Raw genomic sequence first — 57671 nt, 5'->3', positions numbered from 1 at the left:
CCGAGCACGGAGACGATCCAGGAGTGGCGCAGAAGCGTTGAGCGCATGCTGCGGGCGCAACCGGTGATGGCCGCCCGCCAGCCCGCCGCGTCGCCTGTGCTCGGCACCTGGACCTCGCCGTAGACCTCGTCCACGACGAGTTCGATCAGCTCGTTCTTGTTGGTCACATGGGTGTACATCGAGGTGGCCCCGGCGTTCAGGAGGGCACCGAGCTTACGCATGCTCAGGGCGTCGATGCCCTCGGTGTCCAGCAACTGAAGCGCCGCGGACACGATCTGCTCCCGGCTCAGCGCCGGCTGCTCCCGCCGTTGCCGCCGCACACGAGTCCACACCGATGGGAACACCTGCTTGTCGGCTGGCATGCGCTCTCTCCTCGTGTCTCATGACCATCCTCTCCGCACAGTGTACGGGTTTACGACCAGCGTTCGAGCACCGTACAGTGTGCGGTGAGCAGAGCGATGTGCGGAAAGAAAGTTTTCGGAGGGACCTCTTCATGTCTTCACCACGATTCGATGGTGACCGTTGGCAGGCCAGGCTCGATGAGCTGCGCGACGCCCACCACGTGCCGGGAGCTTCCCTGGCCGTGCTGACCGGTGGAAACATTCACGAACTGGCCAGCGGCGTGTTGCACCGGGGCACAGGGGTGGAAGTGACGACCGACTCGGTGTTCCTGGCCGGCTCGCTGGCCAAGGCCTACACCGCCACGCTGGTGATGCGGCTGGTCGACTCCGGCGCCCTGGACCTGGACGCGCCGGTCGTCAGCGTGCTGCCGGAGTTCGCCACCCCCGATCCACGGGCCACCAAGACGATCACCATCCGGCAGCTGCTGTCGCACACCGGCGGGGTAACCAACGACTTCAACTACGACAGCGGGCGTGGTGACGACTGCCTGGCCAAGTACGTCCAGGCGGCCAGGCAGGTGGCACTGGACTGCCCGCCAGGAACGGCGATCTCCTACGGCGGCCTCGGCTACGTCGTGCTGGGCCGCGTCATCGAGGTACTGACCGGCAAGACCTGGGATCAGGCGCTCAAAGACCTGCTCTTCACCCCGCTCGGGCTGGAGCACTCGCTAACGCTGCCTGAGGAGGCGCTGCGCTTCCGGGTGGCGATGGGCCACCAGGGCGCACCCGGACAGGACCCCGAGCCGGCACCGCACTGGGACGTGATGCCGCGCTCGGCTGGGCCGTACGGCAGGGTCATCGTCTCGGCCGGCGATGTCGCCCGGTTCGCCAAGATGCACCTGGACGGCGGCCTCGCCGCCGACGGCACCCGCGTCCTGTCCGCCGACACCGTCGCCGCGATGCAGCGCCGCGAGGTCGACAGCCCGGACAAGTGGTCGATGTCGGCCGACGGCTGGGGCCTGGGGTGGACACTGCACGACTGGAACGGCATTCCTGGCTACGGCCACGACGGCAGCGCCGTCACCCAGCACTCCTACCTGCGTGTCATCCCGCACGCGGGCGTGGCCGTCGTCCTGCTGGCCAACGGCGGTGACGTCAGCCGGCTGTACGTCGACCTGGTCGCCGACCTGCTGGACGAGCTGGCCGGGGTGCGCATACCGCCTCCCTTCGCTCCGGCGGCGACCCCGCCCAAGGTGGACATGACGGAGTTGGTGGGCGCCTACAGGCGCGAGGGCGTCCTCACCACCATCACCCAAGAAGACGACGGAGCCGCACACATCCGGTATGAGTTCGTGGACGGCATGAAGGGCTTCTCCACACCTCTGGAGGCGAACCTGACGCCGGTGTCGCAGACGGTGTTCGCCGCCTCCGGCGGGCCTTTCGGCGAAGCCTACATCCCGGTGGTGTTCTCCACCCTGACCAACGGCACTCCCTGCGTGTACGTCAGCATGCGCTGCACGCCCAAGATCGCCTGACGTCGACCGCCCCAGCATCGCCCACACCTACGGGACCTCCAGCGGGGTGGATCCGTCGCCGGTCGACCCCGGCCTGCTGGGCGAGCACAACATCGCGGTGGGGGGGTTACTGGCTCGGCGCCCACCTGCGCCTGCCCGGCAGCACCGCCGCCGAGGCGCTGGCACACCTGGTGGCCCGCCGTACCGTCGGCAAGGTCATCCTGCGCCCGTGACAGCCGGGACCCGCTGGTCATCCTGGACAACCCTCGCCTCGGCCGCAGCGCAAGGGGGAGTTGACAGCGCAGCGGCAAGAGCCGGCGGCTCAGGAGCGATGGAGTAGCCGGCGGAGCGCACTGCTCAGCGCCGGCAACTACCTGCGGACCGCCGGGTTCTCCCTCACCTGCGGATGACCATGGTCGTCACGCTCACGGTCCTCACCACGAGATCTGCGGCGCCGGTCGGCCGCTCATGATCGTGACGATGGCGGACGGGTGGGTGAGGTGGGGGTGATGGCCGGCGGTGGGGACGGTCGTGACGGCGGCCTGGCCCGGATCGCCGATCAGCGGGTCCAGCTGCCCGGCGACGAGGTGGAGCGGGACGGATACCGCGGTGGTTTCCCTGAGAAGGGCTTGGAGCGCGGCGCGTTCGGCGGGTTGGTTCGCGGCCCGAAGCCACGTGGCCGTGCGGCGGGCGACGCGGGGTCTGCGCAGCTGGGCGGCGGCGCTTTGGATCGCGGTGCGAGCCGCGCTGGAGGCGGTATCACTGCCCGAGCCGAGGAGCGAGGACGTGAGTCGCTCGGCGGATGCCTTCTTGAGGAGCGGCGTGGCGAGTAGCGGCGTGCGCAACATTGCTGAAGCCGGCTTCTGGAGGAAGTAGGGAGAGATGAGCAGCAGACCCGCGACGCGGTCGGGGTGGGCGGCGGCGTATCGGAGCGCCGGTGCCGCGGCCGCCGAATGGGCGACGATGACGGGCCGGGTGCGTACGGGGGCGAGCAGATCGGTGAGCCACTCCAGCGGGGTCGACTCCGTGGGGGCCGAACGGCCCAAGCCAGGCAGGTCGGCGACGAGGGCGGACGCGTCGAGCTCGTTGAGCACGGGCCGCCAGGACTCACCATCGAGGGGGATGCCGTGCAGGAGGACGAAGCCGGGCGAAGTACGGTCACCAGCGACATACGTGCGGGATCCACTGACGTCGTGAAAGCCGCCTGGAAGCACGGCCGCGGCTGACCCGAATTCGTCCGCTACCAGGCGGTCGGCCCAGCGGCGCAGCGCGGTCTGTACGGGAGGCCGGCGGAGTCCCGCGGCTTCGGCGACCTTGTCGGCCGAGGTCGTGTCGTAGCGGTCCTCGGTCAGAAAGGTCAGGGTCTCGGGGTTGGCTCCGGTGAGTGCGGTCGGCAGGCGGCGGATCAGGCTCACGGGTATGAGGGTTCTCGGCGCACGCACGCCGAGGTGGCCGGCGAGTAGCCGGAGCATGTCGGGCAGGTCCGGGGTGTTCTCGTCGAGGACCCAGTGCAGGCCTCCCGGCTCCGGGTCGTGCTCGGGGATCGAGGCCATGAACTTCGCGAAATGGTCCACGGCCACCACGGGCACGAAGGTGCGCGCGGTCCCCGGCACGACGGGCAGCTTGCCCTGCCACAGATCGCGGACCAGCTCGGCCAGACCGATGTACTGATCGGCCTCTCCCGTCAGCGAGTGGCCGATCACGCTGCTCGGATTGACCACGGTCAGCGGGGTCCCCAGCTGCGCGGCGACGACCCGTACTGCCGCGTCTCCCTCGATCTTAGAACCTTCATACGCTCCCTTGTCGCGATAGAGCTCCACCAACTCCGCTTCCGGCAGCGGATAACGCGGCCGCGGATCGAGCCCCACCCGGTAACCCGTCACATGGACGAGCCTGCGCAGGTCGGGCCGGGTGGCGGCCCAGCGCAGCACGTTGACTGCGCCCTCTACGTTGACCGCCCTGGCTTCCTCACGCCGGAGCCCGAACCGGTAGATGGCCGCGGTGTTGAACACATCTCGTACGCCTGAGAGCCGCTCGTCGTCCGTGTGGCTCAGCCCAACGCCCGGCCCGCTTGTGAGGTCACCGCCCAGGACCGTGAGCCGCTCGGTCGACATCCCGTGATCCATGAGCCAGCCAGGCAGCTTGTTCCCGGCGGAGTCGCGGACCACTGCGGCGACCTTGCGGCCCCGCTCGAGCAGATGCAGCACTGTCCATTTGCCGAGGAAGCCGGTCGCACCGAATACCAGGGTGTCCGGTGCTGTAGTCATCTTCTGCATCAAGTGTCCTATCTAGACCAATCTACATATTTTATGATCACAGAGCAGCGCTCTGGCTTGCCGAGAAGCCGCTCTGGCAAAAATAGACCGATCTACATAATTTGTCCATAGCCCTTTCGACAGTGACGATCCGGGGGTACGAGCCATGCCTGTCTCTGCGGCCACGCGGGTGCAGCGCCAACCACGGCCTGCGGTCACGGTGCGTCGATCGGGTTCACGCCGAATCGACCGGAGAGCTTCACAGCCCGCTCAAGCTGGGCAAAGGCACCCTGTGGCGATGTCCCCTGTATCCCACCGTCATCGGCGGCTACTGACCGGGTTCAGGGGGCGCGCGTACCGCCGACGTAGGTCACGGGTTGCGAGGAACATCAGCACAGCCCAAACCGTGCAGTACCCGCCGAAAACCGCACCACCCCGATCACCGATCAGAGCGGTGCTCAGCATCCCCACCCCCCAGACGGCCGTCAAGACCGTACATATCCAGTGCAAGGTCAGCACCACCCTGTACGGCCAGCGTCCCTCGAACCGGACCAGCCCGGCCAGCAGAATCGCCACGATCAGCAGCCCAGATCCGGCATTGGCCCACTGAGCCAACGCCACCTCCCCCGGCCCGTAATCCAGATAACTGTCCGGCGAGACACGCGGTCCACCGGTGACGCCGAGTCGCCCGTCGAGGGCGTACCCGATCTTCGACGCCACGTACAAACCCGTCCAGGTCATCGCTGCATACGTGATCCTCATGACACCGAGGGTGCCCGCGATGCCTAGCAGCCTGACTCCCCCAAGGGAGGGGTTCCCGGTCCGGTCCTCCCCCACGAGAGCGAGCCATTCACCTGGCGAACGCCGATCCCGGCATCGTGAGCCATGGAACGCCGCGTTCCCCCGGCCGGCTGGTCCGCCGAGCAGACCAGCCGGTCTGGCGCTCCGATCGGCCAGCATGCCGGCGAACGGCCCTACCACCACGAGGGGCAACGTCAGCGCCGAGATCGTGAAGGCCCCGGCAGCGGTCGCGGACGGGAAGGCGGTTCGCCGGAGGGGAAACGCCCGGCGAACTACTCCGCCCTCGTCGCCTCGGGGCCGGGGGGCGGGACGGCCCGGCGGAAGAGGGCAAGAAACCCCACCGCCGCCTCCACGTCGCCGTCGACACGGAGGTCACCGCCGACCACCGCTTCTTCGGGAGAACGCACCCCTCTGAGCAGCGAGGCGAACGTGGCCGCGTCGGTATCGAGGGTGATGTCGGGATGTTCTACCCCGCCACGGGCGATGGCGATCTCGCCGCCGGCGGCCGTGACGCGAAACTCGTCCCCGCCAAGCCGTACCGTTGCTCTGATCTCGACATCGCCGACCGGCCCGGGATCGAACAACGCTTTCAACGACAGGATGAGCGAGTCGACGCCGATCGGGGCGTCGAGCGGCAGTGAGGAAGAACCTCCTGCCCAACGCCCCAGCCCGGTCACCACCGGCTCGAGCCCCATGCCCCACTCGGTCAGTTCGTAGACGGGAACGCCCGCCGGCGGGGGGAGCCGGCGGTGGCGGACGACACCGCTTTCCTGGAGCTGGCGGAGCCGCTGGGACAGCACATCCGGGCTGGCGCCGGGCAGCCCCGCTTTCAGGTGAGTGAATCGCTTGGGGCCGAGCAGCAACTCGCGCACGATCAACAGGGCCCAGCGCTCGCCGACCAGGTCGAGCCCGTGCGCAACCGCGCACCCGTCATCGTATTTGCGCCTCCCTACCATGCCGTCGATCCTACCGCGCCGATTCAACAGTCCACGCGATTAGTTGTTTTTTCCAATCATCTAGTTCTATTGTTCAACCACAGACTTCCCGACAGCGGGAGGCACTCAACCGGGAAAGGTGGCCACCGTGCCCCTGATCTTCATCGAAGGCCCACAAGGAATCCGGCCCGACGCCAAGCGCGAGCTGATGCGGCAGGTCACCGAGGCGCTCTCCGACACGTATCACGTTCCTGACGTGCGGATCTTCGTGCGCGAGCACCCTGGCGTGAACGTCGCCCAGGACGGTCTCTCGGAGGCCGAGGACATCCGGCCGGTCTGTTTCCTGGAGGTGCCGGAACTCCGTGATCTCGACGCGAGGAGGGTACTGGTCAAGCGGATCCAGGACTCAGTGGCTGAGGCCTATCAGGGCATCGCCAACACGGACGAGCTCCTCGTCATGATCAACCACTACCCGCTGGAGAACGTGGGATTCCACGGCCGCCTCCAGTCCGACGACCCCCAGATCGTCGGACTGATGGAGCAGTTGAACCGTTGAGAACGGACGGCGGGACCGGTCGACCGGTCCCGCCGTACCGTCCGACGGCGAGCGCTCCTCCATGTACGAGGGCCGGCGGATCCGTCACGTACGCGAGCATGCGTTCGTGCATCCCGCCGCGACCCGAGATGGCTCGAAACACCACTTCATCGCCGAAGGCGGGGGCAGCGGTGGCCGTCGTCCAACGTGGCGTGCTCATGCGTGAGGTGAAGGTCCTGGCCGCGACGAGGACGCTCCGTACTGTGGCGGTGTCGATGCGGCCGGCGGATCGGCTGACATGGGTCCAGGCCAGCAGAGGCCGGCGAACCCGCTCAAGGGCGTGCCGCCACGCGTGTGGCTGGCACTCGTCCTGCTGGTGCTGGCGATCGTGTTCATCCTGCAGAACAGGCAGGACACGGCGATCCAGTTGTTCATGGTCGTGGTGACGGCGCCGTTGTGGATCACGCTGGTGGTGTGCGTCGCCATCGGGATCCTGATCGGCGCGCTGATGAGCCGCAGGGGCAGACGGGCACGATGACGCGCGCCACCCGCATCGTCGCCCGGCGACCCGATGTGGCGTACGCGCGCCGCGACGTCTCCGCGGTGCTGCCCGGCGTGGCGATCTCGATCTCCCTGGTCCCGCCGCTGGCCGTGGTGGGGGTGTGTCTCGGCCGTGGCGCGGGCTGGCTGGCACTCGGTGCGCTCGTGCTGTTCCTGTCCAATCTGCTGGCTCTCGTACTCGGCGGCATCGTGGTGTTCACGGCCACGGGGTACAGGGCTGAGGCCGCCGCCGTGTCCGGCCGGAGTCACCGCCGCACCCGGCTCGTTCTGGCGCTGCTGCTGGTCGTCGTGGTCATACCGTTGTCGGCCAACACCGTGCTGAGCTGGCTGCTGACCGCCTGGAGCGCGCGGGCCAAGGCCGTGGCCGCCGAATGGATCTCCGGTGTGCCGAACTCGTCGATCGCCGGCGTCGACGTCGTCTCCCGGGAACTGCACATCCGCGTGCAGACGCCTGGTGATCTGCCGCCGGTCCCCGGCCTGCTCAATGCTCTTCGCGGACGCATTCCGGACGGGGTGCCGATCGTGATCGAGACCACGCAGGGAAGCACGATCCATGCTGGGCGGATTGGTGCGACCTCAGCGAGCGGCGGTGCATCCTACGCGTCCGCACCGCCGCAGCCTCCTCGACCGCCTGTGCACGCTGCTTGCCGGGCGCAGCATGTCAGGCACCTGGGTAGGTTCGCCGGGAGAGAGCCCGCCGACATGGGTGTACGTCTGGCGTGGCGGCGGCCGGCATGGGCCAGTGTGGCGTTCTATCTGCTGCCGCCGTGGCCCGGCCGATCGGAGTTTGATTGATGCGCGACAGATCACCGCGTTTTCCCATCCACCTGGACAGACATCATCTGCCCGAGCCGGAGTGGGACTACGCCGATGCGAAGATCGGCATGTACTGTACGCGACCGAGTCGACCCCAGACTTCCCGAAGCCGCACAAGGCTCCGCACGGGGCGCCGAACATCCTGCTGATCCTGCTCGACGACGTGGGCTTCGGCTGGCCGAGCGTGAACGGAGGCCTGGCCAGGATGCCGACGGCCGAACGGCTGGCAGCAGGCGGACTGTGCACCGAATGCATGGATGTCGGCATGGACTGCGCCTCAACCGTCTGCGACGACTACGCCGGCAAGGGCCCGTTCCCCTTCACCGGCAAGATTCACGAGGTCACCTTCGACTTGCCGGACGTCACCCCGCCGACGGGGCACGAACGGCTCGAACTCGCCACCCGGATGGACTGACCGCCATCATGCGATCGGGGCCGGATGGGTGCTCGGTTCCGGGACAGCGCGTAGTGGAGCCGCCCGGTCCAGAGTTTGACGGGCTCAGTGCTGATCGTAGAACTCCTCATTCCTTCGCCGGCCATCACCGCGACGGCTGCGAACCGTCTTTGGGGGGCGCCGCCTCGCGGATGAGCTCGATCGCCCGGCGGGCCGGCGGCTCCACCGAACCCGGGGCACACCAGAGTCATACGGCGGCGATGTCCAGTTGCTTGTTTCTCATGTCGGTGCCGTTCAAGATCTTGCCTATTGCCGGGCCGATGACAGGAGCGTGCGTGAGGCGCAGCATCGCGGCCCGGATGATCTGTTCCTTGCGGTCGTGGGGCGTGAAAAGCCTGCGCATGGTCAGCGCGCTGTCCTGCTCTGCTTGGATGAACGGCCGCATCCTGGCCTCCCACGCCCGCAGCGCGCTGGGCAGGTCGTCAGGGTGCCGTCGCAGCATGGTGCCCAGCAGTTCGCCCCCGGCCATGGCGCTGGAGGCGCCCATGCCCGCGTACAAGGTCACGCACCAGGCGGCGTCGCCGACCAGGGCGACGCGGCCGCGGTGCCAGCGGGGCATCCTGACCTGCTGCACGGAGTCGAACAGGAAGTCCGGGGCCTGCTCGAACCGGGTGAACAAGGTCTCCAGGAGGCGTCCGGTGGCCTCGGGGCCGAAGGCGGCGCGGAGCGACTCGATCGGCGGGCGGGCGAACTCGGCGTCGATGTCGCCGGTGCGGTAGGAGAACAGCAGGCTCGGCGGGTGGTTGTCGTAGGGGAAGGTCCATGCCGAGCGTCCAGGCTCGGCCAGGATCAGGCCCTCGTGCTGCGTGAAGCCCTCGATCGGCCTGTCGAGCAGGGTGACGGCGATCATGTAGTTGAGCGGGTGCAGGTACTCCTGCGGTCCGAAGGCCAGGCTCCGCACGGTGGAGCGCAGGCCGTCGGCGCCCACCACCAGGTCGAAGCGCTCGGTGACGACGGCGCCTGAGGCGGTGTCGTGCAACGTGACCTCGGCGGCCGTGTCGTCCTGGGTGATGCGGGTGGGCACGGTGGAGTAACGGATCTCCACGTCGTCCGGCAACGCGGAGAACAGCCCCTGCTCGATGTCGCCGCGCAGCAGTTGCAGGGGTTTGCCCGGCAGGGTTGACGGGTTCATGCCCGGGGTTCGGCGTCCCGCCCGATTCACCTCGTACGCGGTGAGCAAAGGGCTGCCGCGGTCACCGATGGCCTCCAGCACACCCAAACGGCGAGCGGAGGCCACGCCGGTGCCGAACAGCATGACGAAGTACCCTCCCGAGCGGCGCACAGGCGCCCGCTCGATCAGCACCGGCTCCCAGCCGATCTGCCGTAGCCGGAGCGCGGTCGCGATTCCCGCGATCCCGAGCCCGACCACCAATGCGCGGCGGCCACTATCTCGCATGACGGCTCCCTTCCACAAACTGCTTCTTCAGGTCGGTCCCGGCGCGCAGCCGCGGACCGCTCGGCGTTCATCAGGGCGTGGGCGCCCATCACCCCCGCCCGCGCGGGAAGGGGTGATGGGCCGACAGATCAGAGGGCCGGCGTCGCGTGGGCCTGCGCCGAGAGGTCGAGCCAGTCGGCCCAGGTCTTGAGCCGGTCGGCGTAGACCTGCTGGAGCATCGAGAGGTTCTGGGTGCCGAAGAACACCCGCAGGGGCGGGTCGGGGAGGTCGGCGAGCTTGAGTATGGCCTGGCCGGCGGCGGTCGGGTCGCCGAAGTCGATCGTCTGGGCGTACGCGGCTTGGGCCTGGCGGGCGGCGTCATAGTGCGGGCTGGGCGAGGCTTTGACCGCGATGGTGGGCGCGCCGGTGGCGTAACTGCCGGGCTCCACGATGGTCACCTTGATGTCGAAGCCGGCGACTTCCTGGGCGAGGCTCTCACTCAGGCCTTCCAGAGCCCACTTGGACGCGCAGTATCCGCCGCCGAGGGGGAAGGCGGCGACGCCGGCGGTGGAGGAGATCTGAATGATGTGCCCGGAACCCTGCTCGCGCAGGTGAGGCAGCGCTGCCTGGACGACCCGCAGTGGGCCGAACAGGTTGGTCTCCATCAGGGTGCGCAGGTGTTGCTCGGTCACCTCCTCGACCGCGCCGAACAGGGCGTAGCCGGCGTTGTTGACGATCACATCCAGGCGGCCGAAATGTTCCTTGGCCCGCGTCACGCTCTCGCGGACGGCGGCCGTGTCGGTCACGTCCATATCCAGCGCGAGCACCAGGTCGCCGTAGGCGGTGACCAGGTCATCGAGGCTTCGAAGGTTGCGGGCGGTGGCTGCCACCCGGTCGCCGCGGGTCAGGGCGGCCTCGACGAAGCTGCGGCCAAAACCGCGCGAAGATCCGGTGACGAACCAAACCTTGCTCATGATCTCCTTCTTTCTGCTAGAGGATGCGAAGCGGCGTAGGCGGCCTGCTGAGGCCGGAGACTAAGATCTGGCCGTCGGCGGTGACCGGCTCGGTGGCGACCAGGCCGTCCAGGGCCAGGCCGTGTTTCCGGACCGGCTGGGGCGCGGCACGAAGACCGGGCTGCCCGACGTCACCGCCGTGCAGGCGGCCAAGGCCTGATCGGGCGCGCTGGATGTGATGATGTCGCCGCCAAAGCCACGCTCCGGAGATTTCCGAGGCGGTGCTCATGGTGTTCCTTTCGTTACGCCGGCTGGCCGGGCCGGTAGCCGCCGCCGGGCGCGTTTCTTTGGATGTGTTCGTGCTGGACGTGGCGACGTGCACCACACGACCGCGTGCCATGCGTTGTCAGGTCCTCCGCGTTCCGAGAGCCGGGCACGTCTTTCCTGAGACGAGACAGCCGGGCCGTTCCGTGACATCGGAAAGACGCGGCAGGGCGGGGCCGGCCAACTGGAGGGCGGCCGGGTCGGGGGCGGCCGGACGGGGTGATGTCACAGAACTGACGAGCTATTTCGTCTCCCGGCGGAAGGCAGGCGTCGGGGCTGGGAGGGTGAGGGGTTTGTTGTGCGGGTGTTCGTGGCCGGTGGGCCAGGGTGTTGGGGCGGCGGCTGGTGCCGAAGCCTCGAACAGCCAGTGGCCGGCCCGGCCGCTGGCCGGGAAGACGGCGGTGACCTGGCGGCAGGGCTTCAAGGAGGAGCTGGTATGACCCGGACGGAGGAGTTCGAACAGTGGCGGCCGCTGCTGTTCTCCATCGCCTACCGGATCCTGGGCAGCGTGAGTGAGGCCGAGGACGCAGTTCAGGAGACCTGGCTACGCTACGAGGCCTGCGCGACCCGGCCCGCGTCGGTCAAGTCGTTCCTCTCGGCCATGGTGTCTCGCATCGCGATCGACGTGCTGCGCTCGGCACGCATGCGGCGGGAGGAATATGCCGGGCAGTGGTTTCCTGAGCCGCTGCTGGCCGACCCCTACGAGGACCCGGAGCGGTCGGCGGAGCTCGCCGACACGGTTTCGATGGCGGCCCTGCTGCTGCTGGAGCGGCTCAGCCCGCTCGAACGCGCGGTCTTCGTGCTGCGGGAGGTGTTCGGGTTCCGCTTCGGTGAGGTCGCCGCGGCGATTGGGCGCTCTGAGGCGGCCTGCCGCCAGCTTGCCGTACGAGCGCGCCGCCACATGGACGCCGGACGTGCCCGGTTCGAGGCCGATCGCCGCGAGCGGGACGAACTCGCCGCCCGCTTCTTCGACGCCTTCCGCGAAGGTGACGTCGACGGGCTGCGCGAGCTGCTGTCCGCCGACGTGCAGATGGCCGGGGACAGCGGCGGCAAGGCCCCGCTGTGGGGAGACGGAGTCTTCGGCGCCGAGAGCGTGGCCCGGATGCTGGCCGGGTTCGTCGCGCCGTTCATCCGGATCGGCGGTGTCGTGGAACCACATGAGATGAACGGCCAGCCAGGCGCGATCTTCCGCGACCAGGACGGCAAGATCGTCAACACGCTGACGCTCGACATCCTGGACGGGCAGATCCAGACCATTCGCGCCGTGATCAACCCCGACAAGCTGCGGCATCTGGGCCCGGTGGCGGACGCCTGGGCGGTCGTCCGCGAGACCAACCGGGTCCGCCGGCTCGAAGACTGACGCCCGCCCTGCAACAGGCAACGCGCGGACGCCTCCAGCTCCTGGCCAACACCACGACATCGGATCAGGAAAGAAGGAAGGACCCTGGTCATGCGCATCGCAGTCTTCGGCGCCAACGGCCCCACCGGCCGTCTCCTCACCGGCCAGGCACTCGCCGCCGGACACCATGTCGCGGCGATCACCCGGCAGCCGGACTCGTTTCCCCTGCACCATGAACGGCTCGACGTCATCAGTGCCGACGTGCACGATCCACAGGCCGTCGACGCCGCCGTGGCGGAGCGAGACGCGGTGCTGTCGACGCTCGGCGTGCCCGCTGTAAAGGAACCCATCACCACCTATTCACGCGGCGTGGCCAATATTGTCGCCGCGATGGAACGGCACCGCGTGCGCCGGCTTGGCGTGGTGAGTTCGAGCGGGGTCGACCCGCACCCGTACTCCGAGGGCGGGTTCCTGTTCAATCGGGTGGTGCTGCCCTACGTGACGCGCGTGCTGGGCAAGTCGTTGTATGACGACATGCGGAGAATGGAATCGCTTCTTCGCGCCGACGATCTCGATTGGACGATTCTCCGTCCAAGCGGGCTCTTTCACCTGCCGTCGGTCACCGACTACACCGTTGTCGAGGGCCACGCCGACGGCAGGTTCACAGCACGTGTGGACCTGGCCGCGAGCATGCTGGCCCTCTTGGACGACGACCGCTACGTCCGCACCACTCTCAGCGTCATCACCACAGCCGACAACCCCACTTTGCTCCAGTGGATGCGCCGCGAGGCACTCGCCAGAAGCTGACCCGATCTCCGTACGCCGTCTCCGGTTCGGGACGTTCTGGGGGTCTTCACCATTCGTCCGATATCGTGCCAACGCAGCAAGCGCAGGGACCGGCTGGTGCACGGGCACTAAGCGCTCTGGGTGACGTACGCCGCGGCGGCGATCTCGCCCAGTGCCTGCCCTGTCACCTTGGACATCTCCCTGGCCTCCTCCGCCGACCCGGTCCGGATGCCCACGAAGGCGGCGAAGGTCAGCCGCCGCCCGCCGGGCAGTTCGACGTACCCGGCCAGGGCCTGGCGGTTCATCCACGTGCCGTCCTCCATCCCCAGGCTGGTGCCGGTCTTGGCGTGGACGTGACCCGCCGCCGGCGAGTCGGGCTGGACGTCCTTCAGGGTCCCGTCGCGGCCGAGGATCGGCAGCGCGTCGCGGTAGTGCCGGAAGTGGGGTTGCCGTGCCATGTAGGCCAGGAACTCCACGAAGTATCGCGGTGTGTAGCGGTTCTGCTCCGACCCTGGGGGCGACGAGTCGAACCCGGCCCTTTCGAGCAGCTCCCGCCGTACCCGCTGCCCGGCCGCCTTGGGATCGTCCGGATCTCCCCCGGCGACGGCCCCGACCAGGTAGGGGAACACCTCCGTGTGCAGGTTGCTGCTGACCTTGAGCATCGGCTTGAGCTGGTCGGGCAGCGCCGGGGAGAGATGTTCGGCGACCAGCCGCCGCCGGGTGCCGGACCCGGTCGTGGCGGCGGAGTCGACGCGCACCCCCTTTTCGCGCAGCGCCCGCGCGAAAAGTGCCTGGACGAAGGCCGCCGGTTCCGGGACGAAGTAGGCGCGGAACAGGCCGGGACTGTCGTCGGTGATGTCGCCGGTCAGGCTCACCGTACGCGTGCCGTCGGGGTGGCGTACGTCGTCGGCGAACGTCAGCGGACGCGCCGAAGCCGCTTCTGAGGCGGCGATCGTCCGTACCTTGTTGACGATGCGGACGTATTCGGACTGCGGCGAGATCTCCAGAACGGCGGGTGCCCCGGGACGGCGGCCCGGTTCGACGGTGACGTCCACGAGGTTGTCGTTGACCATGACGGGGGAGATGGTGGCCGTCACGTTGTTGGCCAGGCCCTCGGTGCCTTCGCGATAGAGCGAGACATCCACGAGTACGCGCCCCTCGACCCGCCTGATGCCTGCCGCCACCTGGGTCGCGAGCGAGCGAAGCTCTCGCAGGGGGTCGCCGCCGATCGGTCCGGCGCCGGGAGTGGTGTGGTACGTGTGGTCCGGGTCGGGCAGCGCCAGGCTTCCGTCCGCGCGCAGACGTCCCGACAGCAGCAGGTCGCCGCCCGCCACGAGCACCAGGTCGCCGTGGAGCACGCCACCGCGTACCGGCCCGGTCCGGTGGACGCGAGTCGCGAAGCGCCGATCGTGCCCCAGCGCCAGGAACGCCGTGCCCCCGACGAACACCTTCGACGACGACCCGGCGACGAACGGCTCGCCGGTGTTGAGCTCGTAGATCGACTCCCCGGTGTCCGGGGCGTAGAACTGCGCGCCCCAGTGAGCACCATCGAACGCGGGCCGCGCCATGATCTCCTCGATCCTGCGGGCCAACTCGGCGTCCTGCCAGGTCTGGGCTCCACGCGGGGTCGCGGTGACGGCCCCGGCCAGCGGGACGGCGCCCAGCAGGCCGAGCACGGACCGCCGCGCCGGCCGCCAGATCTCTGGATGGGTCGGATTCGTGTCCACCAGCTTGTCCTCGTTCGTCGGGAATCTCGGTCTGGAGGGCCACTCGGGGCCTTCGACGAGGCATTGAACGCGGAGGCCTGTTTCCTGGCTGTTTCGCCCCGGGGTGGCCGTGATGGTGGAAACGCCGAGGAAACAGCCGATCTGCCACAAAGGACGGCGTACGTCTCAGCGTGTGCGTGCCCATCGAGGAAGGACCGTGAAGTGAACCGAAGGACGGCGGCCGGGCTGGCATGCACGATCCTGGCCCTGAGCATCAGCGCTCCGGCCCCCGCAACCGCTACCGCCCGGCCGGAGATCGGCGACGTACGGCAGGCGATGCGGGCCCTGGCCAAGACGCCAGGGGTGGTGGGGGCCATCGGGGAGGCGTACTACGGCGGCAGGCGCATCGGCGGGGGCACGGCCGGGTCGCGCCTGATCGACGGCGCGGGCGGCAAGATCCCCACCGGCGCCCGCTACCGCGCCTGGTCCCTGACCAAGCAGCTCACGGCCACCGTGCTGCTGCAACTGGTCGAGGAGGGCAGGCTCGGGGTGGACGACAGGCTGAGCGAGGTCCTGCCGGTCGTGGCCGGACAGGATCTGGTCGAGCGGGCCGACGAGATCACCGTACGGCAGATGCTCCAGCACACGTCCGGCATCCCCGACTACACCGGGCATCCGGAGCTGAGGCCCTTCGACGATCTCACCACCCGTCACTCGCCGCTCGACCTGGCGAAGATGTCCCGCGAGCGGCCCAGGCAGCAAGAGCCGGGTGAGCGGTTCAGCTACTCCAACACCAACTACATCCTGCTCGGGGCCGTCATCGAGCGGCTGACCGGCCGTACGCTCGCGGAGGAGTTCCAGCGGCGGCTGTTCAAACCCCTCGGCATGACCCGCACCTACCTGCCCGTGAATCCGGACCAGGGCATCGAGGGGCCGCACGGGCACGGCTACTATCCAGGGCCGGGCGGCACGGTGCGCGACGTGGACCGGATGAACACGAGCAGTTTGTGGGCGGCCGGCGGGCTGGTCTCCACCTCGCGCGACCTGACCACGTTCTACGGTGCGCTCGCCCGGGACCGGCTGTTGCCCGCCCGGCTCCGGAAGGAAATGACGTACCCGGTGGAGGAGCAGCCGGTGTGCGGCGGCTCGGTGACCTCGTACCGGGGCTCCGGACCCGGCGGGCTGGCCCTGACCTTCACCTCGGCGGACGGCCGCCTGCAGTTCGCGCTGTCAGCGACCACCAGCATCGCCGAGCAGGGCCGGGTCCGCCCAGCCCTCCAGAAAGCCGCCGAAGCCGTGCTCTGCCCTGGCACGTGACCGCCAGCAGTAGGCGTGCGGACACGCCGGGGAACGGACACAAGCGCAGACGCAGGCACGAGCACAGGAGCACAGACATGACCATGGGTACAGACGCAGGCGCGAGTACGGGCATGGTGCGGTCGAGAGCCACGGTGATGGCGGCGGTGACGTGCACGCTGATGCTGGCCACCACCGCCACCGCCACCGCCGGTGTCACGGCGGTCGACGTCGTGGGAGCCGGTGTCGCAGTAGCCCCCGCCGCGGGGGTCGGTGCGGTCGGCTCGACGGGCGCCGACCGGGGTGTGCCTCCCTGCGCCGAAGTCTCCGGCCAGCCACCCTCCGGCGGGATCCCGCCGGGGGTGACAGCGAAACCCAGCACGACCCCTTCGGCGACCGCCACCCGGACGAAGGCCGCGGAATCGACGGCCACGGCTACGGGTATCACGACTGTCGAGCAGGCGTACTCCTGTGTCCTCGACCACTACTACGCACGCGACCGGCTCGACCACCGTGATCTCCTCGCCGCCGCCTTCGGCGGGATGACCGTCGAGCTCGCCCGGCTCGGTCTCGACCGTCCCGATGCCGTGATGCCGCCGCTGCGGGGTGACAGGGCCGCCGACTGGGACGCCTTCGCCGCCACGTACGAGCGCGTCACCGCCGCCCTGTCCGACGGCGCGTCGCGGCGGGAGGCGCTGGCCGCGGCTGCCGTCAAGGCGATGGTCGCAGGTCTGCACGACAACCACGTCCGCTGGGCCCGCTCCGCTCCCCCGTCGAGCGAGCCCCGCTCCACCCCCGAGCCGGGCGAGCGCGGCCGGACCCCCTCACCCGGCGACCGCCGCCAGGCATCGCCCCCGACCGGCTCCCGCCGGACGCCGGACCCGGGTGAGACACAACAGAGGTACGGGCTGGGGATCGCCACCTCCTACACCCCTTACCACGCCTCCCATGCTCCCCATCGGGCTCAAGCACCGCTGCACATCACCGCGGTGACGGGCGGGCCGGCCGCCGAGCGGGGGCTGCGGGCCGGTGACATCATCGAGGCCGTCAACGGCGCGCCGCTGTTCGCCGGAGGGGTGCTGTCCACCGGCGCGCTCTCCATGCTCTTCCCGACCTCCGCCGACGCGGATCCCGTACGCCTGACCCTGCGGCGCCCCGCCACCGGCCGCACGTGGGCCGTCACTCTGAAGCCCGAGCGGTTCACCTCGACGGTTCGGAACGTGACGGCCACCCTGCTCGGCGGTGACGTCGCCGCCGTCCGCGCGGGCGCTTTCATGCCTGGCACGGCCGATGAGGTGCGAGCGGCCATCTCCGAGCTGGGCCGACGCGCCGAGCGGGGGCAACGTGCCGCACCTGGCGAGCGGGCCGGATCGGGCAAGGCGACCTCAGGCAAACGCGGCCGCCTGCGTGGTGTCGTACTGGATCTGCGCGGCAACACCGGTGGCTCGCCGGACGAGGTCGCGCGCCTGCTTGGTGCCCTCGCCCACGGCAAGGTGACCGGCTACACCTGTGACCCAGGCGGCGCCTGCGACCCGCACCGCACCGACGACACCGTGCCCCTCCTGAACCTGCCCGTGGCCCTGCTCACCGATGGCATCTGTGCCTCCGCCTGCGACCATTTCACCGGCGCGGTCAAGCGTCACAGGCTCGGGCCGGTGATCGGCACGCGTACGTCGGGGATGGTGTCGGGGGTCGCCTACCCGTACGCCCTAAACGACGGCAGCACGCTGATCCTGCCCACGCAGTACGGGCTCGGCCCCAACCGTGAGATCGTCAACGGCATCGGCGTCCCTCCCGACCACTTCGTCCCCCGAACCGCCGAAGACCTGTCCGCCGGCCGCGACCCGGCCATGACCAAGGCACTCACCCTGCTCCGCGAACCCTCATGACGGCCGGCGATCCGCGATGCGACCCGCCGGGCCTTCAGCCACAGTGCGGTCGTGACCAGGCAGGGCATGGGCCAGGGGCGATCCCGCAGGCGCCGGCAGCACACCCTGATCGTTGAGCGGCGCGACCAGCGGCGCGGTGAACCCGGGGCAGCGATTCAAGGGCTGCTGACCACCACCGTCAGGCCACCAGGCCGCGGCGGTAGGTCCGTCGCGGAGGTTGAGCTCCGGCCCGGTCCTGACCGGTTCAGGCTCGGGTCGGCCTCCACACGGTGCCGCGGCGATCGTGCCCGATCCACTCCTCGATGGTGACCGCCAGGCGCGGCTCGCCGAGCTCGCGCTCGATGAGGTAGAGCGCGAGGTCGATGCCCGCCAGCCAGCCGCTGCTGCTGGTGACGATGTTCCCGTCGTCGACGAGGCGGGCCTCGATCACCTGCGCGCCCCAGCTGGCCAGCAGCTCGTGCCCGGGACGGTGGGTCGTCGCCGGGCGGCCCTTGAGCAGGCCGGCGGCCCCTATGTAAAGGGATCCGGCATCGGAGCCCGCCAGGATCAGCCGATCACCGCCCCGGCGTCTGGCGTCGGCGATGTGCCGCGGAATCGGCCCGTCGACGTCGTTCTCGATCCAGCCACCGCCGATGACCAGCACATCCGCACGCTCCGGGGTCCACTCCACCAATCCGGCGTAGCGGGTGCCGTAGCATCCCGTGACCTCGGTGGCGCCGTCGGCGTGACCAGCACGGATTCGACGTCCGCACCGAGCAGCCTGGCCCGGCAGAACACGTCGTGGGGCAGCAGGGTGTCCATGTCGGCCACACCCTCGAACATCATCACCTCGACTCGCACGCCGCCACACTAGGCGTCGGGTGGCGAGAACGGTGAGTGACTGTAAAGCCATGTTTCGCTAGATTCGCGCCATGACCCGTGTCGCTGTGCTCGCCACCGAGGGCGTGGTCGCGTTCGAGCTCACCATTCCCTGTCAGGTCTTCGGCTCAGCCGTCGACCCGCAGTCAGGCGCCCCCCTGTACGAGACCTTGGTCTGCGGCCGACCCATGGAGATGACGGCCACGGCCGCCGGGAAGGACGCCTTCCGCCTCGTCCCGCCCCATGATCTGGACGCGGTCCGCTCCGCCGACACCGTCATCGTCCCCGCCAGCCAGAGGGCAACGCCGAGCGAGCCGGAGCTGGACGCGATCCGCGACGCGCACGCGGCAGGCGCGCGGATCGTGTCCATCTGCACCGGGGTCTACTTCCTCGCCTGGGCCGGTCTGCTCGACGGCCGGCGGGTGTGCACCCATTGGGCACACGCCTCGGACCTGGCACGCAGGTTCCCGCGGATCCTGGTCGAGGACAGGCTCTACGTCGACGACGGCGACATCGTGACCTCCGCCGGCATCAGCGCCGGGATCGACATGTGTCTGCACCTCCTTCAGCGTGATCACGGCGCGGCCGTCGCCGCCTCCGCCGCGCGCCGGATGGTCCTCGCGCCCCACCGCGCGGGCACCCAGGTCCAGTTCGTCGAGACGCCGCTGCCCTCCGACGGCAACCGCCTCGACGACACCATGGCGTGGATGCGCCGGCACCTCGCCGAACCCTTGACCCTGAAGGACATCGCCGCGCATGTCGGGGTCAGTACGCGGTCCCTGACCCGCCATTTCCGGCAGCAGACCGCCACCACGCCGATCCAGTGGCTCATCCGGATGCGGTTGGCCGCGGCTCAGGAACTGCTTGAGGAGACCCGGATGGGTGTCCATGACATCGCCACCGCCACCGGCTTCGGCAACGCGGCCTCCCTTCGCCAGCATTTCACCCGCGCTCTCGGGACCACGCCGACCGCCTACCGCAGATCCGCACGGCCCAGCCCCAAGTAGCGTCGCCGAGCTCGCCGACGGGGTGGCGCGAGCGCGCCCCGACGGCGACGGTCCGCGCACACGCCCCCGACGTGCGCCGCGACGACCTGGCGCACGCGGTCCGCGTGGTGGGGCGGGCGAGTCGCTGCTCGCGCCGACCGTGACCAGGCGGCCGATCTCCGAGTTCACCTCGCGGCCCGCGGCCAGGGGGATGAGGACCCTGGACGTGCTGACCGCGAGGGAACGCCAGACGCTCTGCCGCCGTTTCTGCTGGTCACGACCTGGCTGACCACCGCCGACTCCGATCTGATCCCATCCTTTGCCGCCAGCGCCGTCCGCTCCGGCTGACCGCCACAGTGCCGCGAACCACGGCGTCACCCGCCCGCAACTCGCACGCCGTGTCGGGCCCCGGGTCATGGCTGGCTGAGGACGCGGCGCAGGGCGGTGGTGGCGGCGGCGAATTCGGTGTCGTTCAAAAGCGTGCGGCCCCATTGGAGCAGTGGCCGTCGCGCCTGCTGGATGCGGGTCACCATCTCGTGCCCGTGCGGGGTCAGCGTGAGCTCGACGTGGCGGCGGTCGTGCGCGGACGGATGGCGGTGGACGAGCCCGGCGTTGTGGAGGCGGTCCACGAGCCGGCTGGGGTTACCGGTCTCGGCGATGAGGCGGGACCCGAGCTCGCCGAGGGTGAGAGGCTGGCCGTCGGCGAGGATGAGGATCGCCTCGGCCTGGACCACCGTGATGCCCAGCGGCCGCAGGGCCTCGCTGAAGCGTCGGTTGATCTCTCGGTGTACGGCCTTGACCGCCAGTACGAACTCCAGCACCTGGTCCACGGAACGGCATCTTACTTGAATCGATGACATGACATAGATATCGTGCGTCATATCGTTAGATGACATGACGCACATCTCGGAGAGCGATATGCGCAGCACCGTCCCGTCGCGGACACCGACGTTTCACTTCGAAGCCGTCCGGGCCCTGTGGTCAAGCCCGTTCGACGGAGCCGACTCCGGCGAGGTCGTCTCGGCGGTCTCCCGGGTGCGCCCCGGCGACTTCGAGTCCTGGCACCGGCAATGGGACCACCTGGCCACAACCACGTGGGGCCGCGCCGAACGCCTGAACGACCCGGTCTCGCGAGGCAAGGCCCTGCTGCGGGCGAGCAACTACATGCGCACCGCCGAGTTCTACCTCGCGTCCGGCGACCCTCGTCGCGTGGACTGCGCCAGCCGTTCCCGGAGGTGGTTCGACGCCGGACTCGCCCACGAGGTCATCTTCGGCTGGCTCTCCACCGTCAAGAAGACCGGCCGATGAGCGAGCCGATCAAGCACGGCCGGATGGTGGTGCGGCGCTTCGGCGACGCGGAGACGCTGGAACGGGCCGAGGCGGTCACGCCTGCCCCCGCGCCGGGCCAGGCCAGGATCAGGGTGCTGGCCGCAGGTGTCGGCTACACCGACGTGATGGCGCGCAAGGGCGAGTACCTCTTCCAGAGGGGACGTCCGTTCAGCCCGGGGTACGAGCTGGTGGGCGAGGTCGTGGACCACCACGTCGACGCGCCGCCGCCCTGGCTGGTGCCCGGAACCCGGGTTGCCGCCTGCCTGACCGGGATGGGCGCCTACACGGAATATGCGAACCTGCCCGTACGGATGCTGGCCCCCGTACCGGATGGCCTGGACACCCTGGTGGCCTCCGCCCTTCCGCTGGACTACCTGACAGCGCTGAGCCTCCTGGACCGGCATGGCCGGGCCCGCCCGGGCGACACCGTCCTCATCCACGGCGCGACCGGCGGCGTGGGCGACGCGCTCTGCCAGCTCGGCGCGCACCGGCGCCTGGCCATGTACGGCACCGCCTCCGAGCGCAGCCTGCACCTGCTGGGCGACTACGACATCGTCCCCATCGACTACCGCCGCCAGGACGTCACCCAGGTCGTACGCGCCCGGCACCCCGAGGGCGTCCACATCGTCTACGACCACCTCGGCGGTACCGCCCTGCGCGCCGGCCACCGCCTTCTGGCCCCGGGCGGCGTGCTGGTCAGCTACGCGTTCATGGGCCGGCCCGGACACGTGCTGGCCGACACCGTCCGCGGTGCGCTGCGCAACCGCATGCTGAACCTCGTACCGGGCCGGCGTACGGCCGTCTGCTCGCTGCCCCGGGAGATCGCCGCGGACCCGCCGCGGCACCAGTCGCTGCTGACCCACCTGTTCGAGTTGGCGCTCGCGCGGGGCATCCGGCCACGGATCGGCGCGTGCTTCCCGCTCGCCCAGGCCGCTGAGGCACATCGGACACTCGAACGACGGGACGTCCACGGGAAGATCATCCTCACCATGTTCTGACCCCGGTTGCCACGGCTGTTCGTGGCGTTCAAACGAACAGAAACGTGCAAGGCCGAACACCCCTTCGCCTCCACCGGGCACGGGCGCCGAAGGACGCGATTCACTATTCGATTCTCGGTGTTCGAGAATCCCGCAACCAGGCACACGGGGATGTGCTCGAAGCCTTCCGCGGTTACCATCGCCTTCTCTCGACCATGACCCCGGAATCGTGATTGAGAACTCGCAGGTGAATCACTGGGTCGCCGAAGCCGGCCGTCCCCGGCGACCCAGTGGTCCCACAGATTCGGCAGCGCAGCGTGAGGACGTATACCATGCTTCATCCCGAGCAGGCTCACCCGGCAGAGAACCAGTGGGGACTGCTGGTCGAGTACGGGCACGGGCTCCAACTCGGCTTCCACGCCCTCTGGGTCGAGTCCGACGATCCGGAGGAACTGTCCCACCGATTCCAGGTAGATCTGGAATCGCGTTTGGAATGCAACTTGGAAACGCTGGCGGGGACGTACGAAGGCCCTCCTGCGAAAGGCATCTGGGTCGGCCCGCACGCGCCCGGCTGGACACATGTATTCGTCTTCGGTCTTTACTCCGGCCATCCCGCGATCCGCAATCTCGGTAGGCATCGGGCCTTCCAGATGAACTTCTGGGGAGAAGTAGGTGAAGGGCTTGAGCCGTTGCACCTCCACTATGACGGTGAACTGATCGATGATGTCATGCCGCCGTACGAGGAAGGCGGATATATGGCCCTCCCCGACTACCGGCCCTTCACAGCAGGGCTGGAGCTCGATCCCGACACCAAACTTGAGCAGGATGTCCATACCTTGTGGTGCTTGGTGGGCCGGATCACGGGACGCTTCGCAGACCGGGAATGGTGGACGTCGACGCGTACCTTCTACCGCATCCCCGGCAGGGCATGAGAGGGATCCGGTGCCCCGGGGTGGACGGTGCCGGTCTTCACGCCAGTCATGATCGAGAGTCGCCCCGCACGCGTGTCCGACTTGTCGGCATCGAACGGCTCTCGGCGAGGAGGCGTACGTGCTCGTCGGCGGCACGCCGCGCGTCCGTGCGGGCGATGACCGTCGTGGTGCCATGCGGGCCGCGAGCATGGTCGAAGAGCGTCTGCTGGGCGAAGCGGGCGAGTTCGCGGGTGGCCGGTGACAAGGCGTGGCCGCGGCGCGTGACGAGCGCGATCGTGTCGTACATCGGTTCGGCGAACCGGGCCACGTGCAGGCCGACCGGGAAGGTGGCGCTGGCGACCGCCGCCCGGCACGCGAGCGTGTCACCCACCCCGGCCTGGACCAGGGTGAGGGCCGAGGCGAGGTGTTCGACCTCGATGAGGGGTTCGATGCTGACGCCCGAGAGCCGGGCCCGGGTGGCGAGCTGGCGGCGCGCGGGGTCGGTGTCGCCGTAGTGGGCGTCGTAAAGGATCATGGGGGCGGTCGCCACGTCGGCGATGGTGCGCGGGGTGGCGGCGCGGCCGGCGTCCGCGGTGATGTAGACGACCTCGTCGCGCACCAGCGGGGTCACTGCGAGGCCTTCATGGTCGACCGGCAGCGTCACCATTCCGGCCTCGATCTCGCCTCGCTGGACGGCGGCGGCGGTCTCGGTGGAGTTCTGGCCCACGAGCCGGACCCGGACCGAGGGGTGGCGGCGGTGGAAGCGCAGGGCCAGCTCCGACAGCGCGTAGAACTCCGCGTTGCGCAGCAGGCCGAAGGTCGCCGTGCCGCCCTCCAGGTCGCGTAGCGCGCGCACGGCCGTGACACCTTGATCGGCGGCGGCCAGGGCCTGCTCGGCGAAGGGGGCGAGTTCGTCGCCCGCGAGCGTGCTGACCAGCCCTCGGCCCGCTCGGCGGAACAGTTCCATGCCCAGCTCGTCCTCCAGCCGGCGCACCAGCTCCGATACGGACGGCTGGGTGAGCCCAAGGCTGCGGGCCGCCGCGGTGAACGAACCGCCCTTGCGCGCCTCCATGAACGCCTGTAGCTGCTGCAGGGTCATAGGGAAACCCTATCGGTGGGACTGGAGTCGGCCCCGTTGTGCGATGTCCGGCCGCCGCCTATGCTCCCTGAAATCCCTTTTGACCAGCAGCGATGCGGATATTTCCTGGACAGGAGTGGCATGCGGAAGACAGTCAAGGGTACGGCGGCCGGCGTCGCCGTGGCGGCGGGTGCGCCCCCTCATGCGGTGGCCGCGGAGATCATCGACGATGTGCGGCGGAACGGGGACGCGGCGGTCCGCGCGCACTCCGAGCGGCTGGACCGGTGGGCGCCGGCCGACTTCCGGCTGGGCGAGGAGCAGATCGAAGAGTCGTTGCGCCAGGTGGACCGGCAGACCCTCGCCGACATCGAAGAGGTGCAGGCGAACGTCCGAAGGTTCGCCGAGCGGCAGCGGGCCTCGCTGCGCGACTTCGAGGAGGAGACCCAGCCCGGCGTGCTGCTCGGGCAGCGCAGCATCCCGGTGGGTGCGGTGGGCGCGTACGTGCCGGGCGGGCGGTACCCGCTGCTGGCCTCAGCGCACATGACGATCGTGCCGGCCAAGGTCGCCGGCGTGCCGAGGGTGGCCGCCTGCACGCCGGTCACCGGGGGCGAGCTGCCACACGCCACGATCGCCGCGATCCACCTGGCGGGGGCAGATGAGGTCTACCTGCTGGGCGGGGTGCAGGCGGTGGCGGCGCTGGCGCTGGGGACGGAGTCGATCCAGCGGGTGGACATGCTGGTGGGACCCGGCAACGCCTACGTCGCCGAGGCCAAGCGCCAGTTGTTCGGCCAGGTCGGTATCGACCTGTTCGCCGGGCCGACCGAGGTGCTGATCGTGGCCGACGACAGCGCCGACCCGTTCACGGTGGCCGTGGACCTGCTGAGCCAGGCCGAGCACGGCCCCGACTCGCCGGCCGTCCTCATCACCACCTCGGACGGCCTGGCTGAGGCGACGCTGCGCGAGGTGGACGAGCAACTGGCGAAACTGCCCACCCGTGACGTGGCCGGGCCGGCCTGGCGGGATCACGGCGAAGTCGTCGTGGTGGACGATCTGGATGAGGCGTTCGCCGTGGCGGACGAGTACGCCAGCGAGCACGTCCAGGTGCTGACCCGGGAGCCGCGCCTGGCCCTGGACCGGCTGCGCAACTACGGCTCGCTCTTCCTCGGGGAGCGCACGTGCGTCTCCTTCGGCGACAAGGTCATCGGCACCAACCACGTGCTGCCCACCAGGAGGGCCGCCCGCTACACGGGCGGGCTGTGGGTGGGCATGTACCTCAAGACCGTCACCTACCAGGAGGTGACCACCGACGCCGCCAGCGCCTACCTCGGCGAGCTGTGCGGCCGTGCCGCCCGGGCCGAACGCTTCGAGGGACACGCACGCTCGGGCGACCTGCGGGCCCTGCCCAAGGGACAGCGCCCGGCCTGGGCCTGACCTGCTGGGAGGAACCATGTCCATCGTCCGTACCGTGCTCGACGACATCGACCCGTCCGCCCTCGGGCACACCCAGCCGCACGAGCACCTGCTCGCCGACCTGTCCCGTCCGCTCCCCGCCCGCGCCACAACGAGCGAGCGGGCGATCGACAACGCGCCGATCACCCTGGACAACCACTACCGGGTACGCCGCCACCACACCTCCGAGGACCTCCGCCTCGACAGCGTGGACGTCGCCGTGGCCGAGCTACGGCCCTATACCGAGGCGGGCGGGCGCACCATCGTGGACGCCACCAGCATCGGGCTCGGCCGCGACCCGCGAGGGCTGGCCGCGGTGTCCCGGCGCAGCGGCGTGCACGTCGTCATGGGCTGCGGCTTCTACTACCGCGACTACCACCCGCACGACGTGACGAGCAGGGACCGGGACGACCTGGCCGCGGAGATCGTCTCCGACGTCCGTACCGGCGTCGGCGACACCGCGATCAAGGCGGGGATCATCGGGGAGATCGGGCTCAGCCATCCGCTGCACCCGCAGGAGGAGAAGGTGTTGCGGGCCGCCTGCGCGGCGCAGCGGGAGACCGGCGCGGCCCTGATGATGCACCCCGGCCGCGACCCGCGCTCGCCGGGACAGGCGCTCGACATCATCGCCGCCGAGCACGTCGACCCGGCCCGGGTCATCATGAGCCACGTCGAGCGCACCGTCTTCTCCACCGCCGAGATGCGGGCCATCGCGGCCAGCGGATGCTACGTGGAGTTCGACCTGTTCGGCCAGGAGTCCAGCTACTACTCGCTGGCGCCGATCGACATGCCGAACGACGCCACCCGCGTGGACTACATCGCCGATCTGATCGACGGCGGCTACGCGTCCCAGATCCTCATCTCCCAGGACATCTGCCACAAGACCAACCTGATGCGGTACGGCGGCGAAGGCTACGCCCACATCCTGGAGCACGTCCTGCCGCTCATGCGGCGCAAGGCCGTCAGCGACGCCCACATCGCACAGATCACCATGGCCAATCCCGCTCGCGCGCTCGCCTTCGCCCCCTGATCGCCAGGCTGAAAGGAAGCACCCCTCGCCATGATCCGCGACTTCATCAGCCCGGACGGCACCACCGCGGCCCAGCGGCGCGTGCTGCTCGGCGCCAGTACAGGCCAGTTCGTCGAGTTCTACGACTTCGCGATCTACGGCTTCTCGGCCGTGGCCATCGCCGAGGCCTTCTTCCCCAGCCAGGACCCGGTCACCGGCCTGCTGGCGGCCTTCGCCGCCTACGGCGTCGCGTTCGTCGCACGTCCGCTGGGCGGACTGTTCTTCGGCGTGCTCGCCGACCGCGCCGGCCGCCGGACCGTCCTGTACGCCACGCTCATCTGCATGGGCGTCGCCACCGCGCTCATCGGGCTGCTGCCCACGCACGCCGCGGCGGGGATCATCGGCCCCATCCTGCTCGTGGCGTGCCGGCTGGCGCAGGGCTTCTCCGCCGGTGGCGAGGCGGTCGGCGCGCCGTCGTTCGTGCTCGAACACGCGCCGTTCCCGCGCCGCGGCACCTGGATCGGCATCACGATCGCCGCCTCCGCCGCGACCTCGGTGATCGCCCTGGTCATCATCATGGCCATCTCCGGCGCGGTCTCGGACACCGCCTACGCCTCGTGGGGGTGGCGCATCCCCTTCCTGCTGGCCCTGCCGCTGTCGATGATCGGCATCTACATCCGCCGCCGTACCGAGGAAAGCCCTGTCTTCCAGGAACTGCGGCGCGGCAACGCGGTCGAGGCCAGCCCGGTACGGGGCAGCCTGCGCGGCAACTGGGGCCGGCTGGGACAGATCTTCGCCATCATGGCGCTGTCCGGCCTGGGCTTCTACGTGCTCGTCGGCTACTTCGTCACCTATCTGCAGAGCGTCGTCGGGCTGAGCCTGCTGCAGTCGCTGGCTGCCAACGCCGTGGCCCTGCTGTCGTTCTCCGTCCTGCTGCCGATCGGGGGCCGGCTGTCCGACCGGTACGGCCGCAAGCCCATGCTGATCATCGGGGCGGCGGCGGTCGCGGTCGTGGGGCTGCCCGCGTTCATGCTGGTCACCAGCGGTTCCTTCGGCACCGCAGTCATCGGGCAGCTGCTGCTGGCCGCGGCGCTGTGCACGTACGGCGGCGGCAGCTACACCTTCTTCGTCGAGCTGCTGCCCGCCGCGACCCGCGTGACGGGCGCCGCCATCAGCTACAACGTCGCCTTCGCGTTGTTCGGCGGCACCGCACCGTTCGTCGGCACCTGGCTGGTCGACCTCACCGGGAGCGACGTGGCACCCGGCTTCTACCTCGTCGCGGTGGCCGTCGCGGCCCTGGCGGTCGCCACGACGGCTCCCGAGACACGGGTGGAGGAACGGCCTGCCGCGAGCGCCGGGCACCGCCGAGCCTGAACGCCACACATTTGTATGCATGTACACATGATTCGTACAGTCGTACATATGGCGTCTGATGATGCGGACGAGCGCTCGATGCGGGAGCGGATGCTCGCCGGCGACCTGTACCTCGCCGACGATCCGGAGCTCGGCGAGCTCATGCTGCGCGCGGCGGACCTGATGGAGGCGTTCAACGCGTCCTCGGCCCGCGAACCGGGCGCGCGGCGGCGGCTGCTCACCGAGCTGCTGGGCGCCATCGGCGAGGGCACCGAGATCCGCCCGCCGCTGCGGGTCGACTACGGCAGCCACCTGCGCATAGGCGCCCGGTCCTTCGCCAACTACGGTCTGGTCGCCCTCGACGTCGCGCCGATCACCATCGGCGACGACGTGCAGATCGGTACGAACGTGCAGCTCATGACGCCGACCCACCCGGTCGACCCGGAGTTGCGGCGGGCCGGGTGGGAGGCCGCCCGGCCGATCACGATCGGGGACAACGTGTGGCTGGGCAGCGGGGCGATCGTCCTGGCCGGGGTCACCGTCGGCGACAACACCGTCGTCGGCGCCGGCGCGGTGGTCACCCGCGACCTGCCGGCGAACGCGGTCGCGGTGGGCAACCCGGCCCGGGTGATCCGCACCATCGAGCCGGGCTCGGGGCCGGATCGCGCGTGAACGGCTCCGCACCGTCACGGTCACCCGGCCTTCGGCGGCCGCGCCGGCACGACCCGGACCGGCGGGACCGGCTGATCGACGCCGCGCTCACCGTCATCGCCGAACGCGGCGTGACGGGCACGACACACCGGGCGATCGCCCGCGCCGCCGACGTGCCGCTGGGCTCCATGACGCCCTGGAGGAGGTACTGGCCGAGGCGTTCACCCGGCATGCCGGGTCGGTCGCCCGCACCTTCGACGAGCGGCTCGGCACCGCTCCCGACCGCGAGGCAGCGATCGAGGCCGTCATCACGCTGGTGACCGGCGACCTGCTCGGCTCGCGGCACGACCTCGAGACGCCGGAGCAGATCCGCCACGCCGTTCACCGGTTCCTGCGCTGACCGTCCCGTCCCTCTTCGCCCGCACCACCCGTGATCGAGAGGGCGCCGGACCGTCCTGGAGGCCGTGGACGCGGGGCCCGCCGCAGCCGGGGGGGTGCCGTTGATCTCTGACTTCGCGTGCAGTTGAATGAGCGGGTGCGTGCTGGGCGGGTGGTCTCCCCGGTTCTGGTGGGGCGGGAGAAGGAGCTCGCCCGGCTCTCCGCGCTGGTCGACAGGGCTCCCGCCGTCGCCGTCGTCGAGGGCGAGGCCGGCATCGGGAAGTCGAGGCTGACCGCCGAGCTGCTCGGCGGTCCCGCGGTGGCGGGCCTGCGGGTGCTGGCCGGGGCCTGCGTGCAGATCAGGGAGCCGTTCCCGCTGGGCCCCGTCGTCGAGGCGCTGCGCGGTCGCGCGGCCGAGCTGGCCGGGGCGGCGCTGTCGCCGGTCGCGGGGGCGCTGCGCGAGCTGCTGCCGGAGCTGGCAGGGGAGCTGCCGGAGACGCCGCCGCCGCTCGACGACCGGGCGGCCGAGCGGCACCGGGTGTTCCGGGGGCTCGTCGAGGTGCTCACCGCGCTCGGTCCCGCCGTCCTGGTGGTGGAGGACCTCCACTGGGCCGACGGCCAGACGGTGGAGTTCCTGACGTACCTGATGTCCGTGCTGCCGGACACGTTGCGGGTCGTGCTGACGTACCGGGGCGAGGAGGCTCCGGAGGCGGTGCGGGCGATCACGGCGCGCGCCCCCGACACGATCAAGGCCGAGCATCTGGTGCTGCCGCCGCTCGACGCCGCCCTGACGCGGGTGATGGCCTCGGCGATCCTCGAGGCGGAGGAGGTGACCGCTGAGTTCGCCGAGCACCTGTGCCTGCGGGCGTCCGGCCTGCCGCTGGCCGTGCAGGAGCTGCTGGCGCTGCTGCGCGACCGCGGCACGCTCATCCGGTGGGAGGGTGGCTGGGCGCGGCGGGCGCTGGAGGAGCTGGACGTGCCGAGCGGCGTGCGCGCCTCGGTGCGTGAACGGGTGGCCCGGCTGTCCCCCGGAGCCAAGGAGGTGGCAGAACGCGCCGCCGTGCTGCAGCTCCCGGTGCCGGTCGCCCTGCTGTCGGGGCCGGACGTCGGGGCGATCGACGAGGTGCTCGGCTCTGGGCTGCTCGCCGACACCGGCGGGCTGGTCGGTTTCCGTCACGTGCTGGCGGCGCAGGCGGTCTACGAGGCGATCCCGCTCGGCCGCCGGCAGGTGCTGCACGCGGCCGCCGCCGACACCGTACGCGGCCTGCGCCCGGTGCCGCTGGGCCGCCTGGCCCACCACCTGCGCCAGGCGGGCCGGGCCGGGCAGTGGGTCGAGGCCGCCATCGAGGCGGCCGAGCAGGCGTCGCGGCTGGGCGACGACGCCGAGGCCGCGCGCCTGCTGGAGGAGGTGCTGCGCGACGCCGACCTGCCGGCGGCGCGGCGGGCGGAGCTGACGGTGAAGCTCGGCTGGGCCGCCCTGGAACTGCTGCGCCCGCCGCCGGTCGCCGACCTGGTCACCGGCGCGCTGGAGCAGGACGTGCCGCCGCCGCTCCGGGGTCACCTGCGCATGCTGCTCGCGCTGCACCTGGAGCGCACCCGCACCGACAGCGCCCGCATCGGCGAGGCCTTCGCCCGGGCGGCCGAGGACCTGGCCGGCGAGCCGGGGCTGGCCGCGTGGGCCATGGCCGGGGTGGGCCGCCCGCCGAGCGGCCTGCCGCCCGAGGAGAGCAGGTCGTGGCTGGAGCGGGCGCTCGCGACCCTGCCCGCCGTGGCCGATCCGGCCATGCGCATGCTGGTGCTGGGCAAGATCGCGATGATCTTCGTGGTGATGGGCGACCCGCGCTGGGCCGCCCTGGCCGGCGACCTGCTGCGGGAGACCGGCGGGCGGCGGCTGCTGCGCCGCGAGGTCAACGCCTACCGCTCGATCGGGGGCGCGGCCCTGTTCAGCGGGCACCACCGCGAGGGCCGCCGCCTGCTGACCGCGGCCGTCGAGGAGGGCGCCGAGCCCGACCTGCGCGAGCGGCTCGAACTGCGCTGCCTGGTCAACCTGGCCGCGGCCGACTACTTCGAGGGCTCCTGGCGCGGGCTGCCGGCCAGGATGCAGGAGCTGCGCGACCAGTTCGGCGACGAGCCGCACGAGCGCATCCTCGTCGACATCGTGACCGCCTGCCTGGCCGCGGTGCAGGGCCGCCAGGAGGCCGCGCTGCCGCCGCTGCTCGACGCCGCCGCCGAGGCCCGGGCCCGCGGCCAGTTCGACGATCTCGTGCTGCCGCTGACGATGCTGCTCAGGCTGGCCGCCGCGCGGGGCGAGCCGGAGCCGGCGATCGAGGCGGCCGTCGAGGCGGGCCGCCACTGGGAGGCGAGCGAGCTGTGGCCGGTGGCGGTCCGTGCGCTGCCCGCGCTGGCCGAGGCGCTGCTGGCGGCGGGCCGTCCCGGCGAGGCCGCCGACGTCGTCGCCCGGCACGCCGCCCGGCTGGCGGGGCTGGACGCGCCGCTGGCCGCGCCCGCGCTCGCGCACGCCCGCGGGCTGCTGGCCGCGGCGGACGAGCAGTGGGGGCGGGCGGCCGCGGAGTTCTCCGCCGCCGCCGACGCCTTCGAGCTGATCCCGGCACGGTACGAGGCCGCGCAGTCCGCCGAGCGGGCGGCCGCCTGCCTGTTCGCCCTCGACGGCCCGGAGGCCGCCGTCCGGCTCGGCCGGGCGGTCGCGACGTACGCGGAGCTCGGGGCGCGCTGGGACCTGGACCGCGCCACCGGGCTGGGCCGCAGGTGGGGCGTCCGCCCGGCGGCGCAGAGCGCGCCCGCGCCGGCCGGCAACGACCACGCGCTGTCGGCCCGGCAGGAGCAGGTGGCCCGGCTGGCGGCCGAGGGGCTGACGAACCAGCAGATCGCCAGGGAGCTGTTCCTGTCGCCCAAGACGGTGGACAAGCACGTGAGCGCGGCCATGCGGAAGGTCGGGGCGCGGTCGCGGACGGAGCTGGCCCGCCACCTCCTCCCCAGCGACTGAATCCCCAGATTGGGGATTTTTCCCCATAGGGCACCCCATACCCCACCCCCATCCGGCTGCACGACACTTTCGGCATGTCCGAAACCACCGACGAACCCGGGCAGCCGGACCCGGACGACCCCTCCCTTCCCTCCGAGCCCGAGGAGCCCCCGGAGCCTCCTCGCCCGCCGGACGGCTTCCAACCCGTCTGACCCCCTCCCTTCCCCCCGCCAGAAAGGCCACCATGGCACTGCCCCGCCCCCCGCTGGCGCGCCGGACAGCAGTCCTGCTGACCGCGCTCACCACGCTCGCCGGCGTGCTGACCGCCGGACCGGCGACCGCCACGACGCCGGCCGCCACCGCCGCCTCCACCGCGCAGGTCACCAAGGACGTCACCCTCTCCGGGGTGCGCGCCCAGAAGGTCGCCGTCACGCTGATCACCGGCGACAAGGTCCACCTCACCCGGTCCCCCGCCGGCCAGTACCGCGTCGAGGCAGCCCCCGGCACCCGCCAGGACGGCCGCCGCGTCAACCTGTTCACCCAGTTCACCCCGGACGGCGTCTTCGTGCTGCCGGACGACGCGATCGCCGCCGTCCAGGCCGGCCTCGTGGACAGACGGCTGTTCGACGTCAGGTACCTGGCCGAGAACGGCTACTCCGACGACGTGGCCAAGCGGCTGCCGGTGATCGTGCAGTACCCGGACGACCAGGCCGAGGCCGCCGTCAAGCGCTCGGCCGCCGCCGTCCCCGCCAGCGAGCCCACCCGGACGCTGGAGAGCATCCACGCCTCCGCCCTCGACGTCACCAAGGCGGAGACGGGCACGTTCTGGGAGGCCGTACGCGGCGGGCAGAGCGCCGGGCAGGGCCTGGCGAAGGCGCCCGGCACGCTACGCGGCGGCATCGCCAAACTCTGGCTGGACGCCAAGGTCAAGGCGGACCTTGACGTGAGCGTCCCGATGATCGGCGCACCCCAGGCGTGGGAGCGCGGCCAGGACGGGACCGGCGTGAAGATCGCCGTTCTGGACACCGGCGCGGACACCGGCCATCCCGACCTGGCCGGGAAGATCGCCGACAGCAGGTCGTTCGTCCCCGACCAGGCCGTCAAGGACGGGCACGGGCACGGCACGCACGTCGCCTCGACCATCGCCGGCACCGGCGCGGCCTCGGGCGGCAAGCGCGAGGGCGTCGCCCCCGGCGCGCAGCTCGTCGTCGGCAAGGTGCTCGACGACACCGGCTCCGGGCAGGAGTCGTGGATCATCGAGGGCATGGAGTGGGCCGCGCGCAGCGGCGCCAAGGCCGTCAGCATGAGCCTCGGCGGCTCGCCCAGCGACGGCACCGACCCGCTCAGCCAGGCCGTGAACGACCTGACCGCGGAGACCGGCACGCTGTTCGTGATCGCCGCGGGCAACCTGTACGAGGCCGAGACGATCAGCACGCCGGGCGCGGCCGACGCCGCGCTGACCGTTGGCGCCGTGGACAAGCAGGACCAGCTCGCCGGATTCTCCAGCCGCGGACCGCGCCCCGGCGGCGGCCTCAAGCCCGACATCGCCGCGCCCGGCGTGGACATCGTGGCCGCGCGGGCCGCCGGCACCTCCATGGGCGCCCCGGTGGACGAGCACTACACCGGCTCCTCCGGCACCTCCATGGCCACGCCGCACGTCGCCGGCGCCGTCGCGATCATGGCGCAGCGGCACCCGGACTGGACGGCGCAGCAGCTCAAGGCCGCCCTGATGTCCACCGCCAAGGACGACGGCTTCACCGTCTACGAGCAGGGCGCCGGCCGGGTCGACCTGGACCGCGCCACCCGCCAGCAGGTGTTCGCCGGCAGCGGCGGCGTGGACTTCGGCCTGCTGGAGGGCGGCAGCGCGCCGAAGACCGGCCAGATCTCCTACCGCAACCTGGGCGACCAGCCCGTCACGCTCACGCTGGAGGCGGCGATGAGCGGCGGCGCGAAGCCGGCGCTCGCCGACGCGACGCTGACCGTCCCCGCCGGCGGCACCGCCGGCACCACCGTCACCCTCGACCCGGCCGAGCTCCCCATCGGCACCTACAGCGGCGCCGTGACGGCCGAGGCCGACGGCGTGCGGCTCACCACGCCGCTCGGCGCGGTGCGGGACGTTCCCAAGTACGACCTGACCGTCCGCACCCTCGACCGGGACGGCAAGCCGCGCACCCCGACGGCCATGAGCGTCCTGGACGTCGAAGGCGGCAAGGGAGAGCTCGGCCCCCACCGCGTCGACGACGTCGGCGTGATCGTCACCCGGGTCCCCGCCGGCACCGTCAGCCTGCTGCAGGTGCTCGACTGGGTGGACGGCGACGACCGCGCCAACCGGGCCTGGCTGTTCGAGCCCGAGCTGACCGTCACCGGCGACACCGAGATCACCATCGACGCCCGCAAGGCCACCGAGATCAGCTTCAGCGCGCCGAAGACCGCGCAGCCGCTGAACAACACCTACGAGCTCTTCTTCCAGCGCACGCTGGCCAACGGCAAGGTCTTCGGCGGCACGCTGCTGTCGAACCGCCCGCTCGGCGGGTGGGAGAAGGTGTGGGCGCTGCCCACCGAGAAGGTCACCAAGGGAGCCTTCCGCTTCACCGGCCAGTGGGAGCTGGGCGTCCCCGAGGTCACCATGACCATGCGCGCATCCGGCCGCGGGTCGAAGCGCACGACCCTGCACCCGGTCTCCCGCGTCCACATGATCGACTCGGGCGAGCTGCATCCCGGGTACGTCCCGTTCGACGGCGTCAAGAACCTGCGGGTGGTCGACGCCGGCAAGGGCCGCCCCGAGGACCTCGCGGGCAAGGACCTGCGCGGCGCGCTCGTCCTGATCGACGCCGAGCCAGCGGAAGGACTCTTCGGAACGGCGTGCGGCCTGCAGGTCGAGCGCGTGGGCCCCATCAGGGACGCGGGCGCCGCCGGCATCCTGGCCTTCAACGAGAGGGCTTCCGTCTGCCCGATCCCGCTGCCCATCTCGCAGAAGCCGTTCAGCGGCCCGTACCTGCCGGTCAACATCCCCGTCGCCTACGTCTCCCACGCCGAGGGCACGAAGATCCGCGAGGCCGCCGGCCGGGGCGAGGTGACCGTACGGGCCGAGGGCACGCCGAACACGCCGTACTCCTACGTGTTCAAGCCGTACGCCGACGGGCGCATCCCGGCGTCGATGCGTTACAAGGTGACCGAGCGCCAGCTCCACCGGGTCGACTTCGACGTGCACGCCGGCCCGTACACGAAGTACATGAACTGGCGCAGCACCTGGAAGACCGACGACATCAGCTACACGGGCACCGGCACCAACATGCTGCACTGGTCGTCCCCGACGCCGGAGCGCAGGTCGCAGTGGGTCTGGCCGCTCGATCCCGAGATCGTGAGCGTCGCGGGCATGGCCGCGCTCGTCTCGTCCGAGCCCGGCGCCGAGGTCCAGGAGACCCGCTACCGCCACGACGTCTTCGACCGGCCGGGACACACCCGGCAGAAGTGGTTCGCCACCCCGAGCACGCCGGGCGCCTCGACGGCCTCCGGCAAGCTGTACGCGCTCGGCGGCGACCCGGACGCGACCCCGCTCGAGCAGCTCGTGATCGGGGTGCCGTGCGCGATCTGCGTGCACGACGGCAACCTGTGGGTGACTCCGTCCATGGTCAACGGGGTCGGGGAGCGGCGCGACGACGGCACCGCGTTCGGCGACCTGGCGCCCCAGTACGACCTGCACCTCTACCGCGACGGCAAGGAGATCCCGAACACGCCCGTGGAGTGGTTCGACAAGCTGCCGCGCTACCAGCTGCCCGAGGAGCAGGGCGTCTACCGGCTGACGGCCAAGAACGCGCTGCATGACATCGAGTGGACGTTCACCGCCCCGCCGGCCAGGGACCAGGTGAGGCCGGGCGTCAACTGCTACGCCTGGTTCATCGACGGGCCGGTCGAGCAGTGCCGCACCACCCCCGCGGTCTACGTCAGCTACGACCTCGGTGGCAGCCTGTCCTCCGCGAACACGGTCGCGGCCGGGCGCAGGCACACGTTCGAGCTGGAGGCCTACCACGGGCCGTCGGCGGCGAAGATGCCGGCGATCGCGGGCGTGCGGCTGTGGACCAGCACCGACGACGGCGCCACCTGGCAGCCCGCCGACCTCAAGCGGGGCCGGGACGGCGTCTACACCGCCCGGGCGAAGTACCCGGCCTACCGCGCCACCAAGGGCGCGGTGAGCCTGAAGGTGGAGGCGTGGGACGCGGCGGGCAACCGCGTCAAGCAGACCACGCTGCGCGCGTTCGACCTCCGCTGACCGGCGTGACCGCGGCCGCCCGCCCGGCGGCTGCGGTCACGTGCCTTCACCGGCCAGGCTCTCGCCCAGGGAGGTGCGCTCGTAGTGCACGGATCGGCCGGTCCGCGTCCGCGTGACCAGGCCGGATTCGCGCAGCACGGCCAGGTGGCCGCCGACCGCGCCCAGGCTGAGACCCAGCTGGCGGACCAGCTGCGTGGTCGTCGCCGGCGCCGCGAGCGCCCGCAGCACCTGCGCGCGGTGCGGGCCGACCAGCCGCGCCAGCGCCGCCGCACCGCTCTGCGGGGGCGGCGGCCCGAGCAGGTTCGCGACGCCACGCGCCGGATACACCAGGGCGTACGGCCAGGGCGGCTCGACGTAGCTGATGAGGGTGCCGAAGACGGTCGGCATCAGCAGCAGCCCCTTGCCGCCCAGCCGGTGCCGCTCCCACGTGTTCCGGGGGCCGGTGCGCACCTCGATCACGCCGTCGGCACCGTCGGCGCGCCAGCCCACCCGCGGATCCAGGTCGGACAGCGCCGCGGCCCAGCCGTACATGGCGAGGTGTCCGGCGCGGAGCAACAGGTCGCGCTCCAGCACTGTCCGCAGCCGCGGCCAGTCGGGCTCGACCAGCGCGTGCCAGGTCGCCTCGATCGCGTCAGAAAGCCGGGTGAGCACGTCCGGGGCGGCCAGGATCTGCTGGACGTGGCGCGGCGGCGTGCGCAGCCCGGCCAGGTTGCGGGCGATCTCCGCGCGAACCTGGCGCGGCGGGGTCGCCCGCACCCTGGCGAGTTCGCCGGCGAAGTCGGCGCCGGGGCCCGAAGGCGGAGGTTGGATGAAGTCGGCGTTGTAGCCGCCGGGCCGGAACAGCGTTGTGAGCGCCCTGACCGCGGGCGTCTCGCGGAGCAGCCGCTCGTACCGCGGCGCGATGCGCTCCGCCCATGGCCGCAGCGGCCCCGCCGGCTGCTTGCCCGCCGCGACCCGCAGCGCGTTCATCGCTTCGCCCAGCGGCGAGATGGCGTAGCGGGTGTGGGCCACGTCGACCGGCCCGACTTCGACGGCAAGCACCTTTCGCCTCCACGCGAAAGCTTAACGCCGCCGCCCGCACCGCCCCGAGACTGGCCCGCATGACGACACGCCAGGCCGCACCGGCGCGGGCCGCCACCTACCGCGAGGTGTTCGCGGTGGGCCAGTTCCGCGTGCTGTTCACCGGCTACACGCTCTTCCTCTGCGGCGAGACGGTGAAGATGCTCGCGCTCTCCGTGACCGTCTACGCCGGCACCGGCTCGCCCCTCCTGGCCGCGCTGGCCTACGTCGCCGGCTTCCTGCCCTACGCCCTCGGCGGCACGCTGCTGCTGGCGTACGCCGACCGGTGGCCGCCGCGGGCCGTGATGGTCGGGTACGACCTGGTCCGCGCCGCGGTCGCCGCCGTGCTCGCCGCGGGGGTGCTCTCCCCCACCGCGATGCTGGTGCTGGTGTTCGTCACCGGCATCCCCAGCGCGGTCGTCTCCGCGGCGCGCAGCGCGCTGCTGCCGGAACTGCTCGACGGCGACCGGTACGTGCTCGGCCGGGCCGTGTTCTCCATGGCCGCCGGCGGCACGCAGGTGCTCGGCTTCGCCGTGGGCGGGATGCTGATCGCGGCGCTCGGCCCGTACGGCGCGCTCTGGATCACCGTGGCGAGCTGCCTGCTGTCCGCCGCGCTGCTGCGCCTGCGGCTGGCCGGGCGGCCGCGCCGCGGCACAGCCGCGGGGTACGCGGTACGCGAGACCTGGCGCGTCAATCGCGACCTGCTGCGCCGGCCGGCGGTCCGCTCGCTCCTGCTGGCCCAGTGGTTGCCGCCCGCGCTCATGGTCGGCGCCGAGGGCGTGCTCGTCCCGTACGCCGTCCAGGTCGGCATGCCGGACTCGGCCGGGCTGCTGTTCACCGCCGTGGCGCTCGGCATGCTCACCGGCGACCTCGCGATCGGCCGGCTGGTCACCCCGGAACGAAGGGAACGGCTGGCCGGGCCGCTGGCGTTGCTGCTCGGCGCGCCGCTGCTCGGGTTCGTGCTCTCGCCCGGGCCGGTCACCGCGGCGCTGCTGCTCGCCGTGTCCGGGTTCGGGGTCGCGTACCAGCTGGGGCTGGCCCGGCGCTTCCTGAACGCGGTGCCGGAGGCGAACCGAGGCCAGGCCTTCGGGCTGGCGCTGACGGGGACCATGACGCTGCAGGGGCTGTTCGCGGCCGGCGGCGGGGCGTTGGCCGAGGTGTCGGCGCCCCGCCTGGTCGTCGGCGCGGCGGGCGCGGCGTCCCTGCTGGCCGTACTGGGTCTCTGGCGCGTGCTCGCGCCGCCGAGGCCGCGACGCCCGGCGGAGGGAGGGCGACGAAACCGCTCCTCAGGTCCCTGATCTGCTGGTCGGGGGTGATCAGCCCTCGGGCGGGCCGGGCGTTCGTGCGGGCTCGACGACGTCGTCGCCGAAGACCGCGGCGAGCGCCCTGCCGATCAGGCGGGGCAGATCGGTCCGCCCGTCGTCCGCGGCCCAGCGCACCAGCGCCGTGTGCAGGGCGGCCAGGCAGGCACTGGCCGCCGCCTGAGCCTGGAACGCCGTGTCGGGATCGGTGGCTTCGTCCCCCAGGGCGCTGATGATGGCCTGCTGGAGGGCGTACTGGTTGTCCAGGTGCTTGGCCCGCAGCGCGGGCGTCGAGATCATGAGCTGGAGGCGGACGAGCACGAACTCCCGGTCCGCCGTCACGTCGTCGCCGCTCAGCGCCGCTGCCGCGTCGACGAGCGCGCCGCCGATGCGGCGGACCAGAGGCTGCCCGGCGGACGAGGCGACGATCCGCTCGGCGATGAGCTCACCGAACTGGTCGACCAGCACGAGGTCTTCCTTGGTGGGGAAGTGCCGGTAGACGGTCATGGGCGACACGCCGGCCGCCTCGGCGACGTCGTTCATGGTCGTGGCGTCGTATCCGCGCTCGCTGAACAGCCGTATCGCGTGCGCCTGGATCGCGCGCTGCGTCTGTGCTCGTCGTCGCGCTCGCAGGGTTGATTGCTGGTCAGGCATGTGTTAGACACTACCAGACTGATAGTGACTACCATGTTGGTAGCGTCTAACAGAAAGAGTGGTGCAATGAACGATCTGACGGGCAGGGCGGCCCTGGTGACCGGAGCGTCGCGCGGCATCGGGCGGGCGATCGCGACCCGGCTGGCGAGCAGGGGAGCGACGGTCGTCGTGCACTTCGGCACGGACGAGGACGGCGCGACGGCGACGGTCGGCGAGATCGAGCGCGGCGGCGGGACCGCCTTCGCCGTCCGGTCACAGCTGGGTGTGGACGGCGACGTCGAGAAGCTCTTCGCGGGCATCGAGGCGGGCCTGGCCGGGCGGCCGCTCGACATCGTCGTCAACAACGCGGCGGCTCAGCCCGCCGGCCCGCTCGGAGCCACGACCCGGGCCGGGTTCGACCACCTCTTCGCGGTGAACGTGCGCGCACCCTACTTCATCATCCAGCGAGCGCTGCCTCTGCTGCGCGACGGCGGCCGGATCATCACGATCTCGTCCGTCGCGACCCGCATGGCCAACCCCACCCAGACGTCCTTCGCCATGACCAAGGGCGCCATCGAGACGATGAGCCTGACCCTGGCCAACGAGCTCGGGGTCCGGGGGATCACGGTGAACGCGGTCGCCCCCGGCGCCACCCGGACTCCCGCCAACGCCTCCTTCTTCGAAGCGCCGGGCCTGGCCGAATTCATCGCCGGATCGACGGCGCTCGACCGCCTCGGCGGCGCCGACGACGTCGCCGACGTGGTCGCGTTCCTCGCCTCCGACGCCGCCCGCTGGATCACCGGTCAGGTCATCGACGCCAGCGGCGGCCTGTTCCTGGGGCCGCGCACATAAGCGAACCCTCGTCAGGGCCACCTGTCGTCGGCGTCCGTGAAGCCAGAGCGTCGGCGAGGCCGGCGCGCCACGATCCGCCGGCCGCGCTCATCGGCCTCGGCGCGGATCAGCTCCTCCAGGCCCGGTCTTCACCCGCCCGCCAAGGACCGGGCGGCGGCGCTTCGGGCACCATACGACGTGGCACCCGAGGTCATACGCTCAGCCAAGGCCCTGGTAGACCTGCGTGTTCTGGGCGGCGGCGATCTTCCACAGCCCTGCCGTCCTGGCCAGGATGTAGAAGGGGCGGCCTTCGGGATCGCCTGTGGGCTCGCCGTCCCGGTCGACGGGCACCTGATGGACGTTGACCGCGGCGACGTCCGGGCGGATGAAGAGGACCCGCACCGGCGTGTAGGTCGCGGTGCCGTGCTTCATCGCCCCCGGCAGCACTTGCGCGGTGAAGTCGTGGATGGTGTCCCAGCCCGACAGCCGTTTGCCGTGACCGGTCGTCCACACCGGGTCCTCCTTGCTGAACAGGCTGAGAAAATCCTCGACCCGCTCGTTCTGCTGCGCTTCCTGGACCGCGGCGACCAGGGCGATGATCGCCTCGACATCGCCCTGGGGATCATCCGCGTCACCAAAGACTTCAATGGTCATCGTCACTCCGAGAGCGTCGTTCTCATTTACCCGGTCATGCTCTCAGGGAGTGCCTGCTCGCCGACTCCGTCGATTCGGACAACTTACGAGCAGAATCGGACGTGACGCTATGCGCGAGGCGCCCCGTGTGGCACATGCATATCTGAGGCTCTAGGTTGGAATCCTGGAACAATCCAGCCCGCGACGACGGAGAAATCAGCGGACATGAGAATTCTGGTCTTGGGTGGCACCCGGTTCGTCGGCCGTGCCATCGTTGACGCCCTGCTGCATGATCACGAGGTGTCCGTGCTCAACCGGGCGACTCGGCCGCTGTGGGACCGCAGGTTGACGCAGCTGGTCGCCGACCGGAACGACGCCGGGCAGATGTGCCGAGCACTCACCGCCGCCCGCTACGATGCCGTCGTCGATGTCTCGGGGACCGAGCCTGCGCACATCTCGAATATCATACGCGCGCTGCCGCGGAGGGAGAGCGTGCGCTACGTCTATATCAGCTCGGCCGCGGTCTACAATCGGCTGTCCGCCGATCCTCCTTTCGCAGAGAACGACAGGGCGGACGGCGACGCGATCTGGGACGGCTACGGAGAAGCGAAAGCCGCCTGCGAGACATTGCTGCGCGACGCGTTTCCCTCCGGTTCCCTCACGATCCTTCGCCCTCCTTATGTCTACGGGCCTCACAACGCCGAGCAGCGGGAGCAGTTTCTCTGGGCCCGTATGCTCTCCGGCCGGCCGGTCCTCGTTCCAGGCGACGGTGGCACCCGCATCCAGTTCATCGACGCCAGGGCACTGGCGCGCATTGTCGTCACTGCTTGCGAGGGATGGCTCGTGCCTGATGTGTACAACGTGGGAGAGCGCTCCACCTACTCGTTTCTCGAATATCTGCACATATTGGCGCGTGTGGCGGAAATCGTGCCTCGGTTGGTGATGGTCACGGATACTTCGATCCGTGCGCGTGACTACTTCCCCTTCCGCGACGCGGAACTGACGCTCGATGTGAGCAAGCTGGCAGCCACGGGCGTCATGGAAGGTTCGCACCTCGTGGAGGGCTTGGCGGAGACCCTCGCCTGGTTTCGGCGGCACGGCGAGCTGAAGCACGCTCCCGCTCCCTAGCCAGCGCCGGGTGCGCCTGGGGTTGCGGCAGTGCACGCAGATTCCCGGATGCCGTCGGCCGCGGGATCAGGCCCTCGGTTCTGGCCCGGGAGGAGCTTGGGATCAGGTGGCCTTGTCATCGGGCAGGCGATGATCGAGGCCGAGTGCGCCGAAGTATCCGTAAAAGAGGAAGCGGATGGACCAGTCTGCCATCTGGCGCGGCGAGTAAGGCAGGCTCCGATCCAGCCACCACGCGATCATGCCCAGGAAGAGTTCTGCGGCGAACACCGGAATGAGCGTCATGGGCATGCGGGCCTGATCCGGGTCGGGCTCGGCGGTATCGATCCGCTCCGCGATCCCCCCGCCCAGCAATTCACGCGCTCTGATCATGAACCTGCGGTTTCGCGGATAGCCGAGCAGCGGTTGATACATCCTGCGGTGTTCGGCGAAGTGCTCGAACAGCCTCTCCGCGCCCGCGATCCTCGAGTCCAGCTCGGCGAGTTGGTTTCCGCCCGCCCAGCCCGGGTGCACGGGCGTGGACTTCCCGACCTCCTCGATCGCCTTCGCGAGGACGTCGACCGCAAGGTCCTCCTTGTCCTCGTAATGACGGTAGAAGGTCGCGCGGTTCACCATCGCCAGGCCGGCGATGTCGCCGACGGTGACGGCGACGTAGCCGCGCTCACCGGCCAACCGCACCAGCGCGGCGCGCAGATGTGCGCGGGTCCGCACCACCCGCAGGTCTCCGGCCTGCTCCGGTTTCTGCGACACCTTGTCCTCGCTGTTGCATACGCGCCAGTGGGCCGTTCCTGTTGATTGAGCGCCACTCTACGGCGTATCTACGGTTGGGCCGTCTGCGAGACGTCAATCAAGGAAGCGAGGGCGATCTCAGATGGCTCAGCACTTCAACCGGCTGCGGTTCAGCGATGACATCGGGCTGGACGTCCACTATCTGCGCGTCCTCTCCGGTGCGCCGTACGGCGCGGCCTCCGCGGGGGAGGTCATGAACGTCGCGAGCGCGATGCGGGCTCGCGTCGGCGACCGCGACGCCTACATCGAGACGTGGGCCGACCTGGGCCGGCGGATCGCCGCGCAGGCGGAGGAGGCGGTGGCCGCCGGCCGGCGGGTGACCGCGCGAGCCGCGCACCTGAGGGCGTCGACCTACCTGCGCGCGGCGGAGTTCTTCTTCCCGGCGAGCCGGCCGGAGGAACGGCGGAAGCTCTACGAGGAGAGCCTCGCGCAGTTCGACGCCGCGGCGGAGCTCATGCCCCACCCGGTCGAGAAGGTCGAGATTCCCTACGAGGACGGCGTCACGCTGCCCGGCCACGTTTTCACGGTCGCTGACAACGGGCGCCCGCGGCCGACAGTGGTGCTGTGCGGCGGAGTGGACGGTTCCGGAGAGGAGATGTATCTGCTGGGCGGCATTCCCGACGCGCTGGCACGCGGGCTGAACGTCATCGTCTTTCACGGCCCCGGGCAGCGCGGGCTGCAGCTGCGCCATCCCCGCCTCGCGTTCCGCCCGGACTACGAGGTGCCACTCGGCGCGGTCGTGGATTATGCCGTCGGCCGGCCGGACGTGGACGGCGAGCGAGTCGGCCTGTACGGAGTGAGCTATGGCGGCTACCTGGCTCCCCGGGCGGCAGCGCACGACCACCGCATCAGAGCGCTGGTGGCCAACTCCCCGATGCGTGCGCCGCTCGGCGTGATCATGGGCGGTGCCGAGCGCGCGGCCACCGGGGTGGCGGAGCAACTCGATGAGGCCGGCTGGGCCGGACGGGCCATGATCGAGAACTACTTCATGTGGAACCACGGCGTGAGCAACCTGGAGGAGTTCGCCGCTCGCGCCCGGGCCTTCACCCTGGACGGCCTGGAAGAACAGATCATCTGCCCCACGCTGAGCCTCGTCGCCGAAGGAGAGACGGACATCGCGACGGATCAGGCCCGCCGCTTCCACCACGCGCTACGCTCCCCCAAGTACTTCGCGACCCTTCCCGCCGTGGACGGCGCGGACACTCACTGCGGCATCAGCAACATCCCCTACACCTCGGCCATGGCCTACGACTGGCTCGCCGAGCAGCTGAGGTAGTTGCCCGCGCCTGCCACCGCTCGGCGCCGCCGCGGAATCACGCTGGCCGGATGAGTGGGGACCCTGGCCGCAACTCACTGGTCACGCCCTGAGGGGTTGCCTAGCATACAAATGATTCTCTGGCGGCTACGTGCCGCACGGCGAGACCCATCGATATATCGGCCGCGAAGATGCGTCCGGTTCCCGTCAGCGTCAATGTCCAAGGGCCCGAGGCCGTCTTGCTGTCCGAAGGTGCTGTAGTCGCGGCGCGACGGCATTCTGCCTCGGAAGCGCGCTCCAAGATATCTGAATGCGTCAAGCAACCATTGATCGCCAGCGCACGTTGAGTAGACGCTTATTCCGGCGGAAGTTGACCGACGGGCTGGCCTTACATCCGAGGAGGCCGTCATGGTCGACAGCTCCAACCACAACGGCGCGCACCCCACCACAGACGTACTGGTCGTGGGAGCCGGCCCCACAGGGCTGCTGCTCGCCGGGGACCTCGCCGAAGCAGGCCTGTCGGTGACCGTGGTCGAGGCTCGCCCGCACAAGCTCAGCAACCTGTCCCGTGCCCTGGTCGTGCACGCCCGTGTTCTGGAGCAGTTCGACGCTCGCGGGATCGCGGACGAGGTGGTCAAACTGGGACACCCCATCGACCGGCTGGCGCTGTTCGAACGGGGTGAACTCAACCCCTCCCGGCTGCCCAGCCGCTACCCGTTCGTCCTGTTCCTCCCTCAATACGAAGTGGAACGCGTGCTGGAACGGCGGGCCCGCGAAGCCGGGGTCACCTTCGTCCACAACACCAAGGTCGTCGGCGTCGACCAGGACGCGAACGGCGTCACGGCCCGCGCGGTCGCGGGCAAGGACGCGAATCCGGACGGGCCGTCGACCATGTACCACGCTTCCTACCTGGTCGGGACCGACGGGGTGCACAGCACCATCCGGTCAGCGGTCGGCCTGCCCTTCCCCGGCAAGTCCATTCTCAGCTCGTTGATCCTTGCCGACCTCAAGCTCGGCCGCGGACCGGATCGGCCGTTCACGGTCAACGCGGTGCCGGACGGATTCGCGCTGCTCACCGAGATGGGCGATGACGCCTACCGGTTGACCGGCTGGAACCGGCACCACCAGCTACCCGACGACGCACCACTCGATGTCGAAGAGATCAAGGAACTGCTGCGACTCAACTTCGGCACCGACTACGGCATCACCGACGTCCGTTGGAAGTCGCGCTTCCACAGCGACGAACGGCAGGCCCCCGCGTACCGCGTCGGCCGCGTCTTCCTGGCCGGTGACGCCGCGCATGTGCACTCGCCGGCAGGCGCCATGGGCATGAACACCGGTCTGCAGGACGCCGCCAACCTCAGCTGGAAACTCGTGGCCGTACTCCGCGACGGAGCAGACGACCACCTCCTGGACACCTACCAGACCGAACGGCACGCCGTCGGCAAGATCGTCCTGCGGATGAGCGGGCTCCTCGTCCGCGCCGCACTGCTCCACGGGACCACCGCCCGGCTGCTGCGCGCCACCGCGGGAACCGTGCTCAGCAACGTGCGCCCGCTGGCCGACAGGGCCGCCGCCATGATCTCCGGCATCGGCATCTCCTACCAAGCCCCCCGGGGTGCACACGCGCTGACCGGGAAACGCGCCCCTGACGTCCAACTCGCGGAGGGGCGCCTGAACTATCTGCAACGCGGCGGCAACTTCGTGCTGATCACGCCCCCCGGCCGGAACGCGGACGTGCCCCTTCCCCGCCACGTGGTCCAAGCTCACTGGAACGGCGAGCGCCGTACCACCGCTCTCGTCCGCCCCGACGGCTATTTCTGCTGGGCGACGGAGGAGCCCGACGACGCGAACGCTCTACGCGCCGCACTGACCACCTGGGTGGGCCCGCTCCGCGAGCGCCCGTGAGCTGTGCTCTTCAGCAGGGCCGTCTGTCGGCGTCCGTGGAGTCCAGGCTTCGGCGAGGCTTGACGGGATGTCCGGTCAATGTCCTACGGAGGCCCTGGAAGGTCTGCCGGGCTCGCTCGACGATGTCCATGTGAATCATGCGATGTTCCCTGACCCGTCATCGCGACGCTCCAACACGCTGGGAGCACTGCGGTTCGGCGTGCTCGGAACGCTGGCCATCTGGCGGGAGGGAGGCTGTACCGAGATAGCCGCCGCCAAGCATCGGACCGTCCTGGCGATCCTGCTGGCAAACCTGAACCGGACCGTGAACGTCGGCATGCTCATCGACGAGCTGTGGCCGGGCCTGGCTCCGAGCACGGCCAGGAAGACCGTTCAGGGCTACGTCTGGCGGCTGCGCCGGGCGCTCGGGCCCTTCGCCGACCGGCTGGTGACCATCGGTTCGGGCTACCGGATGGTCCTGCCCGCGGACTGGCTCGACGTCCTGGAGTTCGAGAGGTCGGTCGACACCGCGCGCGTCGCCCTCCACGCCGGCGCGTCCGAGAGGGCGGTCGGCGAGCTGACCCGGGCGCTCAACCTGTGGCGCGGGCCGGCTTTCGACTGCGTGCCCCGCAGCCCTGCCATCGAGGCGTACGCGGTCCGGCTCGACGAGGCGTACGTGGCCGCGCAGGAGTCGCTCATCGCGACCCGGCTCAGCCTCGGCCGTCCTGCCGAGGTGGTGCCCGACCTGGTCGGGCTGACCGCGGCACATCCCCATCGCGAGTCGCTGCACCGCCACCTCATGACGGCGCTCCACCATACGGGGCGGCGGCTGGACGCGCTCGACGTCTTCCAGCGCCTGCGTTTCCGGCTGGCCGCCGACTACGGGCTCGAACCCGACCGGCAGACCACGGAACTTCACCAGGCGCTGCTCCAGGACTGCGTCGACGTGGCGGCCGTCCCGCGGCGGTGACCGTCCGCACGCCGGCCACCCACCCCCTCATGATCGCCGTTCCCGCGTGCGCCGGCTCTTCACGGCCCGGCCCGAACACCTTTGGAGATCTTCGGCATGCCTGATGCCCGCCTTCTTCCTCCGGCGACGACCTCGAAGGCCACTGCCGTGGCAACGGCGATCCTGCACCGCCTGTCCGACGAGACGCTCGTCACCGAGGTGGCGAAGGACGCGTCGCGGACGATGGGCCGGCCGGTCTGGGAGCCTGGAGCGTCACTGTACGCGGGCGCCGCCGGCAGCGCGCTCGCCTTCGCGTACGCGGCGCGAGCCTGCCCCGGCTCCTCCGAACACTGGTGGGCCCAGGCCCACCGCTGGTTGAAGCTGGCCGCCGCCGCCACCCGGGACAGGCCCCTGGTGGTCTCCGGCCTGTCGGACGGGACCGCCGGCATGGCGCTCGCCGTAGCCGGATGCGACCCGGACGGCCGCTACGCCCGGACGCTGAGCGGCTTGCACACCCGGCTCGCCGAGCAGGTCGACCAGCCGGACCTGGCCGACGACCACGACTTCTTCTACCCGCACTACGACGTGGTGACCGGGCCGGCCGGAATCCTCGGCCAGCTGGTCCCCCATCTTGGCGATCCCACGGCGCTGCGGGTCGCCACCGGCATCGTCGAACGCCTCATCGCCCGCTGCGACACCACCGGCCCTCGCGAGCGCGACGGCGGCTCGCTGCGCACCGCGCCATGGAAACCCTGGTTCATCGCCAGGAAGCACTACGACCGCTGGAAAGAGGAGGTCCGGCTCAACCCGTACGGCTTCGTGAACCTCGGCCTCGCCCACGGCATCCCCGGACCCCTGGCGGCGCTCAGCCGGGCCTGGCTGGCCGGGCACCGTGCCCCCGGGCTCGGCGAAGCGATCCGCGCCCTCGGCGACCTGCTCGTCGCGGCGTCGCGGCACGAGGACTGGGGCCGCACCTGGCCGCGGGTCCTGCCGTTCGACGAGGCGGGCGAGGTCGCGCCGGACAGCGGCCGCCCGACCCGGCCCTCCTATTGCTACGGCGCTCCCGGCATCGCCTCGGCGCTGCTCGACGCCGCCGACGCGCTCGGGGACGACACGATGCGGGCCGTCGCCGTGGAGGGCTTCGAGGCCGCGCTGCGCCAGATGGAGGACCTGCCGGCCGCGGCGCTGAACTACCCCGGGCTGTGCCATGGCGACGCCGGGGTGGTGCTGATCTGCCGCAAGTTCGCCACCCAGACCGGCAGCGTGGCGGCCGGCCCGGCGCTGGAACGGCTGGTCGACCGGCTGCTCGGCCGCTGCGACCCAAATCACCCCCTGCTCGTCCGGGACCACCGGCCGGTGCAGGCCGCGGAGCCGGGATCTCCGTCGGCTCTCAACCCCGACGGCACCTGGGTCGACGACCCCGGGTTGCTGGAGGGCGCCGCCGGGGTCGCGCTGACGCTGTTGTCCGTCGCCACGCCCGTGCCCCCCTTCTGGGCCCGGGCCGTTCTCGTCAACTGACCAAGCACCCAAGACCGGGAGGAAAGTCGAATGGCGCAGCCTGGCAGCGGTCCCGTCGCGGCCGCGCGGGCGTACGGCACCGGCCTGTACGCGGCATCGGATCTGTTCGTGCTCCGAGCGCCCGTCCTGCCCGCCGACACCTTCGTCAATCTGGGCGCGAACGCGGCCGTGCCGGCGCCTGCCGGCACTGCGGAGACGCTGGCCGCCGCCCGAGCCGAGGGCCGCGGGATCCTTCGCACGCTGGCCGCCTCGCCGCGGGTCCGCCAGGCGATTCAGGTCGCCAGCCCGAGCCTGGCCGCCGCGCTGCCCGGACTCGACGAGAACGTCCCGCGGGACCGGGCCGCCGACCGTGCGCACGCCGCGCTGCTCCGCTACCTCATCCGGATGTCGACCCGCCCCACCCCGCTGGGGCTGTTCGCCGGAGTCGCGCCCGGCGCGTTCCTGAGCGAGCCCGCGGCCGGCGGGGAGGGGATCGCGACGCTGGACCGCGACCCGGTGCGGGCCACGCGCACCCGGGCCGACAGCGCGTGGCTGGCCCATCTGGTGGAGCGGATCGGGCGCGACCCGAAGGTCCGCGACAAGCTGCGGGTACGGGTCAACGCGCTGCTGCGGCGCGTCGGGGACAGAGCCGTGCTGGTCAAGGTCGACGGCATGGACGAGCCGGAGCGGATCGAGCTGGCCGTCAACCCCGCCTTCGCGGCGGTGCTGGACCTGGCCGGGCACGACCCTGCCTACGGCGAGCTCGCGGCCGCGCTGGCCCACCGCTTCCCGAGCACGTCACCCGAGAAGATCCGCGCCCTGCTCGACCGGCTCTGGGACCTGGGCGTCCTCCTCCCCGACCTGCTGCCCTCGCCGACCGAGCCGCTGCCCGAGGTGCATCTGGCCAAGCGACTGATCGACCAGGACGTCCCTACCGGCGTCATCGACGGCCTGACCCGCCTGCGGCAGCTGGCCGACGACGTGGACCGGGGCCCGCGCGGCGGCGACGCGGCAGGCCTGGCGCGGCTGGAGGCGCACCAGCGGGCGATGGCGCCGGACTTCACCGGCCCGGCCTTCCAGATCGACGCCGCGCTCGCGCTGGAGCCCGCGACCCTGCCCGCGGACGTCGCCGCGACCGCGGCGGAGGCGGCCGAGCTGCTGATGAGGCTCGGCTGCGTGCGGCAGCGGCGCCCGCACATCGCCGGCTACCACGAGGCGTTCCTGGAGCACTATGGCGTCGACGCGGAGGTGCCGCTGCTCGACGTGCTCAGCCCGGAGACCGGGCTCGGCCCGCCCGACTCGTACACCCGGCCCGCCCGGCGGCATCCATGGCCGCGGCAGGCCGGGCAGACGCACCCGGAACGTGACCGGACGCTGGTCGAGCTGGCGTTGCACGCCGCCAGGGCGGGCCGGCCGGCGGTCGACCTCGACGACGAGCTGATCGAGCGGCTCACCGTCTGGCGCCCGGACGCGGAGCACAGCCGGCCGCGTACCTCCCTCGACCTGTTCTTCGCGCTGGCCGCCGACTCGCCCGAGGCGGTACGGGACGGCCGGTGGCGGATGGTGCTCAACACGATCGGCGTCTTCGGCGGCTGGCAGGCCTTCGGCCGGTTCTTCGACCTTTTCGACGAGGCCACCGTGACCCGCATCCGCACTCAGCAGCGCCTGGAGGAGGCGCTGCGCCCGGACACGGTCTTCGCCGAGCTCAACTACGGGGTCAGGCACCGGGGCGGGAACGTGGCCGGCCACCCGCCCACGCGCGACTACGAAGTGTGCGTGAACGCGGCCGCCACAGGGCCGCCCGTGCGGCAGATTCCGCTGGCCGACATCGTCCTCGGCGCCGACGCGGACCGATTCCACCTCCGATCCGTCTCGCTGGGCCGCCCCCTCTCGGTCGGCCAGACCCACGCCCTGACCGCCACGCGGGCGCCCAACGTCTGCCGTGCCCTGCTGGAGTTCTCGGAGGACGGCTACACCCCGACGTGCCGGTTCGACTGGGGCGCCGCGGCCGACGCCCCTTTCCTGCCGCGCCTGGTCCGCGGCAACGTGGTGGTGCAGCCGGCCCAGTGGACGATCACCGCGGCGACCTTCCCGGCGTGCCAGGACCCGGACGACTTCTTCCGGGCCTGCCGCACCTGGCGGCGTCAGTGGATGGTCCCCCGGTACGTCTATCTGGTCGAACTGGACAACCGGCTCCTGCTCGACCTGGAGCACCCGACCTGGGTGGACAGGTTGCACCGCCACGTGACCCGGCTGCCGGCCCGGTCCGGCGCGTCCGTCCGCCTGCACGAGGCGCTGCCGGGACCTGGCGATCTGTGGCTCCGCGATCGTGCCGGGCGCCCCTACCACGCCGAGCTCGCGGTGCCGCTGGTGTTGCGCGACCGTACCCGGATGCCGGAGCCGGCCGCCGCCCGGACCTCCGCGCCGCCCGCCACGACCCGCCGCTGGCTGGCCGGCGACGAGTGGACCCACCTGAAGCTGTACGCCGCCGCGGAGCTGCACGACGCGATCGTCGCAGGGCCGCTGCGGGAGCTGCTGGCCGATGACCGGTTCGGCCGCCTGGTGGACCGCTGGTTCTTCATCCGGTACGCCGACCCCCTGCCTCACCTGCGGCTGCGCTTCCACGCCCGCGGCCAGGAGCCGGCCGCGGAGGTGATGTCGCGGTGCGCGGCCTGGGCCCGCGGCCTCGTACACGCCGGCCAGGCCACCGACCTCGCGTTCTGCAGCTACGACCGCGAGGTGGAGCGGTACGGCGGCGGGCATGCGATCGACTCGGTGGAGACCGCCTTCTGGGCCAACAGCCGGGCCGCGGTCGAACTTCTCCACCTGCTGCGCACCGGCCGGTTCGACCCGGACGTCGTGCGCGTGGCCGCGCTCCACGAGCTGTACCTGGCCTGGGACGGCGGCCTGCCGCCACTCGACGGCGACGGCGTGGCGGCGTGGATGACCGACGCGGCCCGCAAGCGCTTCCGTGACGTGCGTCCCCTGCTCTGCGAGATCCTCACGCCGGGAGAGCTCCGCCCGGACCGTCGCGCCCCGGAGTATCGGGCCGCCCTGGAACCGGTGTTCGCCCGGCAGCGGCGGCCGCTGGCCGAGGCGGGCCGGCGGGTCCGCGATCTCGCCTCCCGCGGGCTGCTGACCGGCGACGAGCGCAACGTCATCGAGAGCCTCGCGCACATCCAGTCGATCCGGCTGGCCGGGATCGACCGCGACCAGGAGCGGCTGAGCCGGGCGCTGTGGTCGCTCAGCCGGCGCGCGATCCGCAACCGCCCCGCCGCCACGGCCGGAGCCCGACGGTGAACCGCCTGACGGTCCTGCTGCGCACGATGCGGCTGATGGTCACGCTGGCGCCGGGCAGGGTGCTGGCAGCCGCGCTGCTCGCCGTGGCCGGTGCGCTGCTGCCGGCCGCCAGCGTGGCGATCCTGAGCTGGTCGCTGCAGCTCCTCGTGGAGGAGGCCCGCGGCGGCTCCGGGGCCTGGACCGGAGGGGCCACCGTCGCCGTGCTGGCGCTCGCGACCGCGTCGACGTTGACGTTCCTGTTCGCGGTCGGGCAACGCTACAACGAGACGCTGCTGCGGCAGCGGCTGGGCAACGCGGTCATCGACCGGGTCCTGGCCAAGGTGCTGACGCTGGAGCTGCGCCACTTCGAGGACGCCGCGGTGTACGACTCGCTGGAGCGCGCCAAGGCCGGCGCGCGCAGCCGCCCCCACCAGGTCTTCGCCGGCCTGCTCGCGACGGTGTCGAGCGTGGTCACGATCGGTTCTGTGGCAGCGCTGCTGCTGTCCTGGTCTCCGCTCGCCGCCGCGCTCATGCTCGTCTCGCCGGCGCCCCTGGCGATCGCGCAGGTCGTCCACCACAGGGCGCGCTGGCGGGTGGAGTTCGCGCGCTCCGCCGATCAGCGCCGACTGTTCTACCTGGAGTACCTGCTCACGAACGACAAGGCGTACAAGGAGATCCGCCTGTTCGGGCTCGGCCCGCTGTTCCGCCGGCGCTATGCGGCCGTCGTGGACGGGTTCTACGACGTCGACCGGCGGCTCGAAGGGCGCCACGCGGTCGCCTGCGCGCTGCTCGCGATGTGCGGGGCCGTCGCCGTCGGCCTGGCGCTCCTTCTCATGGTGCAGGATGCGGTGCGCACCGGTCAGGCGGGGCAGTTCGCCGGCTACGTCACCTCGGTCGTCCTCATCCAGACCTCGATGCGCGCCTTCTTCGAAGGTGTCGCGAAGCTCTACGACGACTCCCTGTACCTGTGCAACCTGTTCGAGTTCCTGGACCTGCCGGTGCCGCAGCGGCGGCCCGCCGTGACGCCCTTCCCGGGGTCGCTGCGCAAGGGGATCGAGTTCCGCGACGTGTCGTTCACCTATCCGGGCACGGACACGCCGGTTCTGGACCGGCTCAACCTCTTCCTGCCCGCCGGCCGGTGCGTGGCGCTGGTCGGCGCCAACGGCGCCGGCAAGAGCACGATCGTCAAGCTGCTGACCCGGTTCTACGAGCCGACCGAGGGCGTCATCCTGGTCGACGACGTGCCGCTCGCCGCGTACGGCCTGGACGACCTTCGGGAGCACGTCAGCGTGATGTTTCAGGACTTCATGGAGTACGAGGCGCCGGCCCGGGAGAACATCGGCTTCGGCCGGGTGGAGAGCATGTCGGACCGGCCCGGTGTCAGGCGGGCGGCGGAGCGCGCGGGCGCTCTGTCCTTTCTCGACCCGTTGCCGAGCGGTCTCGACACCACGCTGGGCCGCTGGTTCGAGGGGGGACGGGAGCTGTCCGGCGGGCAATGGCAGAAGGTGGCGCTGGCCCGGACCTTCTTCAGGGCGGCTGCGATCAACGTTCTGGACGAGCCGGCCGCCGCCATCGACGCCGCCGCCGAGGCGGAGCTCTTCGCCCGCCTGGCGAATGCCGCCGCCCGGTCCACCACGCTGCTGATCGCGCACCGGTTCTCCACCGTTCGCGCCGCCGCGGACCGCATCGCCGTCATCGACGGGGGACGCGTCGTCGAAGAGGGCGGCCACCACGAGCTGATCGCGACCGGCGGTCTCTACGCCCGGCTGTTCCGGTTGCAGGCGGCCGGGTACCAGGACGAGCCAAGTGACGCCGTTCCTCGGTGAGGAACCGCATGGGGGGACGACATTGCCGAGGTTGACGGTCGGAATCCTTGGTCCCTTGTCCGTCACGGTCGAAGGGCGGCCGGTCCGGCTGACAGCCGGCAAGCTGCGCACGCTGCTGGTGGCCCTGGCGCTGTCGGCGGGCCGGGTCGTCTCGGTGGAACGACTGGCCGAGATGGTGTGGTGCGACCGGTTCCCGGCCGACTCGCGACGGAGCCTGCAGAACTACGCCGCACGGCTGCGGAGCGCCATGGGCGATCGGTTGATCGAAACGCGCCCGGGAGGGTTGCTGCTGCGTGCCGACGCGGATGACGTCGACGCGCTGCGCTTCCTGCGTATTCTCGACCGGGCCGCGCAGGCTCGGGACCCCGATGCCGAACGTGAGCTCCTCGACGAGGCCCTGGCCCTGTGGCGGAGCGAGCCGTTCGAGGACGTGGATTCCCCCTGGTTGCGGGAGAGCGAGGCGCCACACCTGACCGAGCGGCACCTGGCGGCGCTGGAGCGGCGCGTCGACCTGGACCTCGTCGGGGGGCGGAAGAGCCGCTTCACCGCGGACCTGAGGAGGCTGACCAGCCGGCATCCCCTGCGCGAGTCGTTGTGGCTGCGCCTGCTTCAGGCGCTCGGCCAGGACGGCAGGCGGGCGGAGGTTCTCGATCGGTACGAGGAGCTCCGGACGCGGCTGGCGCACGATCTCGGCGTGGATCCCCATCCCGCCATCCAGCGGTTGTACGCGGAACAGCTCGCCGATCACCCGAACGCCCACGCGGAACCGCCCGCCGATCACCCGCGTGCTCCTGTCGTCGCCGGTCCCTCGGCGACGGGCGATCCACCGGATCGCCCTGCCGGGGTCGCATCGCTCTGCGCCGCGTCAGCGCGACGGCTCCCACCGGCCACGGTGGACTTCGTCGGCCGCGAGCGCGACCTCGCCTCGCTGGCCGCTCTGGTGCAGGCGGAGCCGGCGACGGCGATCGTGGTCGACGGGATGGCCGGCGTGGGCAAGACGACGCTCGTCGTCCACCACGCCCACCAGGTGGCCGCCCTTTTTCCCGACGGCCAGCTCTTCATCGACCTGCACGGCCACACGCCCGGCTGCGCTCCGGTGCCGCCGGAGGACGCGCTTCATCGCCTGCTCCGCACCCTCAACGTGCCCGCGGACCGCATCCCGCCCCACGTGGAGGACCGGGCGGCTCTGTATCGCGGCCTGCTGGCAGACCGGAAGGTCCTGCTCGTGCTCGACGACGCGGCCGGCGAAGCACAGATCCGGCCGCTCCTGCCGGGCAGCGCGAGCTGCCGTGTCCTGGTCACCAGCAGAAGACGCCTGACAGGTCTGGACGGAACGCGCACGCTGACGCTCGGCGTTCCGCCGCCGGCCGACGCGATCGCGATGTTCACCCGCGTCGCCGGACCGCATCGAGTGGCCGGCACCGCCGCCGGAACGCTGGCCGAGACCGTGACGCGGTGCGAGCTTCTCCCGCTGGCCATCCGGCTGGCCGCCACGCGGCTGCGCTCCCATCCCACCTGGAGCGTGGTCCGGCTCCTGGCCCGGCTGACCCCGGCACGCCGGCGGCTGGCCGAGCTGGCGGTCGGAGAGCGCAGCGTCGCCGTCGCCATCGACATGTCGTACCGGAGCCTCCCCGAGCGCCTGCAGCGCGCCTACCGGCTGCTCTGCGCGCACACCTGCGAGAGTTTCGGCGCCGACCAGGCCGCCGCCCTCATGGACGCGGACACCCTGGCGGCCGAGCGGGTTCTGGAGGGCCTGATGGAGGCGAACCTGCTGCAGGAGCCGGCCCCGGGCCGCTACACCTTCCACGGCCTGATACGCGATCACGGCGCGGAGCTGGCGACCGGAGAAGGCAGCGGCTCGACGGGGCGAGCGATGCCGCTCACCAGCCTGCCCCGCCCTCCGAGAGGGGCCCTGGCCGAGCGCGACGGGTAGGCGACCGGGCGCCGCCGCCGCGCCTCGCCATGATGACTGAGGCTGCGGCTGCGGCGCCCGGTGCACGACCCGTCCCGTCAGTTGTTGCAGCAGTCGTGGTCGAAGATGCCGCTCGAAGGGGCCCCGGTCGAGGCGTTGGCCGCGCTCGTGTACGACGCTCCCACGAGCGCCAGCCCGGCCACGGCGGTCGCGGCAAGGAACCGTGCGAAGAACTTCATGAGGGACTCCTTTTCTCCGTGAGAACTGTCGGCATCAGTAAAAGGCCGGCGGTCCTCATAGGCGCATAGGATCCGCCTCAGATTTCGCGTCCCTCCGGATCAAGCGTGATGCCGAATTGAGGCAGCCCGATGGTGCAATGGAATGCGTGGGCGGCGAACTGTCGCGAAGAAGTGCCGGCCTGCCGCACACGGACGAAGCCGTGTACGGCAGGCCGGACATGCGAAAGTCACGGTCTGGCAGGCGTGACCTCGCGCAGGTCGCCCGCGCTCTTCCGGACCGTGCCGTCCTGGTCGAGCACGACGAAGGCGGGCCAGTTCCGCACACCGAACGCCTGCGACACCGGGCCCGTCTGCGGCTCGACGACCACTCGGGCGACCTCGCGCACGGCGCCGACGAGGTCCGCGCCCTGCTCGGCGGATCCGGCGACCACCACCAGGATCTGCTTCCGTCCACCCGGCAGTGCCTTGGCGTGGTCGACGAAGCGGGGCAGCGCCTTGCGGCAGGAGGAACACCCCGTGGAGAAGAACGCGGCGAGAAGCGGGCCCTTCAGGCCGCGCAGGGACACCGTCTCGCCATCGGTCGCGGTCGCGGTGAAATCGGCGACGCGGTCTCCGGCCCGGGGCAGGGAATTACGCTCCAAGAGCTGGTCGAGACCCGCCCGAGCCCATTTGGCTGTGTACTCGCGCAGCCGGTGCAGCGCAAGGAGCACCAGCAGCAGGTTGAGCCCGCCCAACACACCGACGACGACGATCGCGGCGGCCGTCACACCATCCATCGACACGCTCCTCCTTCAGCGGGGTAGAACCAGGGCCACGAGGTCGTCGTACGCGATGACCAGTGCCGCCGCGACGACGGCCGCGAACCCGGAGACGATCAAGGCCGCCGTGTCGAACCCGGCGCTCCCCATGTGGCCGGTCAGCACGGTTCCCGCCAGGCCCACGCCGGCGGTCATGAGGAGAATCGCGTTGCGTACGAGATGCCGCGCCCCGAGCGGCTGCGTCGACGTGCCGAAGCACCGGCAGCTCGTCGACGTGCCACGCCGCAGGGCTGATGCGATCACCAGCGAGAAGACGATCAGCAGCGCGGCCCCGATGCCCAATCCCGCGGGCGCGGTGACGCCGACCGGCATCAGTGCCGCCGCGGCCAACTCGCACGCGATCACCGCACCGGCGACGGCGGAACTCCAGCGCGCTTTCACGCCGAACGCACTTACGGTGGCACGGAATTCGATGAAACCCCGCCGCCCGCGCACCTTGCTCCCGGCAGCGGCGACGAAAACCAAGGCGAGCAATATACGGCAACCAAAGCCGATATAAGCGATCAGCATCTGCATCCTCATGACAAAGGGTGTGCGCGGCAGCGCCGGACCGCCGAGCCGTCGAGATCCGATTCGATCCCCGGTCGTCGACGGCTCGGCGGTGGTGAGCCGACTACGGGAAACCGGCCTCGTCCCCGGAGACAGGCCGCTCGGGGCCGACCGTTGCCCGTCCGCAAGCCCGCATGCTCAGGCGCAGCTCCATGGGTGGGTGGCGCAAACGGTGATGCACACGCAGTTCGACCACCTGTCGCACTCGCCGTCCCTGATCTCGCCGGGCATCGACGACACGAGGATGTCGAGGTCGAACTCGTCCATGAGAGCGATGTTCGCCGGGTCCTGCGATCTTGTGTCCAGAGCAGGCGCCTCGGACGTCGTGAACTCGGCGAACGCGGTTGGATCGGCCACCTGAACCGTGTCGATGGACATGGTGTTTCCTCCCTTGCTACGCGTGGCTCTTCTCTGCGTCGGACGCTATCCAGCCCGGGTGTGGCGGCGGTGTTGCCCGGGTTGTGCGACGTGCGCTCGCTGGAGGAGGGCGACGAGCTTGAGGAACAGACCATCGGGAACCCCTCGTTCGAGAAGGTGTTCCGGGAGAACGGCCAGGTCTATTTCTCCTCCTGGCCTGCATTGAGCCGCCTGGAGCCATGAATTCTCGCTGGCCGTGAGACCCGCGCGTGTCACACCTGGGCCACTTCATCAGGTCATGGAGCCGGATCGGGGCAGGCCGCGCGAGCGGCCTTCCGGCGATCAGGCCCGCGTCAACGCCAGCGCCCATACCATACGGTATAGTATGGAAACGCGTGAACCATTCAACGACCGAGGAAAAACATGTCAGCATTACCCGATCCGGTTTGGCCGGTTGTCGTCCTGGCGATCATCCAGGCCGGCGACGCCGTCATGTGCGTCAAACCCGTTCCGTTCATCGCCCAGTGAGTGTTTTCCAACCTGAAGCCGCAGGTCGCGGGCATGCTGCGCGGAAGAGCTTGATCGACAAGTAGAAGAGCCCCTGGTAGAAGGGTTGTCGA

General features: G+C 70.9%; 49 protein-coding genes (1 of these 49 running past the window's edge). 30 read left to right on the top strand and 19 right to left on the bottom strand.

What is annotated here, in order from left to right:
* A protein-coding gene (locus ACZ6SA_RS45310; protein ID WP_465835392.1) for a TetR/AcrR family transcriptional regulator crosses the window boundary here: on the bottom strand, positions 1 to 362 show its 5' end (the start). Its footprint begins 391 nt before the window's first position; only the first 362 of its 753 coding nucleotides appear in the window; it begins with the start codon at positions 360 to 362; the stop codon falls past the left edge of the window.
* A 131-nt stretch (positions 363 to 493) separates the two neighbouring features.
* Between ACZ6SA_RS45310 and ACZ6SA_RS45305 the strand changes: the two genes are divergently transcribed.
* Positions 494 to 1876 carry a serine hydrolase domain-containing protein gene (locus ACZ6SA_RS45305; protein ID WP_465835390.1) on the top strand — a complete coding sequence of 461 codons (1383 nt, stop codon included), beginning with the start codon at positions 494 to 496 and terminating at the stop codon, positions 1874 to 1876.
* Between the two features lie 413 nt (positions 1877 to 2289).
* Here ACZ6SA_RS45305 and ACZ6SA_RS45300 read toward each other — a convergent pair whose 3' ends face one another.
* The 3 genes from ACZ6SA_RS45300 to ACZ6SA_RS45290 form a co-directional block, all read right to left on the bottom strand.
* On the bottom strand, positions 2290 to 4122 hold the full coding sequence (locus ACZ6SA_RS45300; protein ID WP_465835388.1) for an alpha/beta fold hydrolase: 1833 nt from the start codon (positions 4120 to 4122) through the stop codon (positions 2290 to 2292).
* Between the two features lie 306 nt (positions 4123 to 4428).
* A complete protein-coding gene (locus tag ACZ6SA_RS45295) occupies positions 4429 to 4872 on the bottom strand; it encodes a hypothetical protein (protein ID WP_443156480.1) in 444 nt (147 codons plus the stop codon).
* 311 nt (positions 4873 to 5183) lie between these two features.
* Complete coding sequence (locus ACZ6SA_RS45290; protein ID WP_465835385.1) at positions 5184 to 5867, bottom strand: winged helix-turn-helix transcriptional regulator; 684 nt, start codon at positions 5865 to 5867, stop codon at positions 5184 to 5186.
* Positions 5868 to 5994: 127 nt separating this feature from the next.
* On the opposite strand from ACZ6SA_RS45290, the gene ACZ6SA_RS45285 reads away from it, so the two are divergent.
* The 4 genes from ACZ6SA_RS45285 (at position 5995) to ACZ6SA_RS45270 (ending at position 8173) form a co-directional block, all read left to right on the top strand.
* On the top strand, positions 5995 to 6402 hold the full coding sequence (locus ACZ6SA_RS45285; protein ID WP_347649576.1) for a tautomerase family protein: 408 nt from the start codon (positions 5995 to 5997) through the stop codon (positions 6400 to 6402).
* A 277-nt stretch (positions 6403 to 6679) separates the two neighbouring features.
* The gene (locus tag ACZ6SA_RS45280; protein WP_465835383.1) at positions 6680 to 6919 is read left to right on the top strand and encodes a lipopolysaccharide assembly protein LapA domain-containing protein; all 240 of its coding nucleotides are present in this window, start codon (positions 6680 to 6682) and stop codon (positions 6917 to 6919) included.
* Positions 6916 to 7737, top strand: coding sequence for a DUF389 domain-containing protein (locus ACZ6SA_RS45275; protein WP_465835381.1), 822 nt, complete (start codon positions 6916 to 6918; stop codon positions 7735 to 7737). The genes ACZ6SA_RS45280 and ACZ6SA_RS45275 overlap by 4 nt, the downstream gene beginning before the upstream one ends.
* On the top strand, positions 7730 to 8173 hold the full coding sequence (locus ACZ6SA_RS45270; protein ID WP_465835379.1) for a hypothetical protein: 444 nt from the start codon (positions 7730 to 7732) through the stop codon (positions 8171 to 8173). Before ACZ6SA_RS45275 ends, ACZ6SA_RS45270 begins: the two co-directional genes overlap by 8 nt.
* 226 nt (positions 8174 to 8399) lie before the next feature.
* Here the strand turns inward: ACZ6SA_RS45270 and ACZ6SA_RS45265 are convergent, their stop codons facing one another.
* Complete coding sequence (locus ACZ6SA_RS45265) at positions 8400 to 9608, bottom strand: FAD-dependent monooxygenase (RefSeq protein ID WP_465835377.1); 1209 nt, start codon at positions 9606 to 9608, stop codon at positions 8400 to 8402.
* A gap of 128 nt (positions 9609 to 9736) precedes the next feature.
* Positions 9737 to 10561, bottom strand: a complete 825-nt coding sequence (locus ACZ6SA_RS45260; RefSeq protein ID WP_465835375.1) for an SDR family NAD(P)-dependent oxidoreductase — start codon at positions 10559 to 10561, stop codon at positions 9737 to 9739.
* A 739-nt stretch (positions 10562 to 11300) separates the two neighbouring features.
* On the opposite strand from ACZ6SA_RS45260, the gene ACZ6SA_RS45255 reads away from it, so the two are divergent.
* Positions 11301 to 12224: an RNA polymerase sigma-70 factor gene (locus ACZ6SA_RS45255; protein ID WP_347649579.1), complete on the top strand. Its 924-nt coding sequence runs from the start codon at positions 11301 to 11303 to the stop codon at positions 12222 to 12224.
* Between the two features lie 90 nt (positions 12225 to 12314).
* On the top strand, positions 12315 to 13010 hold the full coding sequence (locus ACZ6SA_RS45250; RefSeq protein ID WP_465835372.1) for an NAD(P)-dependent oxidoreductase: 696 nt from the start codon (positions 12315 to 12317) through the stop codon (positions 13008 to 13010).
* Positions 13011 to 13117: 107 nt separating this feature from the next.
* Here the strand turns inward: ACZ6SA_RS45250 and dacB are convergent, their stop codons facing one another.
* Positions 13118 to 14716 (bottom strand): D-alanyl-D-alanine carboxypeptidase/D-alanyl-D-alanine endopeptidase, encoded by a 1599-nt coding sequence (gene dacB / locus ACZ6SA_RS45245; protein WP_465835370.1) that lies wholly within the window; start codon positions 14714 to 14716, stop codon positions 13118 to 13120.
* A gap of 201 nt (positions 14717 to 14917) precedes the next feature.
* Here dacB and ACZ6SA_RS45240 point away from each other — a divergent pair, with 201 nt between their 5' ends.
* Complete coding sequence (locus tag ACZ6SA_RS45240; RefSeq protein ID WP_465835368.1) at positions 14918 to 16012, top strand: serine hydrolase domain-containing protein; 1095 nt, start codon at positions 14918 to 14920, stop codon at positions 16010 to 16012.
* 77 nt (positions 16013 to 16089) lie between these two features.
* Positions 16090 to 17880, top strand: a complete 1791-nt coding sequence (locus ACZ6SA_RS45235; protein WP_465835366.1) for a S41 family peptidase — start codon at positions 16090 to 16092, stop codon at positions 17878 to 17880.
* A gap of 244 nt (positions 17881 to 18124) precedes the next feature.
* On the opposite strand, the gene ACZ6SA_RS45230 is transcribed toward ACZ6SA_RS45235, so the two are convergent.
* A complete protein-coding gene (locus tag ACZ6SA_RS45230) occupies positions 18125 to 18550 on the bottom strand; it encodes a DJ-1/PfpI family protein (RefSeq protein ID WP_465835364.1) in 426 nt (141 codons plus the stop codon).
* Between the two features lie 241 nt (positions 18551 to 18791).
* Here ACZ6SA_RS45230 and ACZ6SA_RS45225 point away from each other — a divergent pair, with 241 nt between their 5' ends.
* Positions 18792 to 19745, top strand: coding sequence for a GlxA family transcriptional regulator (locus ACZ6SA_RS45225; protein WP_465835362.1), 954 nt, complete (start codon positions 18792 to 18794; stop codon positions 19743 to 19745).
* 392 nt (positions 19746 to 20137) lie between these two features.
* On the opposite strand, the gene ACZ6SA_RS45220 is transcribed toward ACZ6SA_RS45225, so the two are convergent.
* Positions 20138 to 20554: a MarR family winged helix-turn-helix transcriptional regulator gene (locus tag ACZ6SA_RS45220; RefSeq protein ID WP_347649587.1), complete on the bottom strand. Its 417-nt coding sequence runs from the start codon at positions 20552 to 20554 to the stop codon at positions 20138 to 20140.
* A gap of 64 nt (positions 20555 to 20618) precedes the next feature.
* Between ACZ6SA_RS45220 and ACZ6SA_RS45215 the strand changes: the two genes are divergently transcribed.
* The 3 genes from ACZ6SA_RS45215 to ACZ6SA_RS45205 all read left to right on the top strand — a co-directional run bounded on the left by ACZ6SA_RS45215 (position 20619) and on the right by ACZ6SA_RS45205 (position 22962).
* Complete coding sequence (locus ACZ6SA_RS45215; RefSeq protein ID WP_465835360.1) at positions 20619 to 21032, top strand: hypothetical protein; 414 nt, start codon at positions 20619 to 20621, stop codon at positions 21030 to 21032.
* Positions 21029 to 22051 carry a zinc-binding dehydrogenase gene (locus ACZ6SA_RS45210; RefSeq protein WP_347649589.1) on the top strand — a complete coding sequence of 341 codons (1023 nt, stop codon included), beginning with the start codon at positions 21029 to 21031 and terminating at the stop codon, positions 22049 to 22051. The genes ACZ6SA_RS45215 and ACZ6SA_RS45210 overlap by 4 nt, the downstream gene beginning before the upstream one ends.
* Before the next feature lie 311 nt (positions 22052 to 22362).
* A complete protein-coding gene (locus ACZ6SA_RS45205; protein ID WP_465835358.1) occupies positions 22363 to 22962 on the top strand; it encodes a hypothetical protein in 600 nt (199 codons plus the stop codon).
* 46 nt (positions 22963 to 23008) lie between these two features.
* Here the strand turns inward: ACZ6SA_RS45205 and ACZ6SA_RS45200 are convergent, their stop codons facing one another.
* The gene (locus ACZ6SA_RS45200; RefSeq protein WP_347649591.1) at positions 23009 to 24040 is read right to left on the bottom strand and encodes a LysR family transcriptional regulator; all 1032 of its coding nucleotides are present in this window, start codon (positions 24038 to 24040) and stop codon (positions 23009 to 23011) included.
* 120 nt (positions 24041 to 24160) lie between these two features.
* On the opposite strand from ACZ6SA_RS45200, the gene hisD reads away from it, so the two are divergent.
* The 6 genes from hisD to ACZ6SA_RS45170 all read left to right on the top strand — a co-directional run bounded on the left by hisD (position 24161) and on the right by ACZ6SA_RS45170 (position 36112).
* Positions 24161 to 25450 (top strand): histidinol dehydrogenase, encoded by a 1290-nt coding sequence (gene hisD / locus ACZ6SA_RS45195; RefSeq protein ID WP_443156505.1) that lies wholly within the window; start codon positions 24161 to 24163, stop codon positions 25448 to 25450.
* Positions 25451 to 25466: 16 nt separating this feature from the next.
* On the top strand, positions 25467 to 26498 hold the full coding sequence (locus tag ACZ6SA_RS45190) for a phosphotriesterase family protein (RefSeq protein ID WP_465835355.1): 1032 nt from the start codon (positions 25467 to 25469) through the stop codon (positions 26496 to 26498).
* A 30-nt stretch (positions 26499 to 26528) separates the two neighbouring features.
* Positions 26529 to 27851 (top strand): MFS transporter, encoded by a 1323-nt coding sequence (locus ACZ6SA_RS45185; protein ID WP_465835353.1) that lies wholly within the window; start codon positions 26529 to 26531, stop codon positions 27849 to 27851.
* Between the two features lie 48 nt (positions 27852 to 27899).
* The gene (locus ACZ6SA_RS45180; RefSeq protein ID WP_465835352.1) at positions 27900 to 28502 is read left to right on the top strand and encodes a sugar O-acetyltransferase; all 603 of its coding nucleotides are present in this window, start codon (positions 27900 to 27902) and stop codon (positions 28500 to 28502) included.
* 514 nt (positions 28503 to 29016) lie between these two features.
* Positions 29017 to 31863 carry a helix-turn-helix transcriptional regulator gene (locus ACZ6SA_RS45175; protein WP_347649596.1) on the top strand — a complete coding sequence of 949 codons (2847 nt, stop codon included), beginning with the start codon at positions 29017 to 29019 and terminating at the stop codon, positions 31861 to 31863.
* 223 nt (positions 31864 to 32086) lie between these two features.
* Complete coding sequence (locus tag ACZ6SA_RS45170; protein ID WP_465835349.1) at positions 32087 to 36112, top strand: S8 family peptidase; 4026 nt, start codon at positions 32087 to 32089, stop codon at positions 36110 to 36112.
* 36 nt (positions 36113 to 36148) lie between these two features.
* Here the strand turns inward: ACZ6SA_RS45170 and ACZ6SA_RS45165 are convergent, their stop codons facing one another.
* Positions 36149 to 37153, bottom strand: a complete 1005-nt coding sequence (locus ACZ6SA_RS45165; RefSeq protein ID WP_465835347.1) for an ArsR/SmtB family transcription factor — start codon at positions 37151 to 37153, stop codon at positions 36149 to 36151.
* A gap of 59 nt (positions 37154 to 37212) precedes the next feature.
* Between ACZ6SA_RS45165 and ACZ6SA_RS45160 the strand changes: the two genes are divergently transcribed.
* Positions 37213 to 38469: an MFS transporter gene (locus ACZ6SA_RS45160; RefSeq protein ID WP_465835345.1), complete on the top strand. Its 1257-nt coding sequence runs from the start codon at positions 37213 to 37215 to the stop codon at positions 38467 to 38469.
* 18 nt (positions 38470 to 38487) lie between these two features.
* Here ACZ6SA_RS45160 and ACZ6SA_RS45155 read toward each other — a convergent pair whose 3' ends face one another.
* On the bottom strand, positions 38488 to 39126 hold the full coding sequence (locus tag ACZ6SA_RS45155) for a TetR/AcrR family transcriptional regulator (protein WP_347649600.1): 639 nt from the start codon (positions 39124 to 39126) through the stop codon (positions 38488 to 38490).
* Between the two features lie 66 nt (positions 39127 to 39192).
* Here ACZ6SA_RS45155 and ACZ6SA_RS45150 point away from each other — a divergent pair, with 66 nt between their 5' ends.
* A complete protein-coding gene (locus ACZ6SA_RS45150) occupies positions 39193 to 39957 on the top strand; it encodes an SDR family NAD(P)-dependent oxidoreductase (RefSeq protein WP_347649601.1) in 765 nt (254 codons plus the stop codon).
* A gap of 198 nt (positions 39958 to 40155) precedes the next feature.
* On the opposite strand, the gene ACZ6SA_RS45145 is transcribed toward ACZ6SA_RS45150, so the two are convergent.
* Positions 40156 to 40590 carry an SgcJ/EcaC family oxidoreductase gene (locus ACZ6SA_RS45145; RefSeq protein ID WP_347649663.1) on the bottom strand — a complete coding sequence of 145 codons (435 nt, stop codon included), beginning with the start codon at positions 40588 to 40590 and terminating at the stop codon, positions 40156 to 40158.
* A gap of 204 nt (positions 40591 to 40794) precedes the next feature.
* Here ACZ6SA_RS45145 and ACZ6SA_RS45140 point away from each other — a divergent pair, with 204 nt between their 5' ends.
* Positions 40795 to 41697: an NAD-dependent epimerase/dehydratase family protein gene (locus tag ACZ6SA_RS45140; protein ID WP_465835343.1), complete on the top strand. Its 903-nt coding sequence runs from the start codon at positions 40795 to 40797 to the stop codon at positions 41695 to 41697.
* 102 nt (positions 41698 to 41799) lie between these two features.
* Here the strand turns inward: ACZ6SA_RS45140 and ACZ6SA_RS45135 are convergent, their stop codons facing one another.
* Positions 41800 to 42444, bottom strand: coding sequence for a TetR/AcrR family transcriptional regulator (locus ACZ6SA_RS45135; RefSeq protein ID WP_465835341.1), 645 nt, complete (start codon positions 42442 to 42444; stop codon positions 41800 to 41802).
* A 121-nt stretch (positions 42445 to 42565) separates the two neighbouring features.
* Here ACZ6SA_RS45135 and ACZ6SA_RS45130 point away from each other — a divergent pair, with 121 nt between their 5' ends.
* From ACZ6SA_RS45130 to ACZ6SA_RS45100, 7 genes are all read left to right on the top strand, one after another.
* Positions 42566 to 43759, top strand: coding sequence for an alpha/beta hydrolase family protein (locus ACZ6SA_RS45130; protein ID WP_465835339.1), 1194 nt, complete (start codon positions 42566 to 42568; stop codon positions 43757 to 43759).
* A 387-nt stretch (positions 43760 to 44146) separates the two neighbouring features.
* A complete protein-coding gene (locus ACZ6SA_RS45125) occupies positions 44147 to 45646 on the top strand; it encodes an FAD-dependent monooxygenase (protein ID WP_465835337.1) in 1500 nt (499 codons plus the stop codon).
* Positions 45647 to 45776: 130 nt separating this feature from the next.
* Entirely contained in the window at positions 45777 to 46595 is an 819-nt protein-coding gene (locus ACZ6SA_RS45120) for an AfsR/SARP family transcriptional regulator (RefSeq protein ID WP_347649606.1), read from the top strand.
* 147 nt (positions 46596 to 46742) lie between these two features.
* Positions 46743 to 48092 carry a lanthionine synthetase C family protein gene (locus ACZ6SA_RS45115; RefSeq protein ID WP_347649607.1) on the top strand — a complete coding sequence of 450 codons (1350 nt, stop codon included), beginning with the start codon at positions 46743 to 46745 and terminating at the stop codon, positions 48090 to 48092.
* 30 nt (positions 48093 to 48122) lie between these two features.
* The gene (locus ACZ6SA_RS45110; protein WP_465835334.1) at positions 48123 to 51371 is read left to right on the top strand and encodes a lantibiotic dehydratase; all 3249 of its coding nucleotides are present in this window, start codon (positions 48123 to 48125) and stop codon (positions 51369 to 51371) included.
* Complete coding sequence (locus ACZ6SA_RS45105) at positions 51368 to 53176, top strand: ABC transporter ATP-binding protein (protein WP_465835332.1); 1809 nt, start codon at positions 51368 to 51370, stop codon at positions 53174 to 53176. Before ACZ6SA_RS45110 ends, ACZ6SA_RS45105 begins: the two co-directional genes overlap by 4 nt.
* 55 nt (positions 53177 to 53231) lie before the next feature.
* Complete coding sequence (locus tag ACZ6SA_RS45100) at positions 53232 to 55109, top strand: AfsR/SARP family transcriptional regulator (protein WP_465835330.1); 1878 nt, start codon at positions 53232 to 53234, stop codon at positions 55107 to 55109.
* Between the two features lie 77 nt (positions 55110 to 55186).
* Here the strand turns inward: ACZ6SA_RS45100 and ACZ6SA_RS45095 are convergent, their stop codons facing one another.
* The 4 genes from ACZ6SA_RS45095 to ACZ6SA_RS45080 form a co-directional block, all read right to left on the bottom strand.
* Complete coding sequence (locus ACZ6SA_RS45095; RefSeq protein ID WP_347649611.1) at positions 55187 to 55327, bottom strand: hypothetical protein; 141 nt, start codon at positions 55325 to 55327, stop codon at positions 55187 to 55189.
* Positions 55328 to 55554: 227 nt separating this feature from the next.
* Positions 55555 to 56103: a peroxiredoxin family protein gene (locus ACZ6SA_RS45090; protein ID WP_347649612.1), complete on the bottom strand. Its 549-nt coding sequence runs from the start codon at positions 56101 to 56103 to the stop codon at positions 55555 to 55557.
* Positions 56104 to 56118: 15 nt separating this feature from the next.
* Positions 56119 to 56655 (bottom strand): MauE/DoxX family redox-associated membrane protein, encoded by a 537-nt coding sequence (locus ACZ6SA_RS45085; protein ID WP_347649613.1) that lies wholly within the window; start codon positions 56653 to 56655, stop codon positions 56119 to 56121.
* A 177-nt stretch (positions 56656 to 56832) separates the two neighbouring features.
* Positions 56833 to 57072 carry a hypothetical protein gene (locus tag ACZ6SA_RS45080; RefSeq protein WP_347649614.1) on the bottom strand — a complete coding sequence of 80 codons (240 nt, stop codon included), beginning with the start codon at positions 57070 to 57072 and terminating at the stop codon, positions 56833 to 56835.
* A gap of 60 nt (positions 57073 to 57132) precedes the next feature.
* Here ACZ6SA_RS45080 and ACZ6SA_RS45075 point away from each other — a divergent pair, with 60 nt between their 5' ends.
* Entirely contained in the window at positions 57133 to 57294 is a 162-nt protein-coding gene (locus tag ACZ6SA_RS45075) for a hypothetical protein (protein ID WP_465835327.1), read from the top strand.
* A gap of 161 nt (positions 57295 to 57455) precedes the next feature.
* Here ACZ6SA_RS45075 and ACZ6SA_RS45070 read toward each other — a convergent pair.
* Positions 57456 to 57671 (bottom strand): hypothetical protein (locus ACZ6SA_RS45070; protein WP_465835325.1); only part of this gene is annotated, 216 nt, incomplete at its 5' end.

The organism is Nonomuraea sp. NPDC049378 (assembly GCF_055586745.1).
This window is presented reverse-complemented; position numbering and strand designations above follow the sequence as displayed.

Bases quoted from the DNA above. Each gene is read 5' to 3' on its own strand.
- ACZ6SA_RS45305 (WP_465835390.1), top strand. From the start codon at position 494: ATGTCTTCACCACGATTCGATGGTGACCGTTGGCAGGCCAGGCTCGAT.
- ACZ6SA_RS45300 (WP_465835388.1), bottom strand. From the start codon at position 4,122: ATGACTACAGCACCGGACACCCTGGTATTCGGTGCGACCGGCTTCCTC.
- ACZ6SA_RS45295 (WP_443156480.1), bottom strand. From the start codon at position 4,872: ATGAGGATCACGTATGCAGCGATGACCTGGACGGGTTTGTACGTGGCG.
- ACZ6SA_RS45290 (WP_465835385.1), bottom strand. From the start codon at position 5,867: ATGGTAGGGAGGCGCAAATACGATGACGGGTGCGCGGTTGCGCACGGG.
- ACZ6SA_RS45280 (WP_465835383.1), top strand. From the start codon at position 6,680: ATGGGTCCAGGCCAGCAGAGGCCGGCGAACCCGCTCAAGGGCGTGCCG.
- ACZ6SA_RS45275 (WP_465835381.1), top strand. From the start codon at position 6,916: ATGACGCGCGCCACCCGCATCGTCGCCCGGCGACCCGATGTGGCGTAC.
- ACZ6SA_RS45265 (WP_465835377.1), bottom strand. From the start codon at position 9,608: ATGCGAGATAGTGGCCGCCGCGCATTGGTGGTCGGGCTCGGGATCGCG.
- ACZ6SA_RS45260 (WP_465835375.1), bottom strand. From the start codon at position 10,561: ATGAGCAAGGTTTGGTTCGTCACCGGATCTTCGCGCGGTTTTGGCCGC.
- ACZ6SA_RS45255 (WP_347649579.1), top strand. From the start codon at position 11,301: ATGACCCGGACGGAGGAGTTCGAACAGTGGCGGCCGCTGCTGTTCTCC.
- ACZ6SA_RS45250 (WP_465835372.1), top strand. From the start codon at position 12,315: ATGCGCATCGCAGTCTTCGGCGCCAACGGCCCCACCGGCCGTCTCCTC.
- ACZ6SA_RS45235 (WP_465835366.1), top strand. From the start codon at position 16,090: ATGACCATGGGTACAGACGCAGGCGCGAGTACGGGCATGGTGCGGTCG.
- ACZ6SA_RS45225 (WP_465835362.1), top strand. From the start codon at position 18,792: ATGACCCGTGTCGCTGTGCTCGCCACCGAGGGCGTGGTCGCGTTCGAG.
- ACZ6SA_RS45215 (WP_465835360.1), top strand. From the start codon at position 20,619: ATGACGCACATCTCGGAGAGCGATATGCGCAGCACCGTCCCGTCGCGG.
- ACZ6SA_RS45210 (WP_347649589.1), top strand. From the start codon at position 21,029: ATGAGCGAGCCGATCAAGCACGGCCGGATGGTGGTGCGGCGCTTCGGC.
- ACZ6SA_RS45205 (WP_465835358.1), top strand. From the start codon at position 22,363: ATGCTTCATCCCGAGCAGGCTCACCCGGCAGAGAACCAGTGGGGACTG.
- ACZ6SA_RS45200 (WP_347649591.1), bottom strand. From the start codon at position 24,040: ATGACCCTGCAGCAGCTACAGGCGTTCATGGAGGCGCGCAAGGGCGGT.
- hisD (WP_443156505.1), top strand. From the start codon at position 24,161: ATGCGGAAGACAGTCAAGGGTACGGCGGCCGGCGTCGCCGTGGCGGCG.
- ACZ6SA_RS45190 (WP_465835355.1), top strand. From the start codon at position 25,467: ATGTCCATCGTCCGTACCGTGCTCGACGACATCGACCCGTCCGCCCTC.
- ACZ6SA_RS45185 (WP_465835353.1), top strand. From the start codon at position 26,529: ATGATCCGCGACTTCATCAGCCCGGACGGCACCACCGCGGCCCAGCGG.
- ACZ6SA_RS45180 (WP_465835352.1), top strand. From the start codon at position 27,900: ATGGCGTCTGATGATGCGGACGAGCGCTCGATGCGGGAGCGGATGCTC.
- ACZ6SA_RS45170 (WP_465835349.1), top strand. From the start codon at position 32,087: ATGGCACTGCCCCGCCCCCCGCTGGCGCGCCGGACAGCAGTCCTGCTG.
- ACZ6SA_RS45160 (WP_465835345.1), top strand. From the start codon at position 37,213: ATGACGACACGCCAGGCCGCACCGGCGCGGGCCGCCACCTACCGCGAG.
- ACZ6SA_RS45155 (WP_347649600.1), bottom strand. From the start codon at position 39,126: ATGCCTGACCAGCAATCAACCCTGCGAGCGCGACGACGAGCACAGACG.
- ACZ6SA_RS45150 (WP_347649601.1), top strand. From the start codon at position 39,193: ATGAACGATCTGACGGGCAGGGCGGCCCTGGTGACCGGAGCGTCGCGC.
- ACZ6SA_RS45145 (WP_347649663.1), bottom strand. From the start codon at position 40,590: ATGACCATTGAAGTCTTTGGTGACGCGGATGATCCCCAGGGCGATGTC.
- ACZ6SA_RS45140 (WP_465835343.1), top strand. From the start codon at position 40,795: ATGAGAATTCTGGTCTTGGGTGGCACCCGGTTCGTCGGCCGTGCCATC.
- ACZ6SA_RS45130 (WP_465835339.1), top strand. From the start codon at position 42,566: ATGGCTCAGCACTTCAACCGGCTGCGGTTCAGCGATGACATCGGGCTG.
- ACZ6SA_RS45125 (WP_465835337.1), top strand. From the start codon at position 44,147: ATGGTCGACAGCTCCAACCACAACGGCGCGCACCCCACCACAGACGTA.
- ACZ6SA_RS45110 (WP_465835334.1), top strand. From the start codon at position 48,123: ATGGCGCAGCCTGGCAGCGGTCCCGTCGCGGCCGCGCGGGCGTACGGC.
- ACZ6SA_RS45095 (WP_347649611.1), bottom strand. From the start codon at position 55,327: ATGAAGTTCTTCGCACGGTTCCTTGCCGCGACCGCCGTGGCCGGGCTG.
- ACZ6SA_RS45090 (WP_347649612.1), bottom strand. From the start codon at position 56,103: ATGGATGGTGTGACGGCCGCCGCGATCGTCGTCGTCGGTGTGTTGGGC.
- ACZ6SA_RS45085 (WP_347649613.1), bottom strand. From the start codon at position 56,655: ATGCTGATCGCTTATATCGGCTTTGGTTGCCGTATATTGCTCGCCTTG.
- ACZ6SA_RS45080 (WP_347649614.1), bottom strand. From the start codon at position 57,072: ATGTCCATCGACACGGTTCAGGTGGCCGATCCAACCGCGTTCGCCGAG.